Genomic DNA, 57303 nt, shown 5'->3' with positions numbered 1-57303 from the left:
CGTCTTCCGCGAGCTGACCCTGTCGCAGGAGGCGCCGTGATGGCGGGCGCGCTGACCATCGCCCGGCGGGAGCTGGCCGGCTACTTCGCCACCCCCGTCGCCTATGTCTTCATCGTCATCTTCCTCGTGATGTCCGGCACGTTGACCTTCACCCTCGGCAACTTCTTCGACCGCGGAACGGCGGATCTGCAGCCCTTCTTCGGCTTCGTGCCCTGGCTGTTCCTCTTCCTGGTGCCGGCCCTCACCATGCGGCTCTGGGCCGAGGAGCGCCGCCTCGGCACCATCGAGCTCCTGCTGACGCTGCCCGTCACGCAGTGGCAGGCCGTGCTGGGCAAGTTCCTGGCGGCATGGCTGTTCTGCGGCATCGCGCTGGCGCTGACTTTCCCGCTGGTGCTGACGGTCAATTATCTCGGGCGGCCCGACAATGGCGTCATCGCCACCGGCTACATCGGCTGCCTTCTCGTGGCCGGGGCCTATCTCTCCATCGGTGCCGCCATCTCCGCGCTGACCAAGAACCAGGTCGTCGCCTTCGTGCTGGCCGTCGCGGTCTGCTTCCTGTTCGCCGCCTCGGGCAGCCCGGTCGTCACGGATTTCCTGTCGCGCCGCATCCCCGTCATGGCGGAGATCGCGCGCGGCATCTCCGTCACCGAACGCCTCGGCGACCTCTCGCGCGGCATCGTCGCCCTGCGCGACCTGGTCTTCTTCGGCACCTTCATCGGCTTCTGGCTCTTCGCCAACACCCTGGCCGTCGATCACCGGAAGGCCGACTGAACGATGCCCCGGACCTCCCCTTCCCCCGCCGCCCCGCCCCTCGCTTCCGGCCGGCTGCTCTATTCCCTGGCCGGGTTGGCGGCGGCCCTGGTGCTGGCCGTGTCGGTGAATCTGCTGGCCGCGCGGCTGCTTCCTCATGCCCGGCTCGATCTGACCCAGCAGCATCTCTACACGCTCTCGGACGGAACCCGGCAGGTGCTGTCCGGCCTGCGGGATCCCATCACGCTGCGGCTGTTCTATTCGCGGCAGCTCGGCGGCGCCGCGCCGGTCTTCGGCGCCTATGCCGACAGGGTGCGCGAGATGCTGCAGGAATATGCCAGCGCATCGGACGGCAGGCTGCGGCTGGAGTTCCTGGACCCCGAGCCCTTCAGCGAGACGGAGGACCGCGCCCTCTCCTACGGCATCCAGGGCGTGCCGATCGACCAGACGGGAGAGCAGGTCTATTTCGGCATCGCCGGAACCAACCTGATCGACGACGAACGCGTGCTGCCGTTCCTGCAGCCCGAACGCGAGCGGTTCCTGGAATACGATCTGACGCGGCTGATCCACGAACTGTCCAACCCCCGGCGGCCGGTGGTGGGACTGCTTTCGGCACTGCCCCTGAATGGCGACCCCCGCGCGCTGATGATGCGCGTGCCGGGCGCCGGCCAGCCCTTCGTCATCGCCAACCAGCTCCGGCAGTTCTTCTCCCTGCGCGAGATCGCGCCCGAGACGCAGCGGATCGATCCCGATGTCGAGGTGCTGATCGTCGCGCAGCCGCAGAACCTGCCGGAGGCGATGCTCTACGCCATCGATCAGTTCGTCATGCGCGGCGGCAAGCTCTTCGCGATGACCGATCCGCACAGCGAGAGCCAGGCCTCGCGTCCCGGCCCGAACGGGCAGCCGGTGCGGGACACGGCATCGGGCCTGGACCGCCTGCTGAATGCCTGGGGCATCGAGACGCCGCGCGACAAGGTGGTGCTCGACCAGCGCGGTGCCTGGCGCGTCCGGGCCAATCCGCAGGATCGCGTGCAGGCGGTGGACTACCTGGCCTGGTTCAACGCCACCGGCGATTCGCTGACGCGGAGCGATGTGGCCACGGCCGATCTGCAGCAGGTCACCTTCGCCTCGGCCGGCGAGGTGCGGCACAGGCCGGACGCCCCGATCGAGTTCACGCCGCTGATCACCAGCAGCGACCGCGCGATGCTGGTGGACGTGGCCCGTGTGCGCGAAAGCCCCGACCCTGCCCGGCTGCTGGCCGAGTTCCGCCCCGACGGCCAGCGACACGTTCTGCTGGCCCGCGCCCGTGGCATGCTGCGCAGCGCCTTCCCGGATGGCCCGCCCGCCTTGCCGGAAGGTGTGGCGCGCGAGGAGGGCCTGCCGGCCCATCTGGAGAAGAGCGAGGGACCGGCCAATCTCGTCGTCGCCAACGACTCCGATTTGCTGGAGGACCGTTTCTGGGTCCAGGTCCAGGATTTCCTCGGGCAGCAGACAGCGACCCCCTTCAGTGACAACGGCGCCCTGGTGGCCAATCTGACCGACACCCTGGCCGGCGGCGACGCCCTGATCGGCCTGCGCTCCCGGGGCGAATCGCTGCGCCCCTTCGGTGTGGTGGAGGAGATCCGCCGCGATGCTGAGGCCAGATACCGGCAGACCGAACAGGACCTGACCCGCAAGCTGGAGGCCACGGAGCGCCGCCTGCGCGAGCTGCGTCAGGGCACCGGCGCGGCTGGCGGCCAGGCCCAGGCGGTCATCACGCCCGAGCAGAGGGCGGAAATCGACCAGGCCAGGGCGGAGATCGTCGCGACGCGCGGCCAGCTCCGCGGCGTTCAGCTCGAGCTGCGCCGTGACATCGAACGGCTGGAGACCACCCTGCGCGTCCTCAACATCGCCCTGGTGCCGATCCTGCTGACGCTCTTCGCGATTGGCCTCGCCCTGGCCCGGGGCCGCCGTCGCAGCGCCGCGCGGGGCTGAGGGAGCACGCCATGCAACGCCGATCCCTCCTGCTCCTGAGTGGCGCCGCCGCGCTTTCGGCCGGCGCGGTCGTCCTGCTCGGCTCCGGCGGCCCGCCGCCTCCGGAGACCGGGTCCGCGCCCCTGATGTTCCGTGACCTCGCCACGCGGCTGGCCGCGGCGGCGCGCATCGAGGTCGAGCGGCATGACGGCCGACTGAGCGTGATCCGCCAGGGCGAGGCCTGGGTCCTGCCGGAGAAGGCCGGTTATCCCGCCCGCCCTGAGAAGGTGCGGGAAGTCCTGGTCGGCCTGACCGAGCTGCGCCTGACCGAGCCGCGCACCAGCGATCCGGCCATGTTCGAGCGGCTGGGCTTGCGGGATCCGTCCAGGGAGGGTTCGACCGCGTCCCTGCTGCGGGTGCTGGACGAGACGGGCGCGGTCATCGCCGAGCTGGTGGTCGGCCGACGGCGCGTGCGGACACAGGGGAATGTCCCCGAAAGCGTCTATGTCCGCCGCCCGGATGAGGATCAGGCCTGGCTGGCCGAAGGCCGCCTGCCGCTCGACGCCGACCCCCAGCTCTGGATCGATCGCGACCTCGCCAGTCTCCCGCGCGAGCGCATGCTGCGCGCCGAGGTATCACGCGCGGGCACGGCGCCCGTGGTCCTGGCACGGAGCGAGGGGCCGGATGGGCGCCTCGTCCTTGTCGCCCCGCCCGACGCGCCGCCGACGGAGCAGAGCAGCCTGGACAATGTGGCCGGCGCCTTCGAGTTCCTGACGCTGACGGATGTGCGGCGCGAGGCGGAGATTCCCGGATCGGAAGCGGGGGAAGCCCGCTTCACGCTGACGGATGGACTGGCGATCCAGGTCCGCCTGAACCAGGAGGGGGAAGCCGTGTGGTTGCGCCTGGCGGCCTCCGGCGGCGGCGAGGCGGCGGCCCTGAATGCCCGCTGGCGTGGCTGGGCCTATCAGGTCGGTGCCTGGAAGGCCAAGGCCTTCCTGCCCCGGCTGGAGGATCTGCGCCGCGAGGAGCCCGCCCGCCAGGAGCCCGCCCGGGCGCCGGCGCCGTGAGCAGCCGGGAATATCCCGACCGGCCCTGGATCGGGGTCGGGGTCATCGCCTTCCGCGGCGAGGAGGTGCTGCTGGTGCGGCGGAGCAAGCCGCCCCGCCAGGGAGAGTGGTCGATCCCCGGCGGCGCGCAGCATCTGGGCGAGACGGCGGAGGAGGCCGGGAGGCGGGAGCTTCTGGAGGAAGCCGGCATCACGGTGGGCCCCCTGGTCCTGGCCGTGGTGGTCGATGCCCTGGCCCGGGATGATCTGGACCGCACCCGCTTCCACTACACCATCATCGACTTCGCCGGGCGCTGGATGGATGGCCAGGTCGTTCCCGGGGATGACGTCAGCGAGGCCTGCTGGTTCTCCCCCGCCGAGCTGGCCGGGCTGGGGCTCTGGTCGGAGGCCCTCCGCGCCATCGAGGAGGGCCGCCGCCGGCTGGCGGAGACCGATCAGAGGAAAAGCTTCTCTCCGTCCAGCCCACGATAGAGATCGGCGACGAACTCGCCATAGCCATTGTAGATCCGCGTCGGCACCCGCTCGTTGCTGCCCAGCAGGCGCTCCGTCGCCTGGCTCCAGCGAGGGTGCGACACCTCGGGATTCACATTCGCCCAGAAGCCGTATTCGCTGGGCTGCAGCTTCTCCCAGAAGCTGACCGGCCGCGTGTCGGTGAAGCGGATCCGGGCCAGCGCCTTGCCGCTCTTGAAGCCGTACTTCCAGGGAAACAGCACCCGGATCGGCCCGCCATTCTGCGGCGGCACCGGCTTGCCGTAGAGGCCAACGGCGAGGAAGCAGAGCTCGTTCATGGCCTCGGCCATGGTGCAGCCCTCGGTATAGGGCCAGGGATACCAGCTCTGCCGCAGCCCCGGCATGACGGCGGTGTCGCGCACCGTCTCGAACACGACGAACCTGGCGGCAGCGGTCGGGGCGGCGAGGCGCACCAGATCGGCCATGGGAAAGCCGGTCCAGGGAACGGTCATGGCCCAGGCTTCCACGCAGCGGTGACGCAGGACCCGCTCCTCCAGGGAGACGCGCTTCAGCAGATCGTCGAGGTCCAGTTCCTGGGGCTTCTCCACCAGACCTTCCAGCCGGATGGTCCAGGGCCGCTGCGGCAGACGGCCGGCCGCCGAGCTCACGTTCTTTCCGGAGCCGAATTCATAGTAGTTGTTGTAGCTGGTGGCCTCACGCTCCGGCGTCAGGGCCCGGCCGGGCGTGAAACGCTCATTGCGGGCCACCGGGGCACCCCCTTGGGACCTCGCCGCCGCGGGCAGGCCGAGGCCGGCGATGAGGCCCGCCGCGAGGCCCAGGCCCCGACGGCGGCCCAGCACCCAGTTCTCCGGCGTCACCGCCGTTTCGGGCAGTTCCCAGCCACGTGCTCTATGGATCATCATCTCGGGCATCCTCCCTGGGTTGGATGCATGTGGGTGGCCCGCCTTGAAGGACCAGGGCCTCAGCGGCGTTGAGGAAGCACCACCATGTCCGGCCCCGGACCGGCGGGCACCACGACCCGGTAGAGCCGGTAGCCTTCCGCCGGGATACCTTTCCGGCTGCGAACGACCTCGCCCACGGCCTCGGCACCGGGCCAGAGCGGGAGGCCGTCGCGCCGCAGGCTGCGCAGGAGAAGGCCCTGCTCCCCCGGAACCGGCGCCGGCAGATCGAAAAGATCCCAGCGGTCCCCCACGGCGATCACCGGCACGCCGGAAAGGTGCAGGGCAAGCTCGCTGGCCAGCCCATACTCCTCAGCGGCGAGGAAGGCGGCGCCTGCTCCGCGCCGCGCCCTCTCGGCCTCCTCCGCCAACTCCGCCCAGCCGGCGAGCCGTGCCAGTGTCGGGTCGCTGCGGCGCGGAAGCGGCAAAGGAGCGAAGGCCGCCTGCACCAGCACCAGGACGGTCAGGCCCAGGCCGAGCGCCACGGCCGGGCGGCGCCAACGGAGCCATCGCGGGCCCAGACAGGCCGCGGCCGCCAGGCAGGCGGTCGGGTAGAGGATGGCGGGCCAGTTGCCCTGGACCCGGCTGCCCGTCGCCTGCCAGACGAAAAGCGCCGCCGCCGGCAAGGTCAGCGCCGCCAGCAGCCCCGCATTCGCGTCCCGGCGACGATACCAGGCCGAGCAGGCCGCCGCCGTGCCGGCGATGCAGAGCAGGAAGACAATCGGCGTTGCCAACCCCGCCTGCCCGCCGATCAGCTCCCCCAGGTAGCGCCAGGAGGACCCCGTGCCGGCGCTTCCCGCCCGGCCGCCCTGCTTGGCGAAGCTGGCCCAGCCATGCGAGGCGTTCCAGAGGATCACGGGCGTGAAGACGAGGAGGGCCAGGGCGCCGCCGGCCCAGAGCTGCCAGCGGCCGAACCAGGACCGCATCCCCGGCTCGACGAGAAGCCAGATCAGCACGCCGGCGCCCAGCAGCACCGCCGTGTACTTGGACAGCAGCGCGCAGCCGGCGAGAAGGCCGAAGACCAGCCACCACCGCCCCTCCCCGCTTGCCCGCAGCTTCGCCAGGGCCCAGATCGCGGCGCACCAGAACACCAGCAAGGGGGTGTCCGGCGTCATCAGCACGGAGCCGGCGCCGAAGAGCAGCGTCGCGTTGAGCAACGCCGCGCCCCAGGGGCCGACCTGGCGGCCGGGGAACAGCAGGTCGCCCGCCCGCGCCAGCAGAACCGAGGCCACCGCCACGCCCAGAGGGCCGAGCAGGCGAAGGCCGAGGGGCGTGTCGCCAGCCAGCAGGCTGCCCAGGGCGGTCCAGAGCGCGACCATGGGTGGATGGTCGTAGTAGCCAGGCGCCAGGGCGCGCCCCCAGACCCAGTAATAGGCCTCGTCCGGGGCCGGCGGCAGGAGGGCGGCGGCGAGAAGGCGCAGCAGTGTCAGCCCCAGGAGGGCGATGAGCCAGGAGCGCCGGCTCATCGGGCACGCCAGACCAGCGTGGCCGATACCGCGTAGTTCCACACCAGCGTCAGCAGCGCGCCCGCCGCGCCCGCCACGCCCCAGTTGGCCAGCTCATCGCGCAACAGCAGGCTGGCGACGCCGACATTGGCCGCCACGCCAATGCCGCAGACGACATAGAACAGCAGCAGGCCGCGCCAGAGGGCCTTCCTGCGCAGGCGGGCGTCGCTGAAGGTGATCCGGTTGTTGAGCCAGAAATTGACGGTCATGGCGACGAAGCTGGCCAGCCACTGCGCCCCGGCGAAGGGCAGGACATGGAGGGCCTGCGACAGGACCGTCAGATGGACCACGAGCCCGATCCCTCCCACCAGAGCGAAGGAGAGGAATCGGAGGGGCAGGAAGCCGCCCGTCGCCTTGTCCAGCAGCAGGGTGAGGAACTCGATCAGGACCGTGGCATCGAGCTTCGACTCGCCGGCCAGGCGGGGGCGGAACACATAAGGCAGCTCGACGACGCGCAGCTTCCGCCGCGCGGAGAGCAGGATGTCCAGCAGGATCTTGAAGCCGCGGTTCGTCAGCCGGGGCGCCATGTCCTCGATCAGGTCGCGGCGCAGCATGAAGAAGCCGCTCATCGGATCGGCCACCGGCACGGGAAGGATGATCTGCGCCAGGGCCTTTCCCCCATCGCTGATCCGGCTCCGCAGGGCCGAGAAGCCCTCGGTCGCGGCACCGCCCCCCACATGGCGGCTGCCCACGGCGATATCCGCCTCGCCCCGCCGCAGGGTCTCCAGCATCCTGGGCAACAGGCTCTCGTCGTGCTGCAGATCGCCATCGATGACGGCCACGTACTCGGCCGATGAGGACAGCATGCCCTCGACACAGGCCGAGGCGAGCCCGCGCCGCCCGACGCGGCGGATGCAGCGGATGCGCGGATCGCCGTCCGCGATCTGCCGCGCGATGCGCCAAGAGCCATCGGGGCTGTTGTCGTCCACGAAGATGGCCTCCCAGGCGATGCCCTGAAGGCTTGCCTCCAGGCGTGCCACCATGGGGCCGATATTCTCGGCCTCGTTGTAGCAGGGAACAACGACGGAGAGGGTCGGGGAAGACATCGTCGCGCTGCTTAGCGCCCCTGGGGCGGGCTTGCCAGCGCCGGTGGGAATGTGCCCGCAGGGACTCGAACCCTGGACCCCAAGATTAAAAGTCTCGTGCTCTACCGGCTGAGCTACGGGCACAGGCTGGGCCGAGGCGGAAGATGACGGCCTCGGCTCCAGTGTCAAGTCGTAGGTGTCAGGCCGACACCACGCTCAGGCCGGAACGTCGGCGGCGATCTGCGCCTTCACCAGACGGTCGGGTTCGCGGACCATGCCGCTCTGCCCGGCGCCGCGCTTGATCTTGTCCACGAACTCCATGCCGGAGACGACCTGGCCCCAGATGGTGTACTGGCCGTCCAGGCTGGGCGCCGGCGCGAACATGATGAAGTACTGGCTGTTGGCGGAGTTCGGATTGGCGGTGCGCGCCATGCCGCAGACGCCGCGCAGGAAACGGGCCTTGGCCGGCGGGCTGAACTCGGCCGGCAGGTCGGGCAACTGGCTGCCGCCCGTGCCGGTGCCGGTCGGGTCGCCGCCCTGGGCCATGAAGCCTTCGATCACGCGGTGGAAGGGCGTGCCGTCATAGAAGCCCTGGCGGACCAGGGTCTTGATGCGATCGACATGCTGCGGCGCGAGATCGGGGCGCAGCTTGATGGCGACGCGGCCGTCCTTCAGGTCGAAATAGAGGGTGTTCTCGCGGTCGTCGCCCTGGGCGGCGGCGGCTTCGTTCGTGGCTTCGGTCATGGTGATCCCCGTGACGGCTATGGTGCTGGCGAGCAGGGTGCGGCGTCGCATCCGTGTGTCACTCCCCGGTGGTCGGCTGCCGGACCCTCTCAAGGGTGCGGTCGCACGTCAGGCGCGGCACGAAGGTGCTGATATCGCCCCCGAGCCGCGCGATCTCCTTCACGAAACGCGAGGAGATGAAATGGTTGCCCTCGCTGGCCATGAGGAAGAGCAGCTCGATCTCGGGATCGAGCCGGCGGTTCATCCCGGCCATCTGGAACTCGTAGTCGAAGTCGGTCACGGCGCGCAGCCCGCGGACGATCACCTGCGCGCCCACTTCCCGCGCGAAACCGACGAGCAGGCTCTCGAACGGCACCACCTCGATGACGGTGCCCGTGCGCGCCGCGATCGGGCGCGTCTCGGCCTCTACCAGCGCGACCCGCTCCTCCAGCGGAAAGAGAGGCCCCTTGCCGGCATTCATGGCCACACCGATCACCAGGCGGTCGAGGATCCGGGCGGCGCGATGGATGATGTCGAGATGCCCGTTGGTGACGGGGTCGAAGGTGCCCGGATAGACGCCGGTGCGCAGGCCGCGCTCAGACATCCTCATCTCCCATCCCCGCGCCGTCGGCGGTCGCGTCGGGCCCCGGCTCATCGACGCCCTGCTCCTCCACAACGGTGAAGCAGGAGGAAACACGCTCGCCCTCGTCGAGCCGCAGCAGCGTCACGCCCATGGCCTGCCGGCCCGTCACGCGCACCTGATCCACCGGCATGCGGATCAGCCGGCCGCTGTCGGTGATCAGCATCACGTCGTCGCCGCCCCGCACCGGGAAGGTGGCGACCACTTCCCGCCCGGTGCGTGGCGTCAGGTTGATATTGGCGATGCCCTGCCCGCCCCGCCCCGTGACGCGGTACTCGTAGGCGGAGCTGCGCTTGCCGAAACCGCCGTCGGTGACGGTGAGCAGCAGCTCCTCCGCCTCTTCCAGCTCGGCCATGCGCTCGACCGAGAGCGACACCTCGGCCCGCGCCGCCTCCGCATTCTCCTCGGCCAGCGCGGCTTCCGACTCCGCCGCCGCCTCGGCGCTCTCCTCGCCACTGCGCCGCTTCTGCGCCGCCTGCTTCAGATAGGCGCTGCGCTCCTCGACGTCAGCATCGACATGGCGCAGCACGGACAGCGCGATGACCGCGTCACCCTTGCCCAGGCGGATGCCCCGCACGCCGGTCGAATCGCGGCCGGCGAAAACGCGCAACGTGTCGACATCGGCGACGAAGCGGATGGCCCGCCCGCCCCGCGTCGCCAGCAGCACGTCATCGCCCTCGCGGCAGGTGGACACACCGATCAGGCCGTCGCCCTCGTCCAGCTTCATCGCGATCAGCCCAGAGGAGCGGACATTCCTGAAGTCGGAGAGCCGGTTCCGGCGGACATTGCCCTGCGCCGTGGCGAAGACGAGATGCAGGCTCTCCCACAGGCTCTCATCCTGCGGCAGCGGCAGCACCGCCGTCACCAGCTCTTCCTCCTGCAACTGCAGAAGTTGCCGCAGGGACCGGCCCCGCGCCGTCGGCCCCGCCTCGGGCAGCTTCCACACCTTCTCGCGGAAGGCGATGCCCCGGCTGGTGAAGAACAGCACCCACTGATGCGTGTGCGCGTTGAAGGAGCGGACCACCACATCATCCTGCCGCATGCTGGCGCCGCTGCGGCCGCGGCCGCCGCGATTCTGCGCGCGGAACGTCTCGAGCGGCGTGCGCTTCACATAGCCGTCCCGCGTCAGGGTGACGACCATGAGGCCCGGCTCCACCAGGCTCTCGTCATCCTGGTCAGCGATGCCGTCGACGATCTCGGACAGGCGCGAGGAGGCGATCTGCGCGCGAACCGCGGCCAGTTCCTCGGCCATCAGCTCCAGACGCCGCGGGCGGGAGGACAGGATCTCCAGCAGCTCGCGGATGCGGCCGGCCACCTCGTCCAGCTCGGCATTGATCTTGTCGCGCTCGAGCCCGGTCAGCCGTTGCAGGCGCAGCTCCAGAATGCCGCGCGCCTGCGCCTCGGTCAGACGAACCGTGTCATTGACGACGACATTGCCGGAATCATCGACCAGGGCCAGCAGCGGCCCCACATCCGCGACCGGCCAGTCCCGGTCCATCAGCGCGGCGCGGGCCGTGGTGGCATCCGGGCTGTTGCGGATCAGCCGGATGACCTCGTCGATGTTCGCCACGGCGATGGCGAGGCCGACCAGCTGATGGCCCCGGTCGCGCGCCTTGCCGAGGCGGTAGCGCGACCGGCGCAGGATGACATCCTCACGGAAGCCGATGAACGCCAGCAGGGCCTGGCGAAGGCCCATCTGCTGCGGCCTTCCCTCATGCAGCGCCAGCATGTTGACCGCGAAGGAGGTCTGCAGATTGGTGTAGCGATAGAGATGGTTCAGCACCACCTCCGGGGTCGCGTCCTTCTTCAGCTCCACGACGATGCGCAGACCCGAGCGGTCGCTCTCGTCACGCAGGTCGCTGATGCCCTCGAGCTGGCGGCTGCGCACCAGCTCGGCGATCCGCTCGATCAGCGCCGCCTTGTTCACCTGGTAGGGGATCTCGGAGATGGCGATGGCGCTGCGCCCGCCGCGCATCTCCTCGATCTCGGCGCGGGCGCGCAGGACGATGCTGCCGCGCCCCGTCTCGAAGGCCGAGCGGATGCCGGCGCGGCCGAGGATCAGGGCCCCGGTCGGAAAGTCGGGCCCCGGGATGATCTTCATCAGATCCTCCAGCGAGGTCTCCGGGTCGGCGATCAGTGCCAGCGTGGCATCGATCACCTCGGTGGGGTTGTGCGGCGGGATGTTCGTCGCCATGCCCACGGCGATGCCATTGGCGCCGTTCACCAGCAGGTTCGGAAAGGCGGCGGGGAGGACCTTCGGCTCCTCGGCGCTTTCGTCGTAGTTGGGCCCGAAATCGACGGTGTCCTCGTCGATGCCTTCCAGGAGCGCCGTGGCCGACCGCGCGAGCCGCGCCTCGGTGTAGCGCATGGCCGCCGGCGGGTCGCCGTCCATGCTGCCGAAATTGCCCTGCCCGTCGATCAGCGGCACGCGCAGCGAAAAGGTCTGCGCCATGCGGACCATGGCGTCATAGATCGCGCTGTCGCCGTGAGGGTGATATTTGCCCATCACGTCGCCCACGACGCGCGCGGACTTCTTGTAGGGCTTGTCGGCCGTGAAGCCGTTCTCGTTCATCGAGAACAGGATCCGGCGGTGCACCGGCTTCAGCCCGTCCCGCACATCCGGCAGGGCGCGGGACACGATCACGCTCATCGCATAGTCGAGGTAGGAGCGGCGCATCTCCTCCTCGAGCGTCACCGGCATCGTGCCCTCGGGCGGAATATGGCCGGACGGCCCGGTGCCGTTATCGCTGTCGCTCACGCCGTTTTCCTATGCAGCAGCCGGGGTCTGGCCTCCCGGGCGGACGCGCCGCCGGGAGCCGGGGTCGGGCGGGATCACCCCGCCGCCCCGCCCCACGAAAATCAGCGTCTTTATAGCCGCTTCGCCGGCTTCCGCCAAACCGCCGCTCACGACCTCAGGCGGCGGCCGCGACCGGAGAATGGCGCTTCAGCACCGCCACGGCCAGGGCGGTGACGGCGGTCCCGGCGAGGATCGCGATCAGGTAGCCCAGCGGATTGCCGACCGCCCCCGGAATCCCGACCACGAAGATGCCGCCATGCGGTGCCCGCAGGGTGCAGCCGAAGAGCATGGAGAGCCCGCCGGCGACCGCCGAGCCGGCCACCAGCGCCGGGATGACCCGCACGGGGTCCTTGGCCGCGAAGGGGATGGCGCCCTCGGTGATGAAGGCCAGCCCCAGCACGGCCGAGGCCTTGCCGGCATCCCGCTCCTCCTGGCTGAAGCGCCCGCGGGCGATGAGGGTCGCCACCGCGATGCCGAGCGGCGGCGTCATCCCGGCGGCCATGATCGCGGCCATGGGCGCGAAGGTCTCGGCGCCGAGCAGGCCGACACCGAAGGCATAGGCTGCCTTGTTGACCGGCCCGCCCATGTCGACGGCCATCATCGCGCCCAGCAGCAGGCCCAGCAGGACGGCGTTGGAGGTCCCCATCCCCTGGAGGAACTGCGTGAGCCAGGCCAGGGCGGCGGCGATCGGCGTGCCGAGCACGTAGATCATCAGCAGGCCGGTCGCCAGCGAGGCCAGCAGCGGGATGACCAGGACCGGCTTCAGGCCTTCGAGGCTCTCCGGGAAGGGCAGCCTGTCCCGCAGGAAGCGGGCGATATAGCCGGCCAGGAAGCCCGCGACGATGCCACCCAGGAAGCCCGCGCCCACCGCATTGGCCAGCGCGCCGCCGACGAAGCCCGGCGCCAGGCCCGGCCGGTCCGCGATGGAGAAGGCGATGAAGGCCGCCAGCACCGGCACCATCAGCGCCAGGGCCGATTGCGCGCCGATCTGGAACAGCGCCGCCGGCAGGCTGCCCGGCTCCTTGAAAGCCTCGATGCCAAAGGCGAAGGACAGGGCGATGCAGAGGCCGCCCGCCGTGACCAGCGGGATCATGTAGGATACGCCGGTCATCAGGTGCTTGTAGACGCCGGGGGCCTGGGCCTTGCGCGGCGTCGGCGCCGCCTCGCCCCGCGCGGCACCGCCCATCGGTTCCGCCGCCAGGGCGCGGTTGATCAGCCCCTGCCCGTCCTTCAGCGCGTCGCCCGTCCCCGCGATGACGAGGCGCTTGCCCGCGAAGCGCGCCGTGTCCACGCCCGTATCGGCCGCGATGACCACCGCATCGGCCTCGGCGATCTCGCTGTCCGTCAGGGCGTTCTTCGCGCCGACTGAGCCCTGCGTCTCCACCCGCATCTCGTAGCCCAGGGCCTTGGCCGCCTTCTCGAGCGCGGCGGCGGCCATGAAGGTATGGGCGATACCGGTCGGGCAGGCCGTGATACCGACAAGGCGGCGGGACCCCGCCGGGCCGGCGGCGGCCGCGGCGGGCACCGCCGGCGTCGCTTCCCGCGGGGCCGGCGTCGCGGGGCGGGGAAGGCGCGCCAGCGCCGCGGCGGAGCGGAGGGAGGCCTCCGGATGCCGGATCGCCTCGACGATGGTGGTGGCGATCAGCGGCCGGCCGGCATGCCGGGCCGCATCCGCCGTGGCATCGCCGACCAGCAGCACGGCGGCCGCCTCGGCGCCGCGCGCCGGCGCCTCCGGCAGATCGAGGGTCAGCAGCAGGCCGGCCCGCTCCGCCGCCTCGCGCAGCGCCTCGGCGGCCATGGCGAGGTGGGGCGCACTGGCGGAATGACGAAGGACGGCCAGCAGCCGCAGGGATGTGGCCTGGACGGAATCATGAGGCATGCGTGCTGTCCGGAAAGAAGGAGGCAACGGAGGATCGCGACACGGTCAGAGCACCTCCACCTGCGTGGCCCTGGCGAGCCGCTCGATCTCCGCCGGATCGGCGGAGGCGTCCGGGGGGCGGGAGACGGCGGCGGCGGCACATCCGGTCGCCAGCCGGGCCAGCGCCTCGGCGTCCAGCCCGCGCCGCAGGCCCGCCGTCAGGCCAGCGACCATGGCGTCGCCGGCACCCACCGTGGTGGTCAGCCTCACCTTGGGTGGCCTGGCCCAGAGGCGGAGGTTGGGCAGCACGAAGAGCGCGCCCTCGCCCCCGGCCGAGACGACGACATGGCTCACACCTCTCGCCTGCAGCTCGAGCGCGCCGGTGAGCAGCGCGTCCCGGTCCGGGAGAGGACGCCCCAGGAGCGCCGACAACTCGTCCCGGTTGGGCTTGACCAGACAGGGCCGCTCCGGCAGGGCCGCCTCGAAGGCCGGCCCGCTGCTGTCCAGCACCACCCGGGCACCGCCGGCGACCAGATGGCGCGTCACCCGCGCCAGCGCCTCCGCGGAGAGGCCGGGCGGCAGGCTGCCCGACAGCACGGCCAGGGAGGGAGGCGGCGACAGGCGGGCCAGCAGGGCGTCCAGGTCCCGTTCCGAGACCCGGGGACCGGGCGGGTTGATGTCCGTCACCTCCCCCCGTTCCGTCTCCACCACCTTCACGTTGATCCGGCAGCGGCCCGCCACCGGCTGGAAGGCGGGCGTGACGCCCCGTGGCGACAGGAAGGCCTCGAAGGCAGGGCTGTCCGCCTCCCCCAGCAGCCCCGTGGCGAGGGAGGCCTCGCCCAGCAGCGCCAGCATGACGGAGACATTGACCCCCTTCCCCGCCGGCCGCAGCTCGGCGGCGCCAGCCCTGTTGACGGTGCCCACCTCCAGGCGCGGCAGCGGTATGGTGAGATCCAGCGCCGGATTGAGAGTGATGGTGGCGATGTCAGCCGGCATGACCCAGCTCCTGCAGGCCCGGCAGGGCCCGCACCTCGGCGGCGCTGCCGCAGGCCAGCGCGGCGCGCGCCACCGCCTCGGCCTGATCCATGGTCAGGGCGCGGATCTGCGCCTTCAGGGCGGCGACATTGGGGATCGAGACCGACAGTTCGTCGACGCCGAGGCCGAGCAGGATGGGTGCCGCCATCGGGTCCGCCGCCATGTTGCCGCAGACCCCGACCCAGCGGCCACGGGCGTGGGCCGCCCGGACCGTCATGTCGATCAGCCGCAGCACGGCCGGGTCCAGCGCGTCGGAACGCTTGCCGAGGGTGGGGTGCAGGCGGTCGACCGCCAGGGTGTACTGCGTCAGGTCATTGGTGCCGATGGAGAAGAAATCCGCCTCGCGCGCCAGCTGGTCGGCCATCACCGCGGCCGAAGGCACCTCGACCATGATGCCGATCTCGACCGGGGGAGCGCCAAGCCCGGCACGCTCCGCCTCGATGGCGCGGCGCGCGGCGCGCAGATCCTCGAGCCCATCGACCATGGGCAGCATGATGCGCAGATCGCCATATTGCGCCGCTCGCAGCGCCGCGCGGATCTGGCTGCGGAACAGGTCTGGCTCGGCCAGTGACAGCCGCAGGCCGCGCAGGCCCAGGAAGGGATTGGCCTCGGCCGGGTGGTGCACGAAGCGCAGCGGCTTGTCGCCGCCGGCATCCAGGGTCCGAAGCACGACCGGCAGGCCGCCGAAGCCCTCCGCCAGCCGGCGGTAGATATCGAACTGCTCCTCCTCGTCCGGCGGCTCCGACCGGTCGTCGAAGAGGAATTCGCTGCGGACCAGGCCGCTGCCCTCGGCGCCGGCCGCGACGGCCTCGGCCGCCTCCTCAGGGCGCCGCACATTGGCTGCCACCTCGATCCGGCGGCCATCCCGCGTCACCGCGGGGCGGAAGGCCGCCTGCCGGGCAGCGGCGGCCCGGTCGCGGCCGCGCGCCATGGCGGCCTCGGCCCGGGCCAGCGCCGCCGCGTCGGGATCGGGGTGCAGCCGGCCGCGGTCGCCATCCAGCACCACCGGCGTCCCATCGGCGAGATCCAGCACGCCGGCCCCCGCGGCGACGACCGCCGGAATGCCCAGCGCCCGCGCCAGGATGGCGGTGTGCGCCGTGGGCCCTCCCGCCGCCGTCACCAGCCCGACCACACGGGCGGGGTCCAGATTGGCGGTCTCGGACGGCGTCAGGTCCTCGGCCACCACCACGGCCTTCTCAGGCAGGATCGCCACCACCTCCTGTCCGCCCACCAGATGGCGCAGCACGCGGCGCGAGACATCCTTCAGGTCGACCGCGCGCGCGGCGAGAAGCTCATCCCCGAGGCCGGCCAGCGCCGTGGCCTGCGCCTCCGTCGCGCCCTGCCAGGCGGCGGGGGCCGAGGCGCCCTTGCCGATGGCGGCCCGCGCCTCGGCCAGGATCTCCGGATCCTCGAGGAACTCCTCATGCGCGGCGAAGATGGCCGCGTGCTTGTCGCCGATCCGGCTGCTCATCTCGGTCGCCATCGACTTCAGCTCGGCACGGGAGGCTTCCAGCGCCGCCTCCAGCGCCGCCTCCTCGGCCACGGCATCGCTGGCCGTCGTGGCGAAGCCCGCCGATTCCGAGCGGAAGCGGTACAGCACGCCGATGGCGATGCCAGGGCTGGCGGGCAGGCCGGCGATCGCGCCTGCCTCCAGGGGCTCCGCGGATACCTGAGGCACCCTGTCGATATCCGGCGGCGCGGGCGCGGTGGTCTCGGCATCCCCCAGCTGATCGGCGAAGCCCCGCGTCAGCGCCTTCAGTGCCTCCTCCGCATCCGGCCCCGCCACCGAAAGCGTCAGGGCCGCGCCGGGACCGGCGCCCAGCTGCAGGATCGCGATCATGCTCTTCGCGTCGGCGCTGCGCTCGCCGTGCCGCAGCCGGATGTCCGAGCGGAATCCCTTGGCAAGCTGCGCCAGGACCTTGGCGGGGCGCGCATGCATGCCGGCCGCGGCGGGCGCCTGGACGGCGGCCGTCAGGCCCTGTCCGTCGCCCTCCGGCGCGGCGGCCACCGCCGGCAGCGGCGCCTCGGGGTCGAGGGCGGCCAGGATCTCCGCCGGATCCGTGGTCAGCGCCAGGCGGGAGGCCAGTTCCGGCTCGCCCAGGACGTCCGTCAGCCGGCGCAGCACCGCGATATGCTCATCGCCCTGCGCCGCGATGGCGACGACGAGGCGCGCCACATCCTCGCCGTTCCAGCGCACGCCGCCGGGAACCTGAAGCACCGCGATGCCCGTGCTGGAGATCAGGCCGCGATCGGCCCGCTGCCCATGGGGAATGGCGATACCATTGCCGAGGAAGGTGTCCGCTTCCTCCTCGCGCCGCATCATGCTGTCTGAATAGGCGGGTTTTATGGAACCCGTCTCGACCAGAAGTTGCGCGGCCTGTCGGATGGCGTCCTCCTTGCCGGAAGGATGGGCTGCCAGTCGAATGCGGTCGGCGGAGAGTATCACGAGCCTGCGTTCCTGTCCTTCAGCGGGACACAAAGCGACGGCCCGCCGAAGCGAGCCGTCCCATGCCGAGAGCAGGACATATCATGCCGACCCGGCGGGGCTGCCAAGCGCCCCCGAGCCGAATTCTGCGTGTGCTCAGAACGGTTCTGGGGAACCCGCCCTGTCAATCCTCTAGAAATTCCTCTATTTTCAGCGATATAACGGCCATGCCACGCAAAGAAGCAGGATTTTTGTAAAGATGCTTCGGCCGCTTGGTCAGTTTACGGCCTGATCATACGGGGAAGTTTACAAATTTCGGCTGCTGCACCGGTGCGCTTCACCGTCCCCGCTTACCACAGGAACCCCCCGTTACCCACAAGGGGCCGCTATGCTCGATTCTTGATGATCGGCTTCGCGGCCCCTTGTGGATAACGGGTCCCCCCTATGGAAAGCGGGGACGGTTCGACCTCATAGGCTTCCCATCCGCCGCCATACTTATCTTCCGCCAGCGGGCAAAGGACGGATCTTATATATCTGCCGGCCCGAACTCTTTGGCGAGAAACTGGAGCGTGGCTGCATCTCGCAAGCGACACACGACGTTCTGATTGGCGAATATGCCGGTGAAGGTCTTCGCGTCGCTCAAGGGCACAGCCTTTCGCCAGTCCACAAGGACCGCGTACTCAGCAAGCTCAGGATCGTCGTGATCATGTGCCATGTTGGGCTGGGCGAGTTGATGCTGCAGCAAGGGCTGGCCACTGATTAAGACCTCGCGTGCCATTGCTGCAGGCTCAGTAACGACGCCGAAGCCAACGTAGCCGTGGCCTTTCTGGTAGGCGTAGATCCGGTCTCCGGGAGACAGCCTCTGGAGAGCACCAGACCATACACGCCCGCCGCCCGCCGCCACAAAGCCAAGCCGTCGCATATCTTCCCAGGCGCGGGTTGGTCCGTCGCCCACATTCACATAATAGAGCCCGGTCCACGGCGCCCGAGCCCGACGCTCTGTTCGCTCAACCACCTCCTCCTGATCCATGAGCCAATCAGCGGACAAGAAGCGTTCATTACCGTCGACAAAGACCGTGAAAAACGCGGTGTTGATGCCAACACCATGAATGCGAGCAAGGTATTCGACGATCCGCTGCGACGCAGGATCTAGCGAACTGGCAACAATCACCATCGAGTGGCTTGCGTTAAGCGGCTCGGGTGGTGCTGCACCGAATTTCGCTCGGAACACGTCCACGAATGTCGAACCACGCGGGCGCAAATAAGCATCAGCAATTGTATGCACAGCCAAAGTGTCAAGACTAGAAACCCAGCTCGCATAGTCGAGTACCTGGGCAACAATATCGCGCGGCGTCTGGTCGCGCTTGAGTTCGATGATGTAAATTGATCCTTCATCATTAACGGCGATGAGGTCAATTCTTCCCTGATGAGGAGTGACAACCTGCCGTCCAATGACAAGCAGACCGGGATCCAAAATGGATATATCGGTCTCTAGCCATTGCTCAAGGCGGGCTTCGCTTTCAAGACGGCCGGCCGCCAGCGGCCTCAGCGCGTCACCTGAGATACTCCAGAGCTTTGTCACCGCGCCCTCCCTCACCGATCACCCTACGCAGGGATGAGGCGCGTGGTCTATGCCGCTGCCCGACGCTTCACGTCCTCCAGGATTGAGAAGACCTCATCCACGGCATCCTGGCTGAACAACCCATCGACGCCGAGTGGGCTGATGTCGATGTAGGGCGATTCATAAAGCCTTGACGCCTCCATGACACCGTTCTCCGTCAGGTGCTCCACCAGCATGTCGATGAACTCGATCTGGTTCCCCGTAAGGGATTTGCCCGCCAGGAAGTCCGCGAAGGCTTCCTTGGCCGCTGCACGATCCATCCCCACCATCGCGCGGATGAAAAGGCCGAGCCCTTCAGCATCGGACTTGGCGCGGTCGAGATCATCTGGCGTGCCGATGCCGCTGTCCTGAAGCAGCCGCTCCAGCTCCTCCAAATCGGTGGGCGTCAGCTGCCGGTTTGTCCGGACCTTGTGGACCGCCACGTGATCCAGCTTCTGGCGCAGGAAGTGGCGCGCCTTTGCCCGGAACTTCTCGAAGGCGTCAGGGGGCGTAAAAGCCTGGAAGTCGATGTCCACCCCCTCGCCAATCTCATCCTCGAAATCGGTGTAGATCGGCTTCCGCTTGCGCTTCTCGATCAGGTGCACCAGTCCCCGCAGCCGCTTCCGGGCATCCTCCAGCATGCCTACCGTCACGTCCTGCCACCAGGCGTCGGTCTGGATCTCCTCGATCAGCGCCAGCTGCTCACGGATGGCAGGAATGGTCGCTTGGTCCTCAAGAGCCCCGGCAAGATCCACCACCCGCAGCTTGTGTGCGTTGAAGCCGGGCGCCTGACCCAGCACGCTGAGCTGCAGGTTCAGCATCAGAAGGTCGAACTGCTTCGCTTCGAGACCCTCCGGCTCGCGCTCCGAGGGCAACCCAGCGACCTGCTCGGCTAATTCACGCTGCGCTTGCTCGTCCAGCGCCTCCCACGCCTCCGGCTTGGCATAGGTTTCCACCAGCTTCCGCTTCGGCCGCACCAGGAAGTTGTCCACGCTCATCGCCGCCACCTCACTGCGCAGCAGCCGGGTGACATCGTGGCGCAGCATCGCCTCCGCTTCCAGGTCGCGCCCCGTCCGGCCCTTCACTCGCTGGTCGAGGGCTGCCGCCAGTTTAAGCCTCGTCTTGAACAGCCGGGCCGAGAGGCTGTCGCCTACTGAGCCCTCCACGGCTGGCGCATCTTGACTGAAGAACTCCAGGTTCTGGCAGAAGTCGAAGACGTAGAAGAACTCCTTGTGCTTCCCGGGGCCGAAGAGCTCCGGGCGGAGACGGGTACCGCGGCCGATCATCTGCCAGAACTTCGTTTTCGACCGGACCAGCTTGAAAAACACGAGGTTTACCACCTCCGGCACATCGATGCCGGTATCCAGCATGTCCACGCTGATGGCGATATGCGGCGCCTTAGCAGGGTGGGAGAAGCTGTCGATCAGGCTCTGGGCGTAGTCCACCTGGAAGTCGATGACCCGCGCGAAGCTGCCCTTCCACTTCGGGTAGTTGGCGTCGAACCGCTCCTGGATGAATTCCGCATGGGCATGGTTCTTGGCGAAGATGATGGTCTTGCCCAGCCGGTCGCCGCCTTCGACCTGCAGGCCGCGGCTCATCAGGTGCTGCAGCACCTTGTCCACCGTGTCGGCGTTGAACAGCCACTTGTTCACGGCCTGGGCGTCGACCCGGTCAGGGGCACCCTCCTCCTCGTCCCACTCCAGGGCATCCCAGTCTTCCTTCTCCTCCTCGGAGAGGTCCTCGTAGCGGATACCCTGGCGCTGAAACTTCAACGGCACCGAGACCGCCTTCATCGGCACCAGGTAGCCGTCCTTCACCGCCTCATCGAGCGGGTACGCATCCGTCGGCACGCCCGCTTCGAGATCAAACAGCCGGTAGGTGTTGCGGTCGATCTCGTCCTTCGGGGTGGCGGTCAGCCCGACCAGCAGGCTGTCGAACCAGTCGAAGATCGCGCCGTACTTGCGGTAGATGGACCGATGCGCCTCGTCCACGATGATCAGGTCGAAATGGCCGGCGCCGAAGCGGCGCTGGGCCCCGTCCTGCTCCTCGATCAGCTTCATCATGGTCGGATAGGTCGAGACGAAGACGCGGCCCTCGGTCGCCTTGTCCGTCACCAGGTTCACCGGGGCGGCGGAGGGCAGATGGGCCTTGAAGGCGTTCACCGCTTGGTTCACCAGCGCCACGCGATCGGCCAGGAACAGGACGCGCTTCGCCCAGTTGCAGCGCATCAGCAGGTCCGCCAGTGCAATCACCGTGCGTGTCTTGCCGGCACCGGTGGCCATGACCACCAGGGCCTTGCGCTGGTTATGGTCCTCAAACGCTTCGGCGATGCGGCGGATGGCCCGGGTCTGGTAGTGGCGCTCGACGATCTTCTCATCGGGCGCGGCATCGGCCAGCCGGCGGCGGGTCGTCCGGCGCTGGATCAGCAGCAGCAGTTCCGCCTTCTTGTAGAAACCCTGAATCTGGCGCGGGGGGTAGCGGCTGTCGTCCCAGATCCAGTGCTCGTAGCCGTTGGAGCAAAAGATCACCGGGCGCTGGCCGTGCATCTTCTCCAGGCAGTCGGCGTAAAGCTTCGCCTGCTGTTGGCCCTTCAGAGGGCTGTAGCGGGTCCGCTTGGCCTCGACCAACGCCAAGGGACGACCATCATCGCCCCACAGCACGTAGTCCACGAAGCCCTCACCCGTCTCGTTCGGCATGCCCGTGACGGGGTACTCGGCCACGTCCGGCCCATCCGGGTTCCAGCCGGCCTCGCGCAGCAGCAGGTCGATGAAGTGGTCGCGGGTGGCGGCCTCGTTGTAGTCGTGGGTGTCGGGCTTCTGCGCATTGGCGGCGCGGGCGGCCGCGACCTCCTCCCGCAGGCGTTGCAACTCGGCATCCAGATTGGCACGGTCGGCCAGGACCTCCGCCAGCTTCTCGTCCTTCGCTTGCAGCTCCGTTTCGCGACGGCGGAGCTGTTCGAGGGTGAGCTTCGCGAGCTGCGCCATGGGCCGGGGCAGCTTCGCCGGATCGAAAGCGAGATTATCGGCAGGCTTCGTGCCGCGGGCATAGGAGCGGACCAGCCAGAACGCGAGGTGGAACAGTTCCCCGACCGCGGTCCGTGCCTCTGCCTCGGCGAAAGGCTTTTCGCTGTGCACGGCCTTGTTGCCGACGTCCTTCAGGTAGCGCGCCTTGTAGAAGATGGCCTCGCCGGCCGCTTCGCGGAAGCTCGGCTCATGGATTAGGGCGCTGAGATTGTCCTGGTAGGGCAGCTTCAGCCGGCGGTCATACTTGTAAAGCCACGCCATGGTGAGTTCGAGCGCGCGGCGGGTGTAGAACGCAGCAGCGCGCGGGTCAGAGAGGGCGAGAGCCTCAGCCCGCGCGGCAGCGGTATAGAGATCCGGCCACTCGGGTTGGAGAAAGCCGAATTGCGACATGGGGCTGCCTTACAGCTCGCCGCGGAAGGCGCGGTGTTGGAGGGAGGAGAAGAGGGAGTTGGCCATCGCGATCGCTTGCAGGTTCGCCTCCTTGATCCGGTCAAGGGATGTTAGCCGGGTGGCGAAAGAGACCTGTTCACCAAGAGGGGGACAGATAATTTGAAAGGAAGCTACATCTTTCTGGTTTATGCTGGACTGATTTACTGCGTGCTTTGCTGAGCAACGAATCTGCCGCTTGATGTATTCAGTTTGCAGAATTTCGATGACAAAACGCGGGTTTGCCGTGCCCGGGTCCAGGGAGAAGCGCATCATGTTCGACTCAAAGACCGTGGGTTCGGGCAGATCCGGAATGAGCGCCGACTTTCCGAGATACTCCATACTGTTTACGCGGTTCACGACGATGTCGCCTGGACGAAGAGCATACAGGCTTTGCTCCGCATCACTGATGCGAAGGCGCTTCAGCTTCTGCATCCCAGTCACGACGCCATCATAGAAAGAGTCAATGCGAAGGATCGGCGCTCCGTCGCCGTAGTCGCTTGCTGGCCGGTACAGTCCATTCTGAGGACCATCGGCAATCAAGCTACCAAGCGGCAGGATGGGCCACATCCTTGGATTTTGGTCTGGGTCGCCAAACATCTCCACAAAGATCGCCCGCGCCATCTCGTCGAGTTGCGCCAGTGCCGCCCGCCGCTTCGCCCGCAGCGCGTCGGCCTCATCGAGGATGGCGGCGATGCGTCTCTGCTCCTCGAGAGACGGTAGGTTCAGCGTCAGATCGAGTGTACGGCCAAGGTCGAGATTGGAAATGCTAGTTGTCTTGCGGCCGAAGCTGCGTAGCGTCGCTTGGATTGGATCGCTGGATAGCCAGCGATAAAGGTAGCGTGCATGTGCTCGACGTGGATCTGCACGCAAGACGGTTACGAAGCCACCGAAGGTTCCAGGGCTTTCAAGTGCGGGCACCCAACAGCACTTACCGACGAGGTTCCAGCTATTGGCGCTCGAAATCAGGATGTCGCCTTCGCGTAAAATTTGGTCAGCACGCCGGGCAAATGACCTAGGAATGCCCCAAACATCCGATAAATCGAGCTTGTCCTGAACGTTCTTCGTTCGCATGCATAGAAGGGAGTCGGCTTGGCTTGGCGGTACTACATCCTCGGGCTTGAACGTGATTCCCCGGACAAAGGTGGCGACATCGCCGAGGCGGACAGTCCCGTGCATTGCTGGTGGCGATGCCGCGTCTAACATCACGACAGCCTCCCCTCCAGCCGCACCATCCCCTCCTGGATCTCTGCCTCCAGCCGACGCAAATCAGCCAGGATCTCGCGCGGGCTACGGTGCACCATCTCCTCCCGCACCACCTCCTTGTAGCGGTTGAGCGAGAGGTCATAGCCCGCGCCAGCAATATCCTCCTTCGGCACGCAGAAGCTCTGCGCCGTGCGCGGACGGCTCCGCTCCTCCCCCGCGCGCTGGCGCCAGCGGGCCAGGGCATCGGGCAGGTTGTTCTTCCCGTGCTCGGCCGCCTCCAGCGCCGCCTCGGGCGTCGCGCCTAGCTTCGCCTCGGGCAGCAGCGGCGTGCGCTTGTCGTCGAGGCTCCAGCCATCGGCCTGCATGTCATAGAACCACACCTGGTCGGTGCCGCCGCTGTCGGTGCGAGTGAAGAACAGGATGGCGCAGGAGACGCCGGCATAGGGGCGGAACACGCCGGAGGGCAGCGAGACGACACCATCCAGCTTCTGCTCCTCCACCAGCATGCGGCGTAGTTCCTTGTGCGCCTTGGAGGAGCCGAACAGCACGCCGTCGGGCACGATCACCGCCGCGCGCCCGCCGGGCTTCAGCAGGCGCAGGAACAGCGCCAGGAACAGCAGCTCCGTCTTGCGGGTCTTGACGATGGCGGCCAGGTCCTTCGCTACCGCCTCCGCATCCAGCGCCCCAGCGAAAGGCGGGTTGGCCAGGACGAGGGTGTAGCGGTCCGCATCCTCTGCATGGTCCTGCGCCAGACTGTCGCGATAGCGGATATCCGGGTTCTCCACCCCGTGCAGCATCATGTTCATGCTGCCGATGCGCAGCATGGTGCCGTCGAAGTCGAAGCCGTGGAACATGCCGTGATGGAAGTGCTTCCGCAGCGCGTCGTCGCGCAGCACCTCCGGATGGCGCTCCCGCAGGTATTCGCCCGCTGCCACCAGAAAGCCCGCCGTGCCGCAGGCGGGGTCCACGATGACGTCCTTCGGGTTCGGCGCCGTCATCTCCACCATTAGCTGGATGATGTGCCGCGGCGTGCGGAACTGCCCGTTCTGCCCGGCCGTGGCGATCTTGCCGAGCATGTACTCATAGAGGTCGCCCTTGGTGTCGCGGTCCTCCATCGGCACATGGTCGAGCATGTCCACCACCCGCGCCAGCAGCGCCGCGGTCGGGATGGTGAAGCGGGCGTCCTTCATGTGGTGGGAATAGGTGGAGCCGTCCCCGCCGAGGGTACGGAGGAAGGGAAAGACATGCTCTCCCACCACGGCAAACATTTCAGCCGGCGCCATGTTCTTGAAGCGGGACCAACGGAGGTCCTCGTACGGCCGGTCCTTGGGGTCGGTACCCTCGGGGAAGATGCGCCGCTCGAGCGGACGCCTCAGCCGGGCGGCTTTACGCTCCTCGAGTGTGTGCAGTTCGTCCAGCCGACGGATGAAGAGCAGGTAGGTGATCTGTTCGATCACCTCCAGCGGATTGGAGATTCCGCCCGTCCAGAAGCTGTTCCAGATCTGATCGACCTGGTTCCTGATCTCACCTGTGAGCATGCACCAAAAACTCTTTTCAAATTCAGCTGGTTAGCAGGCCCAGTCGGGTTTGCCCAACAAGCTGTATGGAATAATAGCTGGGTTGGAGCTGGGTCGAAAAGCGCAAGAAGGGTAAAAAATTCTACCTCTGGGCACCCTTCCGGCGGCTCCACAGGGCACCCGCCTTCTGGTCGACGGCAGGCAGCGGGCTATTGAGCTGATCTTCCGTGAGGCCGGCATTCCGGGCGTTGTAGAGCCAGAGGATGAACTTAGCCCGGTAGCGTTCCACCGTTTGCTCCAACGCCCTGACCCGGAGCTCCGCAGCCTCGGCCCGCCGCAAAGCCACCGCCAGCTCGGGCGGCAGTTCCTCGCTTGTTGCCTTCCCTTTCCGGAGACTGTCGCGGATGACCCGGATTCTCTGTTTGCGCGCCTGATACGCGTCCTTGACCGCCTCATGACCATCAAGCGCCTGCCGGGTGTAGGAGCGCCCAAGGACGAGAGCCGCACGCTCGACCAGCCGCTCCCAGGTCAGTGGTCCCTCCCATGTCTCCAGCAGGGTCACGATGGCCCGAACGTCCTGGTCTGAAATCCTGGGCTTCGGCTTCTTATTCCCGACCACTTGCGCCTACCCTGCCGCCCGCAGGTCACGCCGGCTGCGGTGCCGCATCGCCTGTTCGATTTCGCTGTCCTGGCGGTCCGGGGGCAGGCTCGCGACCTTGCCGTCGGGAACGCCGGGATCGTCGTGGATGGCCAGCATCAGCTGCAGGCGCCTCAGCTTGCGCTCATGGTCCTGCACCCAGAGGTCAGCCCCGTAATCGCCCTCCGACATGGACAGCTTGGCGGCGGCGAGCTGCATCTCGGCAAGGCCGAGCAGACGGGTGATCTCAGCGCGGTGCCGCTGGTCGCCCTTGACGAAGACATTCTCCTCGCAGGTGATGCAGTCGCCGTGGTTCTGGCAGGGCTGCAGGGCATAGTCGTGGATGCAGGCGCCCACCTCGGTGGCGTGGGACGCCCCCATCTGCTCCCGAAGAAACTCTTCCCGGGAAATCAGGAGCGGGTCAGGAAGGTTATCGGCCGCCTCGAACAGGGGGCCCACGCCGCCGGCCTTCAGCGCCAGCTGGAGGAGATCCTCCCGGAACTCAGCGGGGGTCTGGTGGTCGTAGTACTTGTTCTGGCCGGGATCCCGGCCGCTCCAAAGGGCAAGGTCTTCCTGGCTGAGGCCCTTCTTGTGCCCCAGATTGTTGTTCCAGTGCCGGAAGGCATGGGTCGTAATTCTGATCGGAGAACCGTCTTCTTCCGTGAAGCCGTACTGCTGGAACACCGGCTTATGGGCGGGCGTCCCGGAGAGCCACCGGTTGAACTGGTCAATGTCGACCGCTTCGAACATCACCTGCGACCCCTCTCCGATCGTACTGGCCCGAAGCGCCCCCTGGCGGACGAGGATCAATGCCTCGGAGTACGGATGGGTTCTGAGGCCGTTCTGGTGAGGAAAATCCCGTGGGAGCTGTGCCAGGACAACCCGCTCCACATCCGAAAACCGGTACTCATGCCGGCCTCCTGCGCCAGCGCGGGGCTCCAACCGGACCTGCTTCGCCCACTGCACCCCGTTGGTCTGCCCAGCCAGCCCGGCCACCTGGTCGGAGGTCAGCCACTCAGCTTGGCGAAGGTGGGCAAGATCTGGCGGCAGATAGATCCGGCTGGGGTTCTGGACGTACCAAGCGGCGATGGCACGCGCCTCGGCGCAGTTCGCACGCAGGCGCTCGATGGCCTCCTGGACCTGATCGGCCGCGATATCGAGGACCCATTTGACCTGCGGCGGGTTGTTCTTCCCAGGATAGGCGCGAAGGCCGTAAGACGGTACCTCCCGCCCCTTCTCCCGACGCGTCTCCCTTGCCTCACAGTCGATTCGCAACTGGAGGACCTCGGAGGCGCGCCAGGGCGCACAGATGCAGATCAGGCAGACGGCGGAAAGGAGCCGATCCCGTAGATTTCGGGGCTGGCAGTAGATATGGGCGAGCACCTCGAAGGCCCGCCTGCTGGGCAGCTTCTGGGCACGACGCTCCGCGAATGCTGTCCCGATGCGCTCCCCTGGCTCCGCGGGCTTCGGAATGCCATGGCGCCACTGGAAGCTCGAGGCGAGCAGGCTGCGCTGCAGGCAGAACTGGTAGACACCCTCGATGGCCGAGGCACGCTGATACTTCACGAAGTCTGTGACGCCCTCGGTGCCGATCCGCACAGCGGTGGTGAGCACATCTGGGGAGAGCAAATCGATGCTGGGCCTCATGCGAAGGGCGCGGAAGGCCGCCTCGATATAACCCAGCGCATGAAGCCGCATCTGGAGCCGCGGGAACTCCGCTTTGGTCGCTGAGTGGGTATAGCGGATGTAAGCCCGGGCAAAGTCGCTGAAGGCGGAATCGAAGGGTGATCCGGCCGCCCTGGCGGCACGGCCGGTCAAGGTCCCATGCTGGAAGAAGTACAATCGGCTCGCTGCACGGGGCTTGCCCTTACGGACAAACGCAGCCGAGACGTCCCAGGCATCGGCTAGCCACTCGGTCGTCGCGATGAGGTTGGTAAGCTGATCCCGGGCAAGGGCGATGAACTCAGCAGCGCGCTGCTCGGCAGAAAGGGCAGCCTTGGTACGAAGTGCAATGACCGGCGTCATCGGGATCCTTCCTGAGCCGCTTCAAGCGCCGAGCACCGCTGTCGGCAGAGCTGGACGACCCGCGTCACCGCCGCGATGGTCCGGTCGTTGATGGTGTAGATCTTGGAACTCAGCCCCCTGTCGATCTGCTCCTGGCGCCGGGCGCGCAGACCGGTCAGGACCTCCTCGTGAGGACCATCGTCCCAGGGCCGGAATGACCGGCAGGTGTAGCAGCCGACCGGCTTGGCGAGGTCACAAAAGCCGTGCTGGCCGCAGTGCCCGAGAGGCTGCTCCCCGCCCTCCCCCAGGGTACGGTCATGGAGGCGCTTGGTCTTCGGCGCAGTTCGCGCCTCGAGATCCTCGCGTGAGATCAGGATGCCGGCGAATGCCTGCATGATAGGCGCGAAGTCCTCGGCCAAATGGTTGAGCCTCGGCACCATCTCCGGTCTGGCGTCCAGGTACTTGCCAACCTGCTGGGTGTCTGTATGGCCAAGCGCCTCGGCGATCTCGTATCTTGAGGCGCCATCGTCAGCCATGTTCTGCGCCAGGGTATGGCGAAACCGCTTGGAGTTTGCGCGGATCTGTGTTCGCTGCTCGATGATGGTCCGGATCCGACTGGCGATCGTCCGCGCGGACTGATGGTAGGCAAATCCTGGTGGATTCTCACCGCGATCAGAGCTGATGAACATGGGCCAGTCGTCCGCCGCCACCGCCGGATCCTTTCTGAGGCCCGCATTCTCCGCGATCAGGCGCTCCAGAAGACGTCCGAGCCGGCGGTCACACGGCCTGGCGCGGAAGCTGCCGCGGGTCAGCTCTCCCCGCTGCTTGGCCTGAGGGATCCTGAGGATATACCGCATCTCGCCATCCTGTGCGGGCGCAGCGATCAGATCCTTCTCCTTCAATGCGGCCAGCTGCCGGCTGCGTACGCCGAAGGCCAGCAGGACATGGCCTGCCGCATAGTCGGGGAGGTCCACCTCGCCCTCCGCATAGGCATCGTTCAAGGCGGCATTGAGTGTCTCAACCTCGGCTGCGGTAAAAGCACCTCGGTTTGGATCCCGTGTCTGAACGTCCCCTCCTTTGGGATTGCCTGGGAGTACTGCCTCACCGAGCCAGTCTAGAGCACTGCCTGAACAGAAGCCGTATCCAAGCCGGGCGGCTTTCTCCAGCAGTATGCGGACGACGCCAAGTTTCCAGAGGGTGTCTTTTGTAAGCTGCTTCTGCCAGATTAGGAGATGCGAAAATTCAATCAGCTCGACGGATTGAGGCTTAGCCCCTGCTAGAACTGCCCGATAGAATTCCAGGAGGCGACCGAAGAGGTTCCGGCTATGTGAGACGGACCTCGTCTCCAGGAAATGGCCGAAGGTATGCTGCAAACGCAGGACCACACTTGGCTGTAGGGCCGCAAGAGCGGCGAACTCCAGCGGGACGCTCCCATATGAGATATCGCGGAGCACCCAGGTGGCTGCGGTCGTATCGACGACTTGTCCGTCGGGAAGGAATAGCTTCGGGGCAAGCGGCGGGAAGTGTTCGGCGCTCCCGGCGACCATCCCTGACATAGCTATTCCTCCCCCTTTGCCATTTGGCTGGGTGGTAAGCGCCTTTCGCCTGTGCGCTCTTCCAGGATCTCCCTTCGCTCCTGCATCTCGAGGGAAAGCCGGTTCGCCTTCTCCCTGTTCCAGCGCCTGGTGTACTTCGCCGCCGTCGCGGGATTGCTCCACCCCTGGGCGTAAGCCCGAGCACGCTCCTCGTTCGTTGCGTCCACCTTGTCCCGCTGGGCTGATGCCCGGTCCGACATCTCGGAGAACCGATCGTTCCAGTCATGCCGCAGCACATGCGCTGAGAGGGTTTCTGGCATGCCGGAGACCCTCTCTCGCAACGCCTTGAACATCTTGGTCACGCTCCACAGGGTGAGTGGGGATCCATCGGCAGAGCTAACGAAGAGGAAGGGGTGTCGCCGCGCGCCGGGGAAGGCTCGCCGCTCGGCAAGGTACCCCAGGTACAGCCCGCGCAGGGTGGGGCCGATGGCCAGCTCGCGCCCGAGGGTCTTGACCTGCGGCTTAGGCGTCCGTGTGTCCTCCGGATCCTGCGGACGACGCGTGATTGTCAGAAGCCCACCATCTGGCGTGAGCTTGACATCCCCGACACGCAGGCAGAGCACCTCGCCCCGCCGCATCCCCAGGTCGAACAGTAGGCGGACGATCAGTTCGTTCCGCTGCTGGACCTGAGCCTCCCACGGGTTTCCAGGTGCCCCAGGTTTAATTGCGGCCAGGAGAAGATCACGTTTTTGTGCTTCTAAGCCCTCTCGCGGCTCGCCCTCGCTGCGTCGGGGATTGATGGCGCGACAGCGTTCCTGAAGGATGCCGAGGATGGCTTTCCGGCTCTCATCGTAAACTCTTCGCGCTTCGCTGCCGGCCTCCATCCGAAGAGCGTGGCTAAAGCTGAGGTGGCTCAGGAAGGCGTGGATCGCCGCCAAGCGGTTGCCAACTTCGGCTCGGAAGCCTGACTTTGCGGGGGTGCTCGGCCGTCGCCTCTGGAAGCGCGCTACGCTCCTTGCCCCTTCCCTGTCTTCAAGGACTACCGGAATGGCTTCCGAGAGGCTCTGGCGGCAGAAGTGGTCCAGGTTGTTCAGTTGCTCCAGGGTCAGGAAGCCGGGCGACCGGATAAGCTCCTCAGGCGTGCAGCCCCGCGTGTCGGCCCAGAGATAAAGCAACATGAGGTGGCGTAACTGCTTCTCCAGGGTCGCCGCGGCCTTGTTCAGGGGCCGTTCGGCGGATGCGATCCAGTATGTCGGCGCCTCGATCGGCAGTCCTGTCGACCGGGAGACCAGCAGCGGCAGCCGCTCTCCAGAGGCAAAGTGGGCCCATTCAATTGAATAAGGATTCGTCCGCTCGACCGAGCGCGGGGCAGTGCAGAAAATGGACACTTTTGCATGGTCCCCTGAACTTCTGCCACAAAGTTCGCCCTTCGGTCCCAATTTGTCAAACAAAAAGGGCCATGTTTCCATGGCCCTATCTCATTTTCTCCTTACAAAAGGCGTATGGTACTCTCTAGAACGGAATATCGTCGTCCAGATCGCTGCCGCCGCCCTTGGGCGTGTCCCACCCGCCCCGCTGCGGGCGGGGCGACGCCGCACCGCCGGAACGCTCGCCGCCCGACCGGCCGCCGAAGCCGCCCGACCGCTCCCCGCCCTCGGACGGGGCACCGCCCTCGCCGCCACCGCGACCGTCCAGCAGGGTCAGCTCACCGCCGAAGTTGCGCAGCACGACCTCGGTCGAATAGCGGTCCTGGCCGCCCTGGTCCTGCCACTTCCGGGTTTCGAGCTTGCCCTCGATATAGACCTTGCTGCCTTTGCGCAGATACTTCTCGGCGACCTCGCCGATGCGCTCGTTGAAGATCGCCACCGAGTGCCATTCGGTGCGCTCCTGGCGGTTCCCCTCGCGGTCCTTATATGTGTCCGTGGTGGCGAGGCGCAGATTCACCACGCGCCCGCCGTTCTGGAAGTTCCGCACCTCCGGATCCCTACCGAGATTGCCGATCAGGATCACCTTGTTGACGCTGCCGGCCATGCTGCCCGGTCCTTCATACGCTGCGGCCCCGCCGGCCGGCCGGACCTCCATCCTGGAGGCCAGGCCATGGCCCGGAAGCCCGGTTTCACGACTCTGCGCGCCGCCCTGGGGTGCGCCCCAGGGCAACCCACCCCGGGGCAACCTAACGGGCGAGCCTGTCCGCCGCCACCCGCCGCATCACACTTGTCTGCGGTGACGGAATGCCTCTTTCCGCCGCACCATGATGCTGGCACAACCCGAACGTGAACACAATGCGAACGCTTGTGCGCAGGAGCCTGAGTTGAAAAAGCTGTCGAACCTGCCCGCCGCTCGGCGGAACCCCGCCCAGGCCGCCGGGCAGCACGACGAGATCCGGATCCGGGGCGCACGCCAGCACAATCTGAAGGATGTCGATCTCGATATCCCCAAGCACACGCTGACGGTCATCACCGGCCTCTCCGGCTCCGGCAAATCCTCCCTCGCCTTCGATACCATCTACGCGGAGGGGCAGAGGCGCTATGTCGAGAGCCTCTCGGCCTATGCCCGCCAGTTCCTGCAACTGATGCAGAAGCCCGACGTGGATTCGATCGAGGGCCTCTCCCCCGCCATCTCGATCGAGCAAAAGACCACCAGCCACAATCCGCGCTCGACCGTCGGCACGGTCACCGAGATCCATGACTACATGCGCCTGCTCTGGGCCAGGGCGGGCATTCCCTACTCCCCGGCCACCGGCCTGCCCATCGAGGCACAGACGGTCAGCCAGATGGTGGACCGCGTCCTCGCCATGCCGGAGGGAACCCGCCTCCTGCTGCTGGCTCCCGTGGTGCGCGGCAAGAAGGGAGAGTTCCGGAAGGAGCTGGCCGAGTATCAGCGGCGCGGTTTCGAGCGGGTGAAGATCAACGGCACCCTGATGCGGATCGAGGACGCGCCCTCGCTCGACAAGCGCCGGAAGCATGACATCGAGGTCGTGGTGGACCGCGTGGTCGTCGGCAATGACGGCCTGGCGCAGCGTCTGGCGGATTCCTTCGAGACGGCACTGGGCCTGGCCGATGGCGTTGCCTATGCGGAGAATGCCGATGGCGGCGAGCGCACGGTGTTCAGCAGCCGCTACGCCTGCCCCGTCTCCGGCTTCACCCTGGAGGAGATCGAGCCGCGCCTCTTCTCCTTCAACTCGCCGCAGGGCGCCTGCCCGGTCTGTGACGGCCTCGGCACCGAGAGCTTCTTCGACCCCGCCCTCGTCGTGCCCGATGACACGCGCAGCCTGGCCGATGGCGCGGTGGCCGCCTGGGCCGGCAACAGCGCGCCCTACTACGACCAGACCCTGGACAGCCTGGCGCGGCACCTGAAGGTCAGGATGTCGGTTCCCTGGGGGGAGCTTCCGGAGCAGGCGCGGAACGCCATCCTGCAGGGCACCGGCAACGAGGCGGTGACGCTGCGCTACAAGGACGGGCTGCGCGCCTACGAGGTGAAGAAGCCCTTCGAGGGCGTCCTGCCCAACCTCGCCCGCCGCCTGCGCGAGACGGACAATCCCTGGGTCCGGGAGGATCTGTCCCGCTATCAGGCCGAGCAGCCCTGCCATGCCTGCCAGGGTGCCCGGCTGAAGCCCGAGGCGCTGTCGGTCAAGGTGGCCGGGCTGCATATCGCCCAGGCCAGCGAGTTGTCGATCCGCAAGGCCCTGCCCTGGTTCGAGGGGGTGGAGGCGACGCTGACACCGCAGCGGGCCGAGATCGCCCGCCGCATTCTCAAGGAGATCATCGAGCGCTTGCGCTTCCTGCTGGATGTCGGGCTGGACTACCTCTCCCTCGCCCGCGCCTCCGCCACCCTCTCCGGCGGCGAGAGCCAGCGCATCCGCCTCGCCAGCCAGATCGGCTCGGGCCTGACCGGCGTGCTCTATGTGCTGGACGAGCCTTCCATCGGCCTGCACCAGCGCGACAACGAGCGGCTGCTCGGCACGCTTCGCCGGCTGCGCGACCTCGGCAACACCGTGCTCGTGGTCGAGCATGACGAGGATGCCATCCGCACCGCCGACCACCTCATCGACATCGGCCCCGCCGCCGGCGCCGGCGGCGGCCGCGTCATCGCCCAGGGCACGCCGGAGGAGGTGGCCGCCAACCGCGACAGCATCACCGGCGACTACCTCTCGGGCCGCCGCACCATTGCCGTGCCGGAGAAGCGCCGCGCGCCGGACGAGAAGCGGATGCTTCGTGTCGTCGGCGCCACCGGCAACAACCTGCGCGGCCTGACCGCCGGCCTGCCGCTCGGCACCTTCACCTGCGTGACGGGTGTCTCCGGCGGCGGCAAGTCCACCTTCGTCATCGAGACGCTCTACAAGGCGGTCGCCCGCCGGCTGATGGGCGCGGGCACCGTACCGGCGCCGCACGAGCGGATCGAGGGGCTGGAGCATCTCGACAAGATCATCGACATCGACCAGTCGCCGATCGGCCGCACCCCGCGCTCCAACCCGGCCACCTATACGGGCCTCTTCGCGCCGATCCGCGACTGGTTCGCGGAACTGCCCGACAGCCGGGCGCGCGGCTACAAGCCGGGCCGCTTCAGCTTCAACGTCAAGGGCGGCCGCTGCGAGGCCTGCCAGGGCGATGGCGTGCTGAAGATCGAGATGCACTTCCTTCCGGATGTCTACGTCACCTGCGACACCTGCAAAGGCAAGCGCTACAACCGCGAGACGTTGGAGGTGAAGTTCCGCGGCAAGTCCATCGCGGACGTGCTGGAGATGACGGTGGACGAGGCGCTGGAGTTCTTCTCGGCCGTGCCCGCCATCCGCGAGAAGCTGCGCGTGCTGCGCGAGGTCGGCCTGGGCTATATCCATCTCGGCCAGCAGGCGACGACCCTCTCCGGCGGCGAGGCGCAGCGCATCAAGCTGTCCAAGGAACTCTCCCGCCGCGCCACCGGCCGCACCCTCTACATCCTCGACGAGCCCACCACGGGCCTCCATTTCGAGGATGTCCGCAAGCTGCTGGAGGTGCTCCATCAGTTGGTGGACCAGGGCAACACGGTGGTGGTGATCGAACACAATCTGGAGGTCATCAAGACCGCGGACTGGATTCTCGACCTGGGTCCGGAAGGCGGCGATGGCGGCGGCCAGATCGTTGCCGAGGGCACGCCGGAGGAGGTGGCGGCCATTGCCGCCAGCCATACCGGCCGCTTCCTCGCGCCGCTGTTGCCGGCCCGGCCCTCCAGGCGGCGCAAGCGGGCCTGACGGTAAAGGGCGGTCCCACCGGAACCGCCCTTTACCGATCAGCGCAGGCTGAAGACGATCGGTACCGTCATCGGCTGCGGCGCCGTGCCCATCTCCGGCGGGAAGGGCGGCAGCCGCACCCGCTGGATCAGCTCTGCGACCTCCTGGTCCAGATCCGCGTCGCCGCTGCTGCCGGTGATGCGCCAGGCGATCACGCTGCCATCCGGCGCCATGGTGAAGGTCAGCATCACCCGCCCCTCGATCCGCCGCAGGCGCGCCCGGTTCGGATAGCGCTTGGCGCGGTTGAGGGCGCCGACGATCCTGTCCGTATAACTCGCCGGCGGTCCGGCGGCCCGGCGCGCCGTGCTGGCCGGCGCGCCGCCCGATTGCGGAGCGGCCGTCACCGGCGCCGGCGGGGCCTCGGTGCGCTGCGGTGCCGTCGGCTGCGGCGCGACCGGCCTCTCGCGCGGCGGAGTCGGCCGGGGGACCGGCCGCGGCGGCGGCGGTGCGGGCTGGGGCGGCGGCGGGGGTTGCGGGGGTGGCGGCGGCGGAACCTCGGTCTCCAGGATCGGCGCGGTCTCCGGCTCCGGCGGCTGCACGACGTCCGGCGGCGTGGCCTCCACCACCTCCGGCTCCGCCACCGGCTCCGGCGGCGGCGGCTCGGCCACCGCCATCTCGGGCGCGACCACGCTCTCGACCGGGGGCGGCTCGACCGCCTGGGCCGTGGCCTCGGCGGCCACCATCTCGGTCGGCTCCGTGACCTCGGCCGGCGTGTCCGTGGCACTTTCCGGTATGGCCGGGGCCGCGATCATCTCCAGCGGCACGACCGCCGGAGGCGGTTCATGCTTCGGCAGGCCGAACATCAGGAAGGCCACGGCGCCGCCGTGCAGAAGGGCCGAGGCGCCCCAACCCAGCGCCCGGGGCCCGCTCAACGTCATCGTCGTCATGGCACTCTTCCGTCAGCGCGCCTGGACGACGCCGGCCCCGGCCTCCGCCTCGGCGATCAGCGAGACGCGGGTGATGCCCGACTGGGTGATGCGGCCCATCACATGGAGGACCTCGCCATAGGGCACGGAACGATCCCCCCGGACATAGACGGGCGCCTCCGGATCCTCCTCATGCAAGCCGCGCAGCCGCGTGACCAGCTCCGCCAGCGGCACCTCCTCCTGGCGTATGAAGGTCTTGCCATCGGCCGCCACCGTCAGCACCACCGGCGGCCGCTGCGCCGCGGCGCGGGGCGCGGCGGTCTTCGGCAGCTCCACAGGGACGCCGACGACCATCATCGGGGCCGCGACCATGAAGACGATGAGCAGCACGAGCATGACATCGACAAGCGGCGTCACGTTCATGTCCGCCATGGGCAGGCTGTCCCCGTCCTCGGAGCTCTGGCTGGGTCCGGCGAAGGCCATGCGGCTTACTCCGCGGCCGCGTGCGCGCGGACCGAGCCGCCCGTCGTCGCCGGCCGGCGGGACAGGTTGGCGGCGAAATCCGCGATCGCGGACTGCCCCTCATGACGCAGGCGGTTCAGGCGCACCAGCAGGCGGTTGTAGGCCATGACCGCCGGGATCGCCGCGACCAGGCCGATCGCGGTCGCGAAAAGCGCCTCGGCGATGCCTGGTGCGACGACGGCGAGGCTGGTGTCATTGCTCTGCGCAATGCCGGCGAAGCTGTTCATGATGCCCCAGACCGTGCCGAACAGGCCGATGAAGGGCGCCACGGCACCTGTCGTGGCCAGGAAGGGCAGGCCGGGCTCGGCATTCCGCAGGGCGCCGCCGAGGGCGTGGCGCATGGCATGCTCCATGCGATGGCGGTACTCGAAGCGGCTCTCGCCCTGCTCCCGGCCATCGCGCCACTCGCGCGTCCCCGCCCGGATGACGGAGGCGGCCAGGCCTTCGCCCTGCACGGCCGGCACCGGAGCCTGCGGCGCCGCCATCTCGGCCAGCCGCCGGATCTCGCCGCGCAGCCGCCGCATCACCAGGGACTTCTCCACGATGATCGCCCAGCAGACCACCGAAGCCAGGGCCAGGCCGATCATGACCGCCTTGACGACCCAATCGGCCTGCAGGAACAGCCCCAGCAGGGACATGTCCGGGACGTGAAGCGCCGGGAGGGCCTCGGGCACGGGGGCGGCAGCGGCGGAGGGATCGGTCGGGTTCATTGCAGCCTACTCACTTCTCGAAGGTAACGCCATCGACGCGCGAGGCGAGAGACAGTCGCGGCAGGCAGGCGGCGCGGGTCTCGGTGGTGGGGCCACAAGCCATCAGGTCGTTCAGCAGCAGGGAGCCGACGCTGTCACAGGCCCGGCCGGAAAGGTCGAAGATGCGAGCCATGGTCTTCTCGGCCGGCAGCGGACCGACATCCAGCGCCAGGCGCCGGGCGATCACGCCATCCTTGCCGAAGACCAGCAGGTCCAGCCGCAGGGGGTCGATGGCCTCCGGCGCGCTGTTGCGCAGCACCAGCCAGACCCGGCATCCCTCGGACCGCGCCTCAAGCCTGTTGAGCTCGAGCCCGATGGGCGACGCCTTCGCCGGTGCCGTCTCCTGGGCGCTCAAGGTCAGCGGCATCATGACACCGAGTGTCAGGAGGAGAGCGGACGCGATCCGGCGCAGCGACATGCGGATGATGACCCCTTCGCAGTTGCGATGGCTTATGCCGACATTGAGAGGCGCTTGCAATGCGAACGACTCTCACTTTAGCAGGCGTCACCCATCCTATTGCAACATGTCGGCCACGCTCCGCCCCGCGCAGCACACAACAAAAGGCCGCCTCTCCCATGAGGAGAAGGCAGCCTGGAATGCATAGGCATCGTTGGAGGGCTGGAGGCGTCTGGTGCCGACGCCCGGGATTGAACCGGGGACCTACTGATTACGAATCAGTTGCTCTACCGCTGAGCTACGTCGGCCGCGGCGGCTATCTAGCCTCTGCCGCCACCCAGGGCAACTCCATCCCGGCGTCCTGACACGCTTTTTGCCCGGCCGGACCGCCAGACCCCGGCGAGGGCGCAGCTCTCATAGGCGCGGATCAGTGCACCAGGACCGGCAACATCTCATGCTGAAGGATCGCCGCCGTGGCGAGGCTGGTATCCGGGGCCGCGCCGATCTGCGTGCCGTCCGCGGCATGAATGGCGACGGCCGGGGTGCCGTTCAGCAGGATGGGACGGATATAGGCGATATCCTCCGCGCCGAAGCGCGCCCATTCCGCGGGGGCAAGATGCCGGAGCACGTCCGCCGCGGCATAGGGCCGAATGTGTCCTTCCTTATTCATGGCAGGAATCTCCTTTCGCCGTCCCTGAAGGGGCCCGGCCTGCGTCCGGTTCGAACCGGACGCGGATTGCGTATCATGTCAGTCTGCGGGAACAACGCGCCGGCGGGGCAAGGGAAGCGACCCTATTCGTCCCGGCTCTTCACAATACCGGAGCGATCGCGCCGCCGTTAAACCTCAACCAGCGGTATCGGCGCTTTTATCGATCGCCCCGTTCACCACCGCCCTTCCCCCCTGTGCGCCGCGCGTGCCGATATGGATCGACTTCACGCGGACCTCGGGCTGCGGCCTCTGGAGGTCGATGTGCAACAGGCCATTGTCCAGCCACGCACCTTCCACCTCGATGCCTTCGGCCAGGACGAAGGCCCGCTGGAACTGCCGGGCGGCAATGCCACGATGCAGGAAGACACGGCCTTCCGCCTCGTCGCGCTGCTTGCCTCGGACCACCAGCTGGTTGTCCTCCTGCGTGATGTGCAGGTCGTCCATGCTGAAGCCGGCGACGGCCAGGGAGATCCGCAGGCGATTGTCGCCGGTCTGCTCGATATTATAGGGCGGATAGCCATCGGCGTTCTTCGCCACGCGATCGAGCATCTGTTCCAGATGATCGAAGCCCAGAAACAGTGGCGAGCCGAACAACGACGAGCGAGACATGGCGGAAAACCCCTCAAGCTGAGCGAGCATTCGCCGGAACCCGAAGCATCCCGGCTTCTGCCGATAATTTGGGCAAAGCGGGGCCATATGCAAGGGGCAATGGTTGAACACCGGACCGGCCCCCGCTACAGCAGCCTCCCCATGCCCGAAACCGATCTCCTGCCGATCCTGCTGGTTCCCGACACCAGGCTGAGGACCAAGTGCCGCGCCGTCGGTCCCCAGGATGGCGATGCCGTGCGCGCCCTGGCGCCCCGCATGCTGGCGGCGATGTACAAGGCCCCCGGCATCGGCCTCGCCGCGCCGCAGGTCGGAGATCTCCTGCGCCTCGTCGTCATTGACCTTCAACCGGATGAGAAACCGGACCCGATGGTGCTGGTCAATCCGGAGATCGTCGCCGCCAGCGAGGAACTGGCGACGCGGGAGGAGGGCTGCCTCTCGCTCCCGGGCCAGTATGCCGACGTCACCCGGCCCGCCAAGGTCAAGCTGCGCTGGCTGGATCTGGAGGGCGGCAAGCGGGAGATCACCGCGGACGGGCTGCTCGCCACCTGCATCCAGCATGAGCTGGACCATCTCGATGGCGTCCTCTTCGTCGATCACCTCTCGGCGCTGAAGCGCAACATGATGCTGCGCAAGCTGGCGAAGGAGCTGAAGGCCAGGGCGCGCGACGCATGAGGCCGCTCCGCCTGGCCTTCATGGGCAGCCCGGACTTCGCGGTGCCGGCCCTGCGCGCCCTGCATGCCGCGGGCCATGAGATCCTCGCCGTCTATACCCAGCCGCCCCGGCCGGCCGGGCGCGGCCAGCGCGAGCTGCCCTGCCCGGTCCATCGGGAGGCCCTGCGGCTTGGCCTTTCCGTGCGGCACCCCTCCCGGCTGCGGCACGCCACGGAGGAGCACGAGGCCTTCGCCGCCCTGGCGCTGGATGCCGCGGTCGTCGCCGCCTATGGGCTGATCCTGCCGAAACCCATGCTGGATGCGCCGGCGCGCGGCTGCCTCAACATCCATGCCTCGCTGCTGCCGCGCTGGCGTGGCGCGAGCCCCATCCAGTCCGCCATCCTGGCCGGCGACGCCGAGAGCGGCGTGACCATCATGCGCATGGAGGAGGGCCTCGACACGGGGCCGATGCTTCTCGAGGGCCGGCTTCCCCTCGGGCCGGACATCACCACGCCCGCCCTGCACGACGCCCTGGCGGAGATGGGCGCCCGCCTCATCCTGCAGGCCCTTGCCGGGAATCCCCCTGCCCGTCCGCAGCCCGAGGAAGGCGTCACCTACGCGCCCAAGCTCGGCAAGCAGGATGGCCGCCTGTCCTGGGAGGGCGAGGCGACCGCCCTGGAACGCCGCGTCCGCGCCCTCAATCCCTGGCCCGGCACCTTCTTCCAGCATGAGGGCCAGCCGATCCGGGTGCTGGAAGCCAGAGCCGAACCTCTGGGGAGCGCGCCCCCCCCGGGCACCGTGCTTGACGAGGCGCCGCGCATCGCCTGCGGCGAGGGTGCGCTCCGCCTGCTCCGCCTGCAGCGGCCGGGCCGTGGCGCTCTCGACGCGGAGCCGTTCCTGCGCGGTTATCCCCTCCCGCGCGGAACCGTGCTGGACTGAGCCCATGCCGCGCTATGCCTTGCTGGTCGAGTATGACGGCACGCCCTTCGTGGGCTGGCAGCGGCAGGCCAGTGGCCTCTCGGTGCAGCAGGTGCTGGAGGAGGCCGCCGCCCCGCTCAATGCTGGCCGGCCCGCCGCCACCATGGCCTCGGGGCGGACCGATGCGGGCGTCCATGCCGAGGGGCAGGTGGTGCAGATCGACGTCGCCCTGGAGCTGCACCCCGACCGGCTCCGGGACGCGCTGAACTTCCACAGCCGCCCGCATCCGGTCTCCGTCCTGGCCGCCGCCCTGGCGCCGCCGGACTGGTCGGCGCGGTTCTCCTGCATCGGACGGGGCTACCGCTACCGCATCCTCAACCGCCGCGCCCGGCCGGCGCTCATGGCCGGTCGCGTCTGGCACGTTCAGGCACCGCTCGATGCCGAAGCCATGCACGCGGCGGCGCAGGGGTTGCTCGGGCGGCATGATTTCTCGGCCTTCCGCGCCGCCGCCTGCCAGGCGAAGGATGCCATGCGCACGCTGGACCGGCTGGAGGTGCGGCGGCAGGGCGAGGAGATCCATGTCCTGACCGAGGCCCGCAGCTTCCTGCATCATCAGGTGCGCAACATGGTCGGCACGCTGGCCCAGGTCGGGCTGGGTCGCCGCCCCCTCTCCTGGCCCCGCGAACTGCTCGATGGGCGCGACCGCCGCAAGGCCGGGCAGAATGCCCCCGCCGAGGGGCTGACGTTCCTCTTCGCCCGCTACCCCCAGCCGCTCCCCTGGCAGGATTGACGGGCGGTCCGCTCAGGCCTCACGCCGCAACAGATCGAGCCGGTACTCCGGATACCGGTCCTGCCGCACCGGCTGGAGCACGCCGGCGGCATGCTGGATGAAGGCTTCCACCGCCGCGTCGCCCGAGAGCGGATAATCGGTGTTGCCGATCCAGTGGACCAGGAGGACATCGCCCCCCGGCATCAGATCCCGCCGGACCAGCGACGCCACCTGGGCGAGGTCGCGCTCATCCCAGTAGTACACCACCTCGGAGAGCAGGATCAGGTCGTAGCGGCCGTTCGGCCATTGCCCTGGCACCTCGCGCCGCTGGATCGACAGGCTGGGCACCAGACCGCAATGCCGTCGCGCCGCCGCCACCGCCCGCGCCGAACTGTCCACGGCGGTCAGCCTGCGGCAATGCGGCACCAGCATCCCGGTCAGTACGCCGATCGAGCAGCCGACCTCGAGCCCGTGCTCATAAGGCTCCTTGCGCAGGGCCTCGAGAGTCGTGGCGTATTTCGCGGCCTCATAGTCGCTGGTGAGGAACTTCCACGGATCGGGGTCGGCGGCGTAGAGCGCCTCGAAGTACGCGGCGGAGAGGGAGGTCATCGGGCGTCCGGTCACGTCAGGTCCCCTTCCTGGAGGAGAAACAGCTCGAAATCCCGCATGCAGCGATCCAGAAGCGCGGCATCCACCTGGAATCCGCCCGCTGCGAGCGAAGCGACCTGCCCGAACTGCGAACGGTGACAGGCCAGCGCGCGCGCCTTGGCCGCAAGGTGGCGCCGGACATCCAGGCGTCGGGCCTGCGGCGCCGGGCCCGGCAGGGCGTGATCCGGCGGCAGGGTATGACCCCAGACGGAGTACTGCACGAGGCGGCAGGGCGGCGCTCCCGGCGGCCTTGCCGTCAGGGCCGCCCGGGCCATGGCCCAGGCCGCGTGGTGATCGCAATGCGGATCATGCTCCCAGGTGGTCAACAGGGCGCCGGCAGAGGTGGATCGGAGCGCATCGCGGACGGCACCGACCGCGGCGTCGAACGCCGCGCCGGCCTCAGGCACGGCGGCGTCGGGGAGGCCGAGGAACACCGCATCCGACGCCGGTACGCCGAGGCAGGCCAGCGCCTCGAGGGCTTCGGCCTGGCGGATCCGGGACAGCGCCGCCCGATCCTCCGCCCCCTCCGTGGGATGGGAGGCGCCCCCGTCACTGATGAAGATCACCCGCAGACCGCGACCGGCGGCTGCGGCTTCGGCCAGGAGACCGCCGCATCCGAGGCTCTCGTCATCCGGATGCGGGGCCAGGACGACCACCCCGCCCTCCCCGACGATGTCCGGAAGACCTGCGAACGGCGCGGCGTCGGCCTGCTCGAGAAAGGCCGTGGCGGTGAGCTTCACGGCCATTCGGCCTGCTCCGCGGCGAAGGCCAGGGCGGCGGCGTTGTCGAGGGCCCGGTCCGGACCGGGCTGCCGGAGATAGGTGGCGAGATCGCGCGCCACCCGTTCCACCGGGCTGGGGCGCAGGAAGGCCTGCAGGCCGATGGACCGCTGAACGCGTTCGAGCACATCCAGCGCCGCTCGTTCCACCGCGTGGCGCGACAGCTGCACATAGGCCAGCACCGTCTCCTCCTCGGCCGAGCCATAGACCAGCGCGGCCTTCCTCACCCATAGCCGCGCCGTCTCCGCAGCCACCATGCATTCTCCCAGGCGGCGGCGCTGGTGCGGGTCGCCGTCGCGATCCAGACGGCGGAGATGGTGCCGCATCAGCTGCACCAGTTCCTCCACGCCGCCGCACTGGACCGCCAGGAAGCGCCACGCTCCGCCAGTGAAGTAGGGCTCCTTCTGATAGCAGCCGGGTGGGCCGATCCGGTCGGCCTCCCGCGTCATCATGCCGGTGAAGTCCACCGAGCCCGTGGCGGAGACCTGCATCCCCGACGCTGTCCAGCTGCGGACCTCGCTCCGCTCTCCCGGCCGCAGACGGGGCGCGATCAGCCGGACCCCCTCCTCCGTCGTCGCAGTGACCAGCGGACGCAGGAGCCGCCCGGCGCCGGAGGCCAGGATCTTGCGCCCCTCCAGGCGCCCTTCCGCCGTCATGCGCAAGGGCCGGGAGGGATCATCGGTCGCCCAGACACCGAAGAGGCACCCCTCGCGCACATCGGCCGATGCCCGCCGCATCTGCTCCCCGTCACCAAAACGATGGATCAGATCCAGGGCGTTGACGTGGCCTTCGAAAAGCCTTCCCATCGGCAGGCTTCCGCGCCCGATCGTCATCAGGACCTCGGCCAGCAGGCTGTTCCTCTGCGGCACCAGGCCAAGGTCGAGCCCGCCCTCCAGGGCAGGCAGCGCCGCGACCAGAAGGCCGTTCCGCTGCAGGATGTCGATGAGGGGTCGCGGATCGGCCCCGGGATGATCCAAAGCTTCTCCCAGCCCCCTGGCGCTCTGCGCCGCTTCCGCGGCACAGGTGAGCAAGTCGGCGGATGGGCCGAACTGGTCCATGCTGGCCCTCTGATGCTGTCTGTCGTCAACGGCACAGCCCCCGTCTGGTTGCTCCCCGCCAAGCGACACCCGCCCGCGTGCAAACCGCGTTCAGGTCACAGGATCCGGGCCACCACGGTGATTTGACGGCCCCTCGCCGAACCGCTAGAAGCGGCCTCGCATACGCCGTGTAGCGAAAGCCCCTGCGGAGGGGTGGCCGAGTGGCCGAAGGCGGCGGTTTGCTAAACCGTTAGACGGGGATAACCCGTCTCGTGGGTTCGAATCCCATCCCCTCCGCCACTTCTCTCCCCGCACTTCATCCCCGCTGCCTGGCCTGTCGAAGGCCGCACGGTCCCGCTCGCCCCATGGCCGGCCGCCATGATGGCGGCCGGGCCGGGCGCGCCTCAACCCAGCTTCTTCTTCAGCAGCTCGTTGACCAGCGCCGGGTTTCCCTTGCCCTGCATGGCCTTCATGGTCTGACCGACGAAGAATCCAAAGAGCTTGTCCTTGCCGGAGCGGTATTCCTCGACCTTTCCGGCGTTGGCCGCCATGACCTGCTCGATCACCGCCTCGATGGCCCCGGTATCGGTCACCTGCTTCAGGCCCCGCTCCTCGACCAGGACGGCCGGCGGCTTGCCGGTTTCGAACATCGCCTCCAGCACCTCCTTGGCCAGCTTGCCGGACAAGGTGCCGTCCTTGATAAGGTCGAGCAAACCGCCGAGATTCTCGGCGCTGACGGGCGAATCGCCGATACCGTGGCCGGTGCGGTTCAGCCCGGCGAAGAAATCGCCGGTGATCCAGTTGGCCGCCATCTTCGGATCGCGGCCCTTCGTCACGGCTTCGTAGAAGGCCGCCGTTTCCTTCTCCAGCGTCAGGACATGGGCGTCATAGGGCGTCAGGCCGAAGTCGCCGACATAGCGGGCGCGCCGGGCGTCCGGCAGCTCCGGCAGGGCGGCCTTCAGCCCGTCCACCCAGGCCTGCTCCAGAACCAGCGGCGGCAGGTCGGGGTCGGGGAAGTAACGGTAGTCATGCGCGTCCTCCTTGGAGCGCATCGATCGCGTCACGCCGCGCTGCGTGTCGAAGAGGCGCGTCTCCTGCACCACCTCGCCGCCATCCTCCCAGACCTCGATCTGGCGCCGCGCCTCGGCTTCCACCGCCTGCATGACGAAGCGGATGGAGTTGACGTTCTTCACCTCGCAGCGGGTGCGGAACCCCTCGCCCGGCCGGCGGACCGAGACATTGACATCGGCGCGCAGCGAGCCCTGCTCCATATTGCCGTCGCAGGTGCCGAGGTAGCGCAGGATCTGCCGCAGCTTCGTCAGATAGGCGCCCGCCTCTTCCGGGGAGCGCATGTCGGGCTCCGAGACGATCTCCATCAGCGCCACGCCGGAGCGGTTGAGGTCGATGAAGCTCTTGCTCGGATGCTGGTCATGCAGGGACTTGCCGGCATCCTGCTCCAGATGCAGGCGTGTGATGCCGATCTGCTTGGTGCTGCCATCCCCGAGCTGGATCTCGATGACGCCCTGCCCCACCACCGGATACTGGTACTGGCTGATCTGATAGCCCTGCGGCAGATCGGCATAGAAGTAGTTCTTCCGGTCGAAGCGGGACCAGAGGTTGATCTGCGCGTTCAGCCCGAGGCCGGTGCGCACCGCCTGGGCGACGCACTCGCGGTTGATCACCGGCAGCATGCCCGGGAAGCCGGCATCGATGAAGCTCACCTGACTGTTCGGCTCGGCACCGAACTCCGTGGCCGCGCCGCTGAACAGCTTGGCCTGCGAGGTCACCTGGGCATGCACCTCCAGCCCGATGACGACCTCCCAGGCGCCGCTCGCGCCCTCCAGCGTGTAGCTCATGCGCCAGCCCTCACCGCCGGGACCGCATCGAAGCCGGCGGCACGCTCCAGCGCGGCGCCGACGGCGAAGACAGTCTCCTCATCGAAGGGCCTGCCCAGCACCTGCAGCCCCAGCGGCAGGCCCTTCGCATCCAGCCCCGCCGGGACGGAGAGGCCCGGAATGCCGGCGAGATTCGCCGTCACGGTGAAGACGTCATTCAGATACATCGCCACAGGATCGTCCTGCTTGTCGTCCCGCCCGAAGGCGGCGGAGGGGGTGGCGGGGGTCAGGATGGCGTCCACCCGCTCCCAGGCCTGGTCGAAATCGCGCTTGATCAAGGTGCGGACCTGCTGCGCCTTGACGTAATAGGCGTCGTAATAGCCGGCGCTCAGCACATAGGTTCCGATCAGGATGCGGCGCTTCACCTCGTCGCCGAAGCCGGCGGCGCGGGTGCGCTCGTAGAGATCCCTGAGATCCTCGCCATCCTCCCGCAGGCCGAAACGCACCCCGTCATAGCGGGCGAGATTCGAGGAGGCCTCGGCCGGCGCCACGATGTAATAGGTCGGCAGGGCATAGCGCGTGTGCGGCAGGCTGATGTCCACCAGCTCCGCCCCCTCGGCCTTCAGCCAATCCATGCCCTGCCGCCACAGCGCCTCGATCTCGGCCGGCATGCCGTCCAGGCGGTACTCGCGCGGAATGCCGATGCGAAGGCCCTTCACGCCCCGCGCGCAGGCGGCGGCGAAGTCCGGCACCGGCATGTCGGCGCTGGTGGAATCCTTCGGATCGAAGCCCGCCATGGAGCCCAGCAGGATGGCACAGTCCTCGACCGTGCGCGCCACCGGCCCCGCCTGGTCGAGCGAGGAGGCGAAGGCCACGACGCCGAAGCGCGAGCAGCGGCCATAGGTCGGCTTGATGCCGGCAATGCCGCAAAAGGCCGCCGGCTGGCGGATCGAACCGCCGGTGTCCGTCGCCGTGGCGCCCAGCGCCAGGCGCGCCGCCACCGCCGCGGCCGAGCCGCCGGAGGAGCCGCCAGGAACCAGCACGGCCTCCGGCGCGTCCCGCCGCTTCCAGGGGTTCTCGACCCCGCCGAAGGCCGAGGTGGCATTGGACGAGCCCATGGCGAACTCGTCCAGATTGGCCTTGCCCAGGAAGACAGCGCCATCCCGCAGCAGATTGCCGCTGACGGTGCTCTCATAGGGCGGGACGAAGTTGCCCAGGATCCGGCTGGCGGCCGTCGTCCGCGTGCCGGCGGTGCAGAACAGATCCTTGATGGCGAGCGGGATGCCGGTCAGCGCCCGGCCCTCGCCACGGCCGAGCGCGGCATCCGCCGCCTCGGCCTGGCGCAGCGCCAGATCCGGGGTCACGGTGATGTAGGCGTTGAGACGCGGATTGAGCGCCTCGACCGCGCCGATGAAGGTCCGAGTCAGCTCGACGGCGCTGATCTCGCGCCGTGCCAGCGCGCCGCGCGCGCCGGCCAGGGTCAGATCCGTGGCAGAGGTCATGCCGCTCACTCCACCACCTTGGGCACCGCGAAGAAGGCGCCGGCACGGTCGGGGGCATTGGCCAGGATCTCCCCCTGGATGCCGCCATCCGTCACCTCGTCCCGCCGCATGCGCAGCGCCTGCGCGCCGCCGCCCGCCATGGGCTCAATGCCCTGGGTATCCACGGCACGCAGCTGCTCGATCCAGCCCAGGATCCCGTTCAGTTCGGCTTCAAGGCGCGGCAGGTCGCTGTCCTCGACCCTGATGCGGGCCAGGGACGCGACGCGCCGGACAGTGGCGGTGTCGAGCGACATAGTTTTTCTTCCGGATGGTTGCAGGTCTGATTGCGCGGCAATGGCGGCGGACCATAAACACCGCCATGCCCCTCAGCAACCTGACCGACCTTCGCGGCGGCCTTTCCCCCGGTCAGAGACTCATCGGCCTCGACCCCGGACGGCGGACCATCGGCGTGGCGCTCTCCGACGTCTCGCTGATGCTGGCGAGCCCCTATCAGGCCCTGCCGCGCGGCAAGCTGGCCGCCAATGCGGCGGCGATCGCCGGGATCGCCCGGCAGGAGGGGGCCGGCGGGCTGGTGGTCGGCCTGCCGCTGGGGCTGGACGGCAGCTTCGGCCCGGCGGCGCAGGCGGCCAAGGACTGGGCCATGGCCGTCTCGGAAGCCACCGGCCTGCCGGCCGCGCTCTGGGACGAGCGGCTTTCCTCCTCGGCGGTCAACCGGATGCTGATCGACGAGGCCGACCTGACGCGCGGCAAGCGCGCCAAGGTGGTCGATGCCCTGGCGGCCGCCTACATGCTGCAGGCCGCGCTGGACGCCAGCCGGGCCTGACCCCCCCCCCTTTCGGCGCGGCGCCCGGACCAGTATGGTCGCCCGCCTCTAGCCGGACTGGTCCTCGATGCTGCCCTTCCCTCACCGGCACCTCCTTGCCCTTCAGGGGTTGGAGCCGCCCTATATCGCCGATCTGCTGGATCTGGCCGAATCCTACGCCCTGCTGAACCGCAGCGGTAAGACCCAGCGGGACCTGCTGAAGGGCCGCACGCTGATCAACCTCTTCTTCGAGGACAGCACCCGCACCCGGACCAGCTTCGAGCTGGCCGGCAAGCGGCTCGGCGCCGACGTCATCAACATGTCGGTCAGCCAGAGCAGCGTGAACAAGGGCGAGACGCTGCTCGACACCGCCTCCACCCTGAACGCCATGCATTGCGACCTGCTGGTGGTCCGCCACGCCCAGTCCGGCGCCCCGGCGCTGCTGAGCCAGAAGGTGGACGCGGCGGTGATCAATGCCGGCGACGGGACGCATGAGCACCCGACCCAGGCGCTGCTGGACGCGCTGACGATCCGCCGCCGCAAGGGCCGGCTGGAGAACCTCACCGTCGCCATCTGCGGCGACGTGCTGCACAGCCGCGTGGCCCGCAGCAACATCCACCTGCTCAGCGCCATGAACTGCCGGGTCCGGGTGGTCGGCCCGCCCACCCTGATCCCCGCCGAGGCCGAGCGGCTGGGCGTGGAGGTGTTCCACGACATGAAGGCCGGCCTGCGGGACGCCGATGTGGTCATGATGCTGCGCCTGCAGAAGGAGCGCATGGCCGGCGGGCTGGTGCCCTCGGCGCGCGAGTTCTTCCGCTTCTACGGGCTCGATGCCGCCAAGCTCGCGCTGGCCCGGCCGGATGCCATCGTCATGCATCCGGGCCCGATGAACCGGGGCGTCGAGATCGACAGCGCGGTGGCCGACGACCCGGCCCGCAGCGTCATCGGCGAGCAGGTCGAGATGGGTGTCGCGGTCCGCATGGCGGTGCTGGACATCCTCTCGCGCAACATGCGGCGGAACGCCCGGCTGTGATCACCATGCCCGACACCATCTTCATCAACGCCCGCCTGATCGATCCCGCCTCCGGGCTGGACGCGCGGGGCAGCCTGCTGGTCAGCCGCGGCGTCATCGCCGACCATGGCGGGACGCTGGGCATGCCCGAGGGCGCCGAGGTCGTCGATTGCGGCGGCGCCATCCTGGCCCCCGGCCTGATCGACCTGCGCGCGGCGCTGGGCGAGCCGGGCGCCGAGTACCGCGAGACGATCGAGAGCGCGGCCGAAGCCGCGGCGGCGGGTGGCATCACGACCCTCTGCGCCCTGCCCAACACCGAGCCCGCCCTCGACGATCCGGCGCTGCTGCAGTTCATGGTGCGGCGGGGGGAGGCCACCGGCAGTCTGAGCATCCTGCCCTACGGCGCCGCCACACGGGGCTGCGCCGGCAAGGATGTCTCGGAATACGGCCTGCTGCGCGAGGCGGGCGCCGTGGCCTTCACCGATGGCACCCGCGCCATTGCCGATGCCCGTACCATGCGCCTGGCGCTCTCCTATGCCCGCGCCTTCGGCAGCTTCGTGGTGCAGCACCCGGAGGAGCCCTCCCTGGCGCGGGGCGGCGCGGCAACGGAGGGCGAGCTGGCGACGCGCCTCGGCCTGCCCGGCATCCCCCCGGCCGCCGAGAGCATCCTGGTGGCGCGTGACATCGCCCTGGCCCGGATCACCCGCGGCCATGTCCACTTCGCACATGTCTCCACGGCCGCCACGCTCGACCTCATCCGCGCCGCCAGGGCCGAGGGGCTGGCCGTCACCTGCGACACCGCGCCGCCTTACTTCGACCTCAACGAGACGGCGATCGGCGACTTCCGCACCTATGCCAAGCTCTCCCCGCCGTTGCGGCGCGAGGAGGACCGGCGGGCCGTCGTCGCCGCCCTGGCGGACGGGACGATCGACGCCATCGCCTCGGACCACCAGCCGGCCGATGCCGACGACAAGCGCCTCCCCTTCGCCCAGGCCTCGGCCGGCGGGTCCGGGCTGGCGACGCTGCTCGGCATCACCCTCGCCCGCGTCCATGCCGGTGATCTGACGCTGCCCGCCGCCCTCGCCCTGCTCACCAGCCGCCCGGCGGCGCTGCTGGGCCTCGCCGCCGGCCGCCTCGCTCCCGGCGCCCCGGCCGACCTGGTGCTGTTCGACCCGGAGCGGGCCTGGAAGGTCGAGGCCGGCCGGCTGCCGGGCAAGGCGCAGAATTCGCCCTTCGACGGCCGCGCCCTGGAAGGCCGGGTGCTGGGAACCTGGAAGGCCGGCAAGCGGGTCTTCGGATGAGCCTCTGGCTGGCTGTCGCCATCGGCTACCTCTCCGGCTCGGTGCCCTACGGGCTGCTGCTGACCCGCGCGGCGGGCCTTGGGGATATCCGGCAGATCGGCAGCGGCAATATCGGCGCCACCAATGTGCTGCGCACCGGCAACCGGAAGGTGGCCGCCGCGACCCTGCTGCTGGACGCGCTGAAGGGGGCGCTGCCTGTCCTCCTGCTCGGCGGGCTCTGGGGGCGCGATGCCGGCCTCGCCGCCGGGCTGGCGGCGCTGGTCGGGCACCTCTTCCCCATCTGGCTCGGCTTCCGGGGCGGCAAGGGCGTCGCCACCGGCGCCGGGGTGCTGCTGGCGGCCAATTGGTGGATCGGCCTGCTCTGCGCCCTGCTCTGGCTGGCGATGGCGAAGCTCACCCGGCTCTCCTCGGCCTCCGCCCTCGCCGCCTGCTGCGCGGCGCCGTTGATCGCGCTGCTGTCGGGCGACCACCGCCTCGCTCTCGCCCTCCTGGTCGTCGCGGCGCTGATCCTCTGGCGGCACCAGGACAATATCCGCCGCCTGCTCGCCGGCACCGAGCCGCGGATCGGCGAGCGGCGGTGAGCGAGACGGCCGCCCGGCTGCGCCTGGTGCGGACGGAGGGCATCGGGCCGATGACCTACCGGCGCCTGATGCAACGCCATGGCACGGCCGACTCGGCGCTGCGGGCCCTGCCCGCCTATTCGGCCCGGCGTGCCCGCCCCTTCCTGCCGCCCGAGCCGGGCGCCATCGCGCGGGAGATCGAGGAGGTGTCCGGCATGGGGGGCCGGTTCCTGTTCCTGGACGATCCGGAATACCCCCCGCTCCTGGCTCTGCTGGAGGACGCGCCGCCCGCCATCGCCGTGATCGGCGATGCGGCCCTGCTGCGGGCCCGGCAGGTCGCCATCGTCGGGGCGCGCAATGCCTCGCTGCCCGGCCGGCGCCTCGCGGCGGAGCTGGCCGCGGATCTGACGGAGGCCGGGCTGGTCGTCACCTCGGGCCTCGCGCGGGGCATCGACGGTGCCGCGCATGAAGGAGCGCTGCGCCGCGGTCCCACCATCGCCGTCATTCCCGGCGGGCTCGACCGCGCCTATCCGCCCGACCATGCCGAGCTGCAATCGGCCATCGCCGAGCGCGGCGCGGTGGTCGCCGAGGCGCCGCTCGGCACGGCGCCCATCGCCCGGCACTTTCCCCGCCGCAACCGGATCATCGCCGGCCTGTCGCTCGGCATCGTGGTGGTGGAATGCGGATTGCGCTCCGGCACGCAGATGACCGCCCGGCTCGCCCTGGAGGCGGGGCGCGAGGTCTTCGCCGTGCCCGGCAACCCGTACGATCCCCGCGCGGCCGGATCGAACGACCTGTTGCGGCAAGGCGCGCACCTGACGGAACGGGCGGCCGATGTGCTGGAGCACCTGCCGGAGGGGCCGGCCACGGCGCGGCCACGCCGTTCGCCCAATCCGGCCCCGCGGCCGGCGGCATCCCCGGCCCCCGCCCCCGGCGGCGCCCTCGGCGATGCCGAACAAGTCCTTGAGCTTCTGGGGACTTCTCCCGTTGTGGTTGACGAGATCATCCGGCGCTGCCACCTCTCTCCCGCTGCGCTGCAGTCTCTGCTGCTCGACCTGGAGCTGGAGGGGCGCATCGAAGCATTGCCGGGCAACCGTGTGATGCGCAGCGGACCAGGGTAGAGACCACGCTCGCAGAATAAAACTGCCTGTCGCCATCAGAGAGCATACAGCACCCGCCATGACCGACGTCGTCGTCGTCGAATCGCCGGCCAAGGCGAAGACCATCAATAAGTACCTGGGCCAGGACTTCACCGTCCTCGCCAGCTTCGGTCATGTCCGCGACCTGCCGGCGAAGGATGGCAGCGTCCGCCCGGAGGACGACTTCGCCATGGACTGGACGGCGGAGGACCGGGGGGAGAAGCAGGTCGCCGCCATCGCCAGGGCGGTGAAGGGCGCGCGCAACCTCTATCTCGCCACCGACCCCGACCGCGAGGGCGAGGCCATCTCCTGGCACGTGCAGGAGATGCTGCGCCAGAAGGGCGCCCTGAAGGGCGTCCAGGTTCACCGCATCACCTTCAACGAGATCACCAAGCGCGCCGTGCAGCATGCGCTGGCGCATCCGCGGGATCTCGACACCCCGCTGATCGAGGCCTATCTGGCCCGGCGGGCGCTGGACTATCTGGTGGGCTTCACCCTCTCCCCCGTGCTCTGGCGCAAGCTGCCCGGCAGCCGCTCGGCCGGGCGCGTCCAGTCCGTCGCGCTGCGCCTGATCTGCGAGCGCGAGGCCGAGATCGAGGCCTTCCGCGCCCGCGAGTACTGGACCGTCGAGGGCCGTTTCCTGACCGCCGCCGGCGCCCCCTTCACGGCGCGACTGACCCAGCTCGACGGCAAGCGGCTGGAGCAGTTCGACCTGCCGGACGAGGCCTCCGCCATGCGGGCCAAGGCCGCCGTCGAGGCCGGCCGCTTCAGCGTCGCCAGCATCGAGAAGAAGCGGGTCCGCCGCAATCCGCCCGCTCCCTTCACCACCTCGACCCTGCAGCAGGAGAGCTCACGCAAGCTCAGCTTCGGCGCCCAGCAGACCATGCGGCTGGCGCAGCAGCTCTATGAAGGGGTGGACATCCAGGGCGAGACGGTCGGCCTCATCACCTACATGCGGACGGATGGCGTGCAGATGGCCCGTGAGGCGATCGGCGCCATCCGCGACCACGTGAAGACGCAGTTCGGCCCGGACTACATCCCCGCCGCGCCGCGCGAATATGCCTCCAAGGCCAAGAACGCCCAGGAGGCGCACGAGGCCATCCGCCCGACGGATGTCTCCCGCACGCCGGAAAGCGTCGCCCGCCACCTGACGCCCGAGCAGCGTCGGCTCTACGAGCTGGTCTGGAAGCGGGCGGTAGCCAGCCAGATGCAATCGGCCGAGCTGGACCAGACCGCCGTCGACCTGGCCGACGCGGCCGGCCGCGCCAGGCTGCGCGCCACCGGCAGCGTGGTGGCCTTCGACGGCTTCCTCAAGCTCTACCGCGAGGATGTCGACGATGCCGCCGGCGCCGAGGATGAGGACAGCCGCATCCTGCCGCCGATGCGCGAGCAGGACCCGGCGAAGCTCACCGCCGCCCAGGCCGACCAGCACTTCACCCAGCCGCCGCCCCGCTATTCCGAGGCCTCCCTGGTCAAGAAGATGGAGGAGCTTGGCATCGGCCGGCCCTCCACCTACGCCTCCATCCTGCAGACCCTGCAGGACCGCGAGTATGTGCGGCTGGACAAGCGCCGTTTCATCCCCGAGGACCGGGGCCGGCTCGTCACCGCCTTCCTGGTGAATTTCTTCGAGCGCTATGTCGATACCGGCTTCACCGCCAGCCTCGAGGAGCAGCTGGACGACATCTCCGGCGGAAGGGCCGAGTGGCGCGCGGTGATGCGCGCCTTCTGGGAGGAGTTCAACGCCGCGGTCAGCGCCACCAAGGACCTGACCATCAGTGCCGTGATCGATGCGCTGGACGAGGAGTTGGGTCCGCACTTCTTTCCGCAGCCCGCCGAGGGCGGCGATCCCCGCGCCTGTCCGTCCTGCAGCGGCGGCCGGCTCGGCCTGCGCCTCGGGCGGAACGGCGCCTTCATCGGCTGCTCCAACTATCCCGAATGCCGCTACACCAGGCCGCTGGCCGTGCCCAATGCGGAGGGCGAGGCCGAAGGCGCGCTGGCGGGCGGCATCAAGGAGCTGGGCTCGGATCCCGTGACCGGCGCGCCGGTCACGCTGCGCCGGGGTCCCTATGGCGTCTACGCCCAGCTTGGCGAGGGCGAGACGGATGCCAAGGGCAAGGCGATCAAGCCCAAGCGCGCCAGCCTGCCGCGCGGCATGGATCCCGAAGGGGTGACCCTGGAACGGGCCCTGGCGCTGCTGGCCCTGCCCCGCCTCATCGGGCTGCATCCCGAGACCGGCGAGGAGATGAGCGCCGCCATCGGCCGCTTCGGGCCCTACGTGAAGATGGGCAGCATCTACAAGTCCCTGGACCGTGACGACGACGTGCTGACCATCGGCGTCAACCGCGCGGTCGCCCTGCTGGCCGATGCCAAGGCCAAGGTGCGCGCTCTCGGGCCGCATCCGAAGGATGGCACGCCGGTGGAGATCAAGCGCGGCCGCTTCGGCCCCTACGCCCAGCATGCCGGCATGGTGGCCAGTCTGCCGCGCGGCACGCAGATGGAGGATGTCACCCTCGATCAGGCCGTGGCGCTGCTGGCGGAGAAGGGGAAGAAGCTGCCCGCCCCCGGCGCCCGCAAGACCGCGCGGAAGACGCCGGTGCGCAAGGCCGCCGCCTCGGTCGAGGCGGAAGGCCCCAGGAAGGCCGCCGCGAAGCCCGCGACGACCCGGAAGGCCACGAGTGCAAAGGCCACAGGTGCAAAGGCCACGAGCGCGAAGGCCTCGACCACCGCGAAACCCCGCGCCGCCAAGGCCGGCGCCAAGCGGGCGGCGCCCAAGGTCAAGGCCTGAGGCGTGGAGGGCGGCCCGAGGGACAGGCGGGGCCCGGCGCCGGCCCTGCCCAGCCTGGACACCCTCCGCCGCTATCTGCGGAGCGCGCCCGGACGGGTGGGCAAGACCGAGATCTCGCGGCATTTCGGCCTGGGCACGGAGCAGCGTCCGGCCCTGCGCGCGTTGCTGCGCGAGCTCGAACGGGAAGGCGCGCTGGACCGCGCGACGGTCCAGCGGGCGGGCCATGACGGCCTGCCGGAGATGCTCGCCGTCGAGGTGAGCGGCATCGACCCCGATGGCGAGCCGCTGGCCCGGCCCCTCGACTGGGAGCCGGAGGCAGGCCGGCCGCCCCTCATCGTCATGCGCCCGGAGCGGCGCGGCCAGCCGGCGCTGATGCCCGGCGAGAGGGTGGTGGCGCGGCTGCGCCCGATCGGCGGCGGGCGCTATGAGGGCCGGACCTTCCGCCGCCTCGGCTTCGCCACCGCCCGCCGGATCCTTGGCCTGTACCGCGAGGGGCAGCTCCTGCCCACGGACCGGCGCCAGAAGGCCGGCTGGACCATCGCTCCGGAGGACGCGGCCGGCGCGGCCGAGGACGAGCTGGTGCTGGCCAAACCCCTGCCGGCGGGGCGCGCCGGGCTGCGGCCGGCCCGGGTGGTCGAGCGGCTGGGCCCGCTGCAGGCCCCGGGCGCCATCTCCCTGCTGTGCATCCATCGCCACAGCCTGCCCTGCGAATTTTCCGAGGCCGCCCTGGCCGAGGCGGCGGCGGCCGGGCCGGTGGGCCTGACCGGCCGCGAGGATTTGCGCGGGCTGGAGCTGGTCACCATCGACGGCGCGGATGCCCGGGACTTCGACGACGCCGTCTGGGCCGAGGCGGAGCCGGGGGGCTGGCGCGTCGTCGTCGCCATCGCCGATGTGGCGCATTACGTGCGGCCGGGCAGCACCCTCGACGAGGCGGCACGGCTGCGCGGCAACAGTGTCTACTTCCCCGACCGCGTCGTGCCGATGCTGCCCGAGGCGCTGTCCAACGGCTGGTGCAGCCTGCGCCCGGGCGAGGATCGCGGCTGCCTCTTCGTGGAGATGCACTTCAACGGCGAGGGTGCGAAGCGGGCGCACCGCTTCGGCCGCGGGCTGATGCGCTCGGCGGCGCGGCTGACTTACGATGAGGTGGAGGCGCTGGAGGGGGAGGCCATCGGCCGCCTCCGACCGCGCATCGACGCGTTGCGGGGTGCCCATGCCGCGCTCCGGCTCGCCCGCGAGCGACGCGGCACCCTGGACCTGGATCTTCCGGAGCACCGCGTCCGCCTGAGCGAGGATGGGCAGGTGCTGGATGTCTCGCCGCGTCCCCGGCTGGAGGCGCACCGGCTGATCGAGGATGTCATGATCGCCGCCAATGTCTGCGCCGCCGAGGAACTGGAGCGGCTCGGCCAGTCAGGCCTCTACCGGGTGCATGACCGGCCGTCGGATTCCAGGCTCGAAGGCCTGCGGCAGCTCCTCGCCGCGCTCGCGCTGGACCTGCCCGCCACGCCGGGGCTGCGCGCGCGGGATTTCGCCGCTCTCCTGGAGGCGGCCAAGGGGGACGCCACGGAATCGCTGGTGCACCAGGCCGTGCTGCGCAGCCAGTCCCAGGCGGCCTATGACACGACGAATATCGGGCATTTCGGCCTCTCCCTCGGCCGGTACGCGCATTTCACCAGCCCCATCCGGCGCTATGCCGACCTGCTGGTGCACCGGGCGCTGATCCGCGGGCTGCGGCTCGGGCCCGACGGGCTGCGCGAGGCGGAGGCTGTGGCGCTCCAGGACACGGCGGAGCGCATCACCGCCGCGGAGCGCCGCGCCGCGGCCGCCGAGCGTGAGGCGGTGGAGCGATATCTCGCCAGCCACATGGCGTCCCGCGTTGGGGACATGTTCGAGGCGTGGATTTCGGGGGTGACACGCTTCGGCCTCTTCGTCACGGTAAAGGGGAATGGCGCGAGCGGACTCGTGCCCCTGTCATCCCTGCCGGACGATCAATGGACTCATACGGAAGCCGCGCATCGGCTTTCCGGACGCTTCACGCGGCTCTCCTTTGCCCTGGGGCAGCCCGTGTCGCTGCGGCTCGCCGAGGCCATGCCGCTGACCGGCGGTCTGGTCTTCCATCTGGCGCAGGCCCCGCTTCCTTCGCCCGGCGCCCGCCGAAGCCGCCTGCGCAGCGGCGGTACCGGCAAGCAACGTGGCGCCCGGCCGGCCTGACCGTGACCTGGCGCTCAGTCCGGGCCTGCCTGCTCCTCGCCATGCTTCTCGCCGGCCTCGGCCTGCCCTCCGGGGCATCGGCCCAGCAGGGGCAGGGCTTCCAGCGCCAGCAGGTCCAGATCATCCTGCGCGAGGGCCTCTCCGCGATCCTCGAGCGCCACCTCGAACCCGCCGCGCCGTCGGACCTGGTGCTCTGGTCGCTCCGCGGCCTCTCGGCCGTCGATCCCGGGCTGGCTGTCCAGGTCCAGGGCGGCACCCTGGCGCTCTCCCCGCAGGGACGGCTGCTTGGCGAGCGGCCGCTCTCCGGCCTGCTCCCCGCCGCTGCGGCGCAGGCGTTGGCGGATGAGCAGGCGTCGCGGGCGGCGGAGATGCTGCTCCGCTTCTATATCGAGGCCTGGAACGCCTCGGCCACCCTGCAGCGTGCCGGCGCGAACCGCATGCTGCAGGCCGGCTTCGACGAGATCTTCAACCACCTCGATCCCTACAGCCGCTACATCGACGCGGAGGAGGCCGAGGCGGCACGCCAGCGCCGGGTCGGGCAGTCGGGCCTGGGCTTCCGCCTGGCGGCGGGGCAGCGCGGCGCCCTCGTCATCGCCGTCCTGAACCCTGGTAGCATCGCTGCGCAAGGGGGCGTGCGGGAGGGTGATGTTCTCCTGGCCATCGACGGCGTGCCCGTCTCCAGCCGCCGCATCAGCCAGGCCGCCGAGCTGCTGGAGGGGCCCTCCGGCAGCTCGGTCGAGCTGACGCTGCGCCGGGGGCGGCAGCAGCTCACGCTGGTGCTGCAGCGGGACAGCCAGGGTGGCCAGGCCCTGCGGGCCGAATGGTCGGAGGGAATCCTCTGGCTCCATCTGCGCGCCTTCTCCACCATGACCACCGAGTGGATCATCGAGGCGCTCAATTCGGCCTTTTCGGGCCCGACGCCCCCACGCGGCGTCGTGCTGGATCTGCGGGGCAACCGGGGTGGCCTGCTCGGGCAGGCCATGACCGTTTCGGATGCCTTCCTGACCCAGGGCGTCATCGCCCAGTCGGCCGGCCGCCACCCCGAGGCACGCCGGGTCTGGGAAGCCGGCGGCCACGACCTGGCGCGGGGCCGGCCCGTGGTGGTG

47 protein-coding genes and 3 tRNA genes (2 of these 50 running past the window's edge) are annotated in these 57303 nt (G+C 69.1%); 18 read left to right on the top strand and 32 right to left on the bottom strand.

Translation table 11 applies throughout. The features are described 5' to 3' along the window. The 5 genes in view from ACVMLK_RS01345 to ACVMLK_RS01325 are tightly spaced (at most 11 nt apart) and all read left to right on the top strand, a layout consistent with a single transcriptional unit that may run on beyond the window. Nucleotides 1-40, top strand: the 3' portion of a protein-coding gene (locus tag ACVMLK_RS01345; RefSeq protein WP_198364929.1) for an ABC transporter ATP-binding protein. 689 nt of this gene lie to the left of the window's left edge; the window shows 40 of its 729 coding nt (coding positions 690-729); its start codon lies beyond the left edge, outside the window; its stop codon occupies nucleotides 38-40. Then, nucleotides 40-771: an ABC transporter permease gene (locus ACVMLK_RS01340; RefSeq protein ID WP_457485390.1), complete on the top strand. Its 732-nt coding sequence runs from the start codon at nucleotides 40-42 to the stop codon at nucleotides 769-771. The genes ACVMLK_RS01345 and ACVMLK_RS01340 overlap by 1 nt, the downstream gene beginning before the upstream one ends. A 3-nt stretch (nucleotides 772-774) precedes the next feature. Then, complete coding sequence (locus ACVMLK_RS01335; RefSeq protein WP_457485389.1) at nucleotides 775-2724, top strand: GldG family protein; 1950 nt, start codon at nucleotides 775-777, stop codon at nucleotides 2722-2724. Between the two features lie 11 nt (nucleotides 2725-2735). After that, entirely contained in the window at nucleotides 2736-3770 is a 1035-nt protein-coding gene (locus tag ACVMLK_RS01330; RefSeq protein WP_422924127.1) for a DUF4340 domain-containing protein, read from the top strand. Beyond that, nucleotides 3767-4240, top strand: coding sequence for an NUDIX hydrolase (locus ACVMLK_RS01325; protein ID WP_457485388.1), 474 nt, complete (start codon nucleotides 3767-3769; stop codon nucleotides 4238-4240). The genes ACVMLK_RS01330 and ACVMLK_RS01325 overlap by 4 nt, the downstream gene beginning before the upstream one ends. On the opposite strand, the gene msrP is transcribed toward ACVMLK_RS01325, so the two are convergent. The 19 genes from msrP to ssb form a co-directional block, all read right to left on the bottom strand. After that, nucleotides 4204-5142: a protein-methionine-sulfoxide reductase catalytic subunit MsrP gene (gene msrP, locus ACVMLK_RS01320; RefSeq protein WP_457485387.1), complete on the bottom strand. Its 939-nt coding sequence runs from the start codon at nucleotides 5140-5142 to the stop codon at nucleotides 4204-4206. The two genes, ACVMLK_RS01325 and msrP, sit on opposite strands and share 37 nt — an antisense overlap. Nucleotides 5143-5201: 59 nt before the next feature. Next, nucleotides 5202-6644: a glycosyltransferase family 39 protein gene (locus tag ACVMLK_RS01315; protein WP_457485386.1), complete on the bottom strand. Its 1443-nt coding sequence runs from the start codon at nucleotides 6642-6644 to the stop codon at nucleotides 5202-5204. Then, complete coding sequence (locus ACVMLK_RS01310) at nucleotides 6641-7729, bottom strand: glycosyltransferase (protein WP_457485385.1); 1089 nt, start codon at nucleotides 7727-7729, stop codon at nucleotides 6641-6643. Before ACVMLK_RS01310 ends, ACVMLK_RS01315 begins: the two co-directional genes overlap by 4 nt. A gap of 50 nt (nucleotides 7730-7779) precedes the next feature. Beyond that, nucleotides 7780-7852 (bottom strand) — tRNA-Lys (locus ACVMLK_RS01305). A 72-nt stretch (nucleotides 7853-7924) separates the two neighbouring features. Next, nucleotides 7925-8503 (bottom strand): peptidylprolyl isomerase, encoded by a 579-nt coding sequence (locus tag ACVMLK_RS01300; protein WP_198364921.1) that lies wholly within the window; start codon nucleotides 8501-8503, stop codon nucleotides 7925-7927. 7 nt (nucleotides 8504-8510) lie between these two features. Then, a complete protein-coding gene (gene coaD / locus ACVMLK_RS01295) occupies nucleotides 8511-9035 on the bottom strand; it encodes a pantetheine-phosphate adenylyltransferase (RefSeq protein ID WP_457485416.1) in 525 nt (174 codons plus the stop codon). Beyond that, nucleotides 9028-11772, bottom strand: coding sequence for a DNA gyrase subunit A (gene gyrA / locus ACVMLK_RS01290; RefSeq protein WP_422924825.1), 2745 nt, complete (start codon nucleotides 11770-11772; stop codon nucleotides 9028-9030). The genes coaD and gyrA overlap by 8 nt, the downstream gene beginning before the upstream one ends. A 211-nt stretch (nucleotides 11773-11983) precedes the next feature. Then, a complete protein-coding gene (locus tag ACVMLK_RS01285) occupies nucleotides 11984-13747 on the bottom strand; it encodes a fructose-specific PTS transporter subunit EIIC (protein WP_457485384.1) in 1764 nt (587 codons plus the stop codon). A gap of 45 nt (nucleotides 13748-13792) precedes the next feature. Then, on the bottom strand, nucleotides 13793-14722 hold the full coding sequence (gene pfkB / locus ACVMLK_RS01280) for a 1-phosphofructokinase (protein ID WP_198364918.1): 930 nt from the start codon (nucleotides 14720-14722) through the stop codon (nucleotides 13793-13795). Then, nucleotides 14712-17207 (bottom strand): phosphoenolpyruvate--protein phosphotransferase, encoded by a 2496-nt coding sequence (gene ptsP, locus ACVMLK_RS01275; RefSeq protein WP_457485383.1) that lies wholly within the window; start codon nucleotides 17205-17207, stop codon nucleotides 14712-14714. The genes pfkB and ptsP overlap by 11 nt, the downstream gene beginning before the upstream one ends. 505 nt (nucleotides 17208-17712) lie before the next feature. Then, nucleotides 17713-18768 (bottom strand): hypothetical protein, encoded by a 1056-nt coding sequence (locus ACVMLK_RS01270; RefSeq protein ID WP_457485382.1) that lies wholly within the window; start codon nucleotides 18766-18768, stop codon nucleotides 17713-17715. Nucleotides 18769-18815: 47 nt separating this feature from the next. Continuing rightward, on the bottom strand, nucleotides 18816-22199 hold the full coding sequence (locus ACVMLK_RS01265; protein ID WP_457485381.1) for a DEAD/DEAH box helicase family protein: 3384 nt from the start codon (nucleotides 22197-22199) through the stop codon (nucleotides 18816-18818). A gap of 9 nt (nucleotides 22200-22208) precedes the next feature. Continuing rightward, complete coding sequence (locus ACVMLK_RS01260) at nucleotides 22209-23309, bottom strand: restriction endonuclease subunit S (protein ID WP_457485380.1); 1101 nt, start codon at nucleotides 23307-23309, stop codon at nucleotides 22209-22211. A gap of 131 nt (nucleotides 23310-23440) precedes the next feature. After that, nucleotides 23441-24979 (bottom strand): type I restriction-modification system subunit M, encoded by a 1539-nt coding sequence (locus tag ACVMLK_RS01255; protein ID WP_457485379.1) that lies wholly within the window; start codon nucleotides 24977-24979, stop codon nucleotides 23441-23443. A gap of 121 nt (nucleotides 24980-25100) precedes the next feature. Then, entirely contained in the window at nucleotides 25101-25520 is a 420-nt protein-coding gene (locus ACVMLK_RS01250; RefSeq protein WP_457485378.1) for a hypothetical protein, read from the bottom strand. Nucleotides 25521-25583: 63 nt separating this feature from the next. Continuing rightward, nucleotides 25584-27620, bottom strand: a complete 2037-nt coding sequence (locus tag ACVMLK_RS01245) for a hypothetical protein (protein WP_457485377.1) — start codon at nucleotides 27618-27620, stop codon at nucleotides 25584-25586. Further along, entirely contained in the window at nucleotides 27617-29155 is a 1539-nt protein-coding gene (locus ACVMLK_RS01240) for a site-specific integrase (RefSeq protein ID WP_457485376.1), read from the bottom strand. Before ACVMLK_RS01240 ends, ACVMLK_RS01245 begins: the two co-directional genes overlap by 4 nt. 2 nt (nucleotides 29156-29157) lie before the next feature. Further along, nucleotides 29158-30603 carry a tyrosine-type recombinase/integrase gene (locus ACVMLK_RS01235; protein WP_457485375.1) on the bottom strand — a complete coding sequence of 482 codons (1446 nt, stop codon included), beginning with the start codon at nucleotides 30601-30603 and terminating at the stop codon, nucleotides 29158-29160. Nucleotides 30604-30646: 43 nt separating this feature from the next. Then, complete coding sequence (gene ssb, locus ACVMLK_RS01230; protein ID WP_198364916.1) at nucleotides 30647-31165, bottom strand: single-stranded DNA-binding protein; 519 nt, start codon at nucleotides 31163-31165, stop codon at nucleotides 30647-30649. Nucleotides 31166-31445: 280 nt separating this feature from the next. Between ssb and uvrA the strand changes: the two genes are divergently transcribed. Then, complete coding sequence (gene uvrA / locus ACVMLK_RS01225) at nucleotides 31446-34361, top strand: excinuclease ABC subunit UvrA (RefSeq protein ID WP_422924144.1); 2916 nt, start codon at nucleotides 31446-31448, stop codon at nucleotides 34359-34361. Nucleotides 34362-34399: 38 nt separating this feature from the next. On the opposite strand, the gene ACVMLK_RS01220 is transcribed toward uvrA, so the two are convergent. The 7 genes from ACVMLK_RS01220 to ACVMLK_RS01190 form a co-directional block, all read right to left on the bottom strand. Continuing rightward, a complete protein-coding gene (locus ACVMLK_RS01220; protein WP_198364915.1) occupies nucleotides 34400-35287 on the bottom strand; it encodes an energy transducer TonB in 888 nt (295 codons plus the stop codon). Between the two features lie 12 nt (nucleotides 35288-35299). Next, the gene (locus tag ACVMLK_RS01215; protein ID WP_198364914.1) at nucleotides 35300-35749 is read right to left on the bottom strand and encodes an ExbD/TolR family protein; all 450 of its coding nucleotides are present in this window, start codon (nucleotides 35747-35749) and stop codon (nucleotides 35300-35302) included. A 5-nt stretch (nucleotides 35750-35754) separates the two neighbouring features. After that, nucleotides 35755-36498: a MotA/TolQ/ExbB proton channel family protein gene (locus ACVMLK_RS01210; protein ID WP_457485374.1), complete on the bottom strand. Its 744-nt coding sequence runs from the start codon at nucleotides 36496-36498 to the stop codon at nucleotides 35755-35757. Nucleotides 36499-36508: 10 nt separating this feature from the next. Continuing rightward, nucleotides 36509-36907 (bottom strand): Tat pathway signal protein, encoded by a 399-nt coding sequence (locus ACVMLK_RS01205; RefSeq protein ID WP_457485373.1) that lies wholly within the window; start codon nucleotides 36905-36907, stop codon nucleotides 36509-36511. A 260-nt stretch (nucleotides 36908-37167) separates the two neighbouring features. Further along, nucleotides 37168-37242: transfer RNA gene (locus ACVMLK_RS01200), tRNA-Thr, on the bottom strand. A 119-nt stretch (nucleotides 37243-37361) separates the two neighbouring features. Continuing rightward, nucleotides 37362-37604, bottom strand: a complete 243-nt coding sequence (locus tag ACVMLK_RS01195) for a DUF1150 family protein (RefSeq protein ID WP_198364898.1) — start codon at nucleotides 37602-37604, stop codon at nucleotides 37362-37364. 174 nt (nucleotides 37605-37778) lie between these two features. Then, nucleotides 37779-38252 carry an Hsp20 family protein gene (locus ACVMLK_RS01190; RefSeq protein WP_198365019.1) on the bottom strand — a complete coding sequence of 158 codons (474 nt, stop codon included), beginning with the start codon at nucleotides 38250-38252 and terminating at the stop codon, nucleotides 37779-37781. A gap of 141 nt (nucleotides 38253-38393) precedes the next feature. On the opposite strand from ACVMLK_RS01190, the gene def reads away from it, so the two are divergent. The 3 genes from def to truA are packed head-to-tail and all read left to right on the top strand — an operon-like array spanning nucleotide 38394 to nucleotide 40610. Then, nucleotides 38394-38924 (top strand): peptide deformylase, encoded by a 531-nt coding sequence (gene def, locus ACVMLK_RS01185; RefSeq protein ID WP_457485372.1) that lies wholly within the window; start codon nucleotides 38394-38396, stop codon nucleotides 38922-38924. After that, nucleotides 38921-39841 carry a methionyl-tRNA formyltransferase gene (gene fmt, locus ACVMLK_RS01180; RefSeq protein ID WP_198364896.1) on the top strand — a complete coding sequence of 307 codons (921 nt, stop codon included), beginning with the start codon at nucleotides 38921-38923 and terminating at the stop codon, nucleotides 39839-39841. The genes def and fmt overlap by 4 nt, the downstream gene beginning before the upstream one ends. Before the next feature lie 4 nt (nucleotides 39842-39845). Beyond that, nucleotides 39846-40610 carry a tRNA pseudouridine(38-40) synthase TruA gene (gene truA / locus ACVMLK_RS01175; RefSeq protein WP_457485371.1) on the top strand — a complete coding sequence of 255 codons (765 nt, stop codon included), beginning with the start codon at nucleotides 39846-39848 and terminating at the stop codon, nucleotides 40608-40610. Nucleotides 40611-40622: 12 nt separating this feature from the next. Here the strand turns inward: truA and ACVMLK_RS01170 are convergent, their stop codons facing one another. The 3 genes from ACVMLK_RS01170 to ACVMLK_RS01160 are packed head-to-tail and all read right to left on the bottom strand — an operon-like array spanning nucleotide 40623 to nucleotide 43074. Next, nucleotides 40623-41213, bottom strand: a complete 591-nt coding sequence (locus tag ACVMLK_RS01170) for an SAM-dependent methyltransferase (RefSeq protein ID WP_457485370.1) — start codon at nucleotides 41211-41213, stop codon at nucleotides 40623-40625. Continuing rightward, on the bottom strand, nucleotides 41210-41983 hold the full coding sequence (locus tag ACVMLK_RS01165; RefSeq protein ID WP_457485369.1) for a PIG-L deacetylase family protein: 774 nt from the start codon (nucleotides 41981-41983) through the stop codon (nucleotides 41210-41212). Before ACVMLK_RS01165 ends, ACVMLK_RS01170 begins: the two co-directional genes overlap by 4 nt. Continuing rightward, complete coding sequence (locus ACVMLK_RS01160; RefSeq protein WP_457485368.1) at nucleotides 41974-43074, bottom strand: acyl-CoA dehydrogenase family protein; 1101 nt, start codon at nucleotides 43072-43074, stop codon at nucleotides 41974-41976. Before ACVMLK_RS01160 ends, ACVMLK_RS01165 begins: the two co-directional genes overlap by 10 nt. 186 nt (nucleotides 43075-43260) lie before the next feature. Between ACVMLK_RS01160 and ACVMLK_RS01155 the strand changes: the two genes are divergently transcribed. Further along, nucleotides 43261-43353 (top strand) — tRNA-Ser (locus tag ACVMLK_RS01155). A 104-nt stretch (nucleotides 43354-43457) separates the two neighbouring features. Here ACVMLK_RS01155 and gatB read toward each other — a convergent pair. Genes gatB through gatC form a run of 3 tightly spaced genes read right to left on the bottom strand, consistent with a single transcriptional unit; the run spans nucleotide 43458 to nucleotide 46683 of the window. Next, complete coding sequence (gene gatB / locus ACVMLK_RS01150) at nucleotides 43458-44909, bottom strand: Asp-tRNA(Asn)/Glu-tRNA(Gln) amidotransferase subunit GatB (protein WP_457485367.1); 1452 nt, start codon at nucleotides 44907-44909, stop codon at nucleotides 43458-43460. Then, nucleotides 44906-46390 (bottom strand): Asp-tRNA(Asn)/Glu-tRNA(Gln) amidotransferase subunit GatA, encoded by a 1485-nt coding sequence (gene gatA / locus ACVMLK_RS01145; RefSeq protein ID WP_198364891.1) that lies wholly within the window; start codon nucleotides 46388-46390, stop codon nucleotides 44906-44908. Before gatA ends, gatB begins: the two co-directional genes overlap by 4 nt. 5 nt (nucleotides 46391-46395) lie before the next feature. Next, entirely contained in the window at nucleotides 46396-46683 is a 288-nt protein-coding gene (gene gatC / locus ACVMLK_RS01140; RefSeq protein WP_457485366.1) for an Asp-tRNA(Asn)/Glu-tRNA(Gln) amidotransferase subunit GatC, read from the bottom strand. A gap of 65 nt (nucleotides 46684-46748) precedes the next feature. Between gatC and ruvX the strand changes: the two genes are divergently transcribed. From ruvX to ACVMLK_RS01100, 8 genes are all read left to right on the top strand, one after another. Further along, nucleotides 46749-47213 (top strand): Holliday junction resolvase RuvX, encoded by a 465-nt coding sequence (ruvX, locus tag ACVMLK_RS01135; RefSeq protein WP_457485365.1) that lies wholly within the window; start codon nucleotides 46749-46751, stop codon nucleotides 47211-47213. A 67-nt stretch (nucleotides 47214-47280) separates the two neighbouring features. After that, complete coding sequence (locus ACVMLK_RS01130) at nucleotides 47281-48225, top strand: aspartate carbamoyltransferase catalytic subunit (RefSeq protein WP_198364888.1); 945 nt, start codon at nucleotides 47281-47283, stop codon at nucleotides 48223-48225. 5 nt (nucleotides 48226-48230) lie between these two features. After that, a complete protein-coding gene (locus ACVMLK_RS01125) occupies nucleotides 48231-49505 on the top strand; it encodes a dihydroorotase (RefSeq protein ID WP_198364887.1) in 1275 nt (424 codons plus the stop codon). Further along, nucleotides 49502-50086 carry a glycerol-3-phosphate 1-O-acyltransferase PlsY gene (gene plsY / locus ACVMLK_RS01120; protein ID WP_198364886.1) on the top strand — a complete coding sequence of 195 codons (585 nt, stop codon included), beginning with the start codon at nucleotides 49502-49504 and terminating at the stop codon, nucleotides 50084-50086. Before ACVMLK_RS01125 ends, plsY begins: the two co-directional genes overlap by 4 nt. Then, nucleotides 50083-51186 (top strand): DNA-processing protein DprA, encoded by a 1104-nt coding sequence (gene dprA / locus ACVMLK_RS01115; RefSeq protein ID WP_370591919.1) that lies wholly within the window; start codon nucleotides 50083-50085, stop codon nucleotides 51184-51186. Before plsY ends, dprA begins: the two co-directional genes overlap by 4 nt. Before the next feature lie 58 nt (nucleotides 51187-51244). Beyond that, on the top strand, nucleotides 51245-53989 hold the full coding sequence (gene topA, locus ACVMLK_RS01110; RefSeq protein ID WP_457485364.1) for a type I DNA topoisomerase: 2745 nt from the start codon (nucleotides 51245-51247) through the stop codon (nucleotides 53987-53989). A 96-nt stretch (nucleotides 53990-54085) separates the two neighbouring features. Continuing rightward, nucleotides 54086-56197, top strand: coding sequence for a ribonuclease R family protein (locus tag ACVMLK_RS01105; protein WP_457485363.1), 2112 nt, complete (start codon nucleotides 54086-54088; stop codon nucleotides 56195-56197). Between the two features lie 2 nt (nucleotides 56198-56199). Beyond that, nucleotides 56200-57303: the 5' portion of a S41 family peptidase gene (locus tag ACVMLK_RS01100; RefSeq protein ID WP_457485362.1), read on the top strand. The gene runs 453 nt beyond the window's last position; only the first 1104 of its 1557 coding nucleotides appear in the window; the start codon lies at nucleotides 56200-56202; its stop codon lies off the right edge, out of view.

The organism is Teichococcus aerofrigidensis, assembly GCF_054073225.1.
This window is presented reverse-complemented; position numbering and strand designations above follow the sequence as displayed.

Bases quoted from the DNA above. Each gene is read 5' to 3' on its own strand.
- truA (WP_457485371.1), top strand. From the start codon at position 39,846: ATGCCGCGCTATGCCTTGCTGGTCGAGTATGACGGCACGCCCTTCGTG.
- ACVMLK_RS01220 (WP_198364915.1), bottom strand. From the start codon at position 35,287: ATGACGACGATGACGTTGAGCGGGCCCCGGGCGCTGGGTTGGGGCGCC.
- coaD (WP_457485416.1), bottom strand. From the start codon at position 9,035: ATGTCTGAGCGCGGCCTGCGCACCGGCGTCTATCCGGGCACCTTCGAC.
- msrP (WP_457485387.1), bottom strand. From the start codon at position 5,142: ATGATGATCCATAGAGCACGTGGCTGGGAACTGCCCGAAACGGCGGTG.
- ACVMLK_RS01315 (WP_457485386.1), bottom strand. From the start codon at position 6,644: ATGAGCCGGCGCTCCTGGCTCATCGCCCTCCTGGGGCTGACACTGCTG.
- ACVMLK_RS01125 (WP_198364887.1), top strand. From the start codon at position 48,231: ATGCCCGACACCATCTTCATCAACGCCCGCCTGATCGATCCCGCCTCC.
- ACVMLK_RS01335 (WP_457485389.1), top strand. From the start codon at position 775: ATGCCCCGGACCTCCCCTTCCCCCGCCGCCCCGCCCCTCGCTTCCGGC.
- ACVMLK_RS01130 (WP_198364888.1), top strand. From the start codon at position 47,281: ATGCTGCCCTTCCCTCACCGGCACCTCCTTGCCCTTCAGGGGTTGGAG.
- ACVMLK_RS01205 (WP_457485373.1), bottom strand. From the start codon at position 36,907: ATGATGCCGCTGACCTTGAGCGCCCAGGAGACGGCACCGGCGAAGGCG.
- ACVMLK_RS01255 (WP_457485379.1), bottom strand. From the start codon at position 24,979: ATGCTCACAGGTGAGATCAGGAACCAGGTCGATCAGATCTGGAACAGC.
- ACVMLK_RS01215 (WP_198364914.1), bottom strand. From the start codon at position 35,749: ATGGCCTTCGCCGGACCCAGCCAGAGCTCCGAGGACGGGGACAGCCTG.
- ACVMLK_RS01310 (WP_457485385.1), bottom strand. From the start codon at position 7,729: ATGTCTTCCCCGACCCTCTCCGTCGTTGTTCCCTGCTACAACGAGGCC.
- def (WP_457485372.1), top strand. From the start codon at position 38,394: ATGCCCGAAACCGATCTCCTGCCGATCCTGCTGGTTCCCGACACCAGG.
- ACVMLK_RS01300 (WP_198364921.1), bottom strand. From the start codon at position 8,503: ATGCGACGCCGCACCCTGCTCGCCAGCACCATAGCCGTCACGGGGATC.
- ACVMLK_RS01240 (WP_457485376.1), bottom strand. From the start codon at position 29,155: ATGTCAGGGATGGTCGCCGGGAGCGCCGAACACTTCCCGCCGCTTGCC.
- ssb (WP_198364916.1), bottom strand. From the start codon at position 31,165: ATGGCCGGCAGCGTCAACAAGGTGATCCTGATCGGCAATCTCGGTAGG.
- gatC (WP_457485366.1), bottom strand. From the start codon at position 46,683: ATGTCGCTCGACACCGCCACTGTCCGGCGCGTCGCGTCCCTGGCCCGC.
- ACVMLK_RS01195 (WP_198364898.1), bottom strand. From the start codon at position 37,604: ATGAATAAGGAAGGACACATTCGGCCCTATGCCGCGGCGGACGTGCTC.
- ACVMLK_RS01330 (WP_422924127.1), top strand. From the start codon at position 2,736: ATGCAACGCCGATCCCTCCTGCTCCTGAGTGGCGCCGCCGCGCTTTCG.
- gatA (WP_198364891.1), bottom strand. From the start codon at position 46,390: ATGACCTCTGCCACGGATCTGACCCTGGCCGGCGCGCGCGGCGCGCTG.
- ACVMLK_RS01235 (WP_457485375.1), bottom strand. From the start codon at position 30,603: ATGGAAACATGGCCCTTTTTGTTTGACAAATTGGGACCGAAGGGCGAA.
- plsY (WP_198364886.1), top strand. From the start codon at position 49,502: ATGAGCCTCTGGCTGGCTGTCGCCATCGGCTACCTCTCCGGCTCGGTG.
- ACVMLK_RS01165 (WP_457485369.1), bottom strand. From the start codon at position 41,983: ATGGCCGTGAAGCTCACCGCCACGGCCTTTCTCGAGCAGGCCGACGCC.
- ACVMLK_RS01260 (WP_457485380.1), bottom strand. From the start codon at position 23,309: ATGCGAACGAAGAACGTTCAGGACAAGCTCGATTTATCGGATGTTTGG.
- gatB (WP_457485367.1), bottom strand. From the start codon at position 44,909: ATGAGCTACACGCTGGAGGGCGCGAGCGGCGCCTGGGAGGTCGTCATC.
- ACVMLK_RS01190 (WP_198365019.1), bottom strand. From the start codon at position 38,252: ATGTCTCGCTCGTCGTTGTTCGGCTCGCCACTGTTTCTGGGCTTCGAT.
- pfkB (WP_198364918.1), bottom strand. From the start codon at position 14,722: ATGCCGGCTGACATCGCCACCATCACTCTCAATCCGGCGCTGGATCTC.
- fmt (WP_198364896.1), top strand. From the start codon at position 38,921: ATGAGGCCGCTCCGCCTGGCCTTCATGGGCAGCCCGGACTTCGCGGTG.
- ACVMLK_RS01265 (WP_457485381.1), bottom strand. From the start codon at position 22,199: ATGTCGCAATTCGGCTTTCTCCAACCCGAGTGGCCGGATCTCTATACC.
- ACVMLK_RS01285 (WP_457485384.1), bottom strand. From the start codon at position 13,747: ATGCCTCATGATTCCGTCCAGGCCACATCCCTGCGGCTGCTGGCCGTC.
- topA (WP_457485364.1), top strand. From the start codon at position 51,245: ATGACCGACGTCGTCGTCGTCGAATCGCCGGCCAAGGCGAAGACCATC.
- ACVMLK_RS01245 (WP_457485377.1), bottom strand. From the start codon at position 27,620: ATGACGCCGGTCATTGCACTTCGTACCAAGGCTGCCCTTTCTGCCGAG.
- gyrA (WP_422924825.1), bottom strand. From the start codon at position 11,772: ATGCCGGTGACGCTCGAGGAGGAGATGCGCCGCTCCTACCTCGACTAT.
- ACVMLK_RS01160 (WP_457485368.1), bottom strand. From the start codon at position 43,074: ATGGACCAGTTCGGCCCATCCGCCGACTTGCTCACCTGTGCCGCGGAA.
- ACVMLK_RS01210 (WP_457485374.1), bottom strand. From the start codon at position 36,498: ATGAACCCGACCGATCCCTCCGCCGCTGCCGCCCCCGTGCCCGAGGCC.
- ACVMLK_RS01340 (WP_457485390.1), top strand. From the start codon at position 40: ATGGCGGGCGCGCTGACCATCGCCCGGCGGGAGCTGGCCGGCTACTTC.
- ruvX (WP_457485365.1), top strand. From the start codon at position 46,749: ATGCCCCTCAGCAACCTGACCGACCTTCGCGGCGGCCTTTCCCCCGGT.